This window comes from Brevundimonas sp. FV1ye4L, assembly GCF_058681255.1.
In genome coordinates, this window is record NZ_CM178734.1 from 1,076,769 (window position 1) to 1,133,731 (window position 56,963).

General features: G+C 67.1%; 48 protein-coding genes, 1 tRNA gene and 2 pseudogenes (2 of these 51 cut by a window edge). 25 read left to right on the plus strand and 26 right to left on the minus strand.

Translation table 11 applies throughout. The annotated features are described in order from the left end of the window. Both phnX and ACW17X_RS05115 read right to left on the minus strand, forming a co-directional pair. A protein-coding gene (gene phnX / locus ACW17X_RS05110) for a phosphonoacetaldehyde hydrolase (protein WP_492099960.1) crosses the window boundary here: on the minus strand, nucleotides 1-14 show its start. The gene continues 790 nt to the left of window position 1, outside the view; 14 of the gene's 804 nt are visible here — the first part of the coding sequence; its start codon is at nucleotides 12-14; the stop codon falls past the left edge of the window. After that, on the minus strand, nucleotides 11-1,138 hold the full coding sequence (locus ACW17X_RS05115; protein ID WP_492100434.1) for a TIGR03364 family FAD-dependent oxidoreductase: 1,128 nt from the start codon (nucleotides 1,136-1,138) through the stop codon (nucleotides 11-13). The genes phnX and ACW17X_RS05115 overlap by 4 nt, the downstream gene beginning before the upstream one ends. Nucleotides 1,139-1,218: 80 nt before the next feature. Between ACW17X_RS05115 and ACW17X_RS05120 the strand changes: the two genes are divergently transcribed. Beyond that, a complete protein-coding gene (locus ACW17X_RS05120) occupies nucleotides 1,219-2,505 on the plus strand; it encodes a DUF5690 family protein (RefSeq protein ID WP_492099961.1) in 1,287 nt (428 codons plus the stop codon). Between the two features lie 62 nt (nucleotides 2,506-2,567). Here ACW17X_RS05120 and ACW17X_RS05125 read toward each other — a convergent pair whose 3' ends face one another. The 5 genes and pseudogenes from ACW17X_RS05125 to ACW17X_RS05145 all read right to left on the minus strand — a co-directional run. After that, on the minus strand, nucleotides 2,568-2,924 hold the full coding sequence (locus ACW17X_RS05125) for a helix-turn-helix domain-containing protein (protein ID WP_492086631.1): 357 nt from the start codon (nucleotides 2,922-2,924) through the stop codon (nucleotides 2,568-2,570). A gap of 30 nt (nucleotides 2,925-2,954) precedes the next feature. Continuing rightward, complete coding sequence (locus tag ACW17X_RS05130; RefSeq protein WP_492086630.1) at nucleotides 2,955-3,359, minus strand: hypothetical protein; 405 nt, start codon at nucleotides 3,357-3,359, stop codon at nucleotides 2,955-2,957. Between the two features lie 28 nt (nucleotides 3,360-3,387). Further along, entirely contained in the window at nucleotides 3,388-3,744 is a 357-nt protein-coding gene (locus ACW17X_RS05135) for a hypothetical protein (protein WP_492099962.1), read from the minus strand. 112 nt (nucleotides 3,745-3,856) lie between these two features. Beyond that, entirely contained in the window at nucleotides 3,857-4,126 is a 270-nt protein-coding gene (locus ACW17X_RS05140; protein ID WP_271166521.1) for a hypothetical protein, read from the minus strand. 115 nt (nucleotides 4,127-4,241) lie between these two features. After that, a pseudogene (locus ACW17X_RS05145) lies at nucleotides 4,242-4,412 on the minus strand (response regulator transcription factor); the annotation flags it as partial. 61 nt (nucleotides 4,413-4,473) lie between these two features. Between ACW17X_RS05145 and ACW17X_RS05150 the strand changes: the two are divergent. From ACW17X_RS05150 to ACW17X_RS05180, 7 genes and pseudogenes are all read left to right on the plus strand, one after another. Beyond that, nucleotides 4,474-4,731: a DDE-type integrase/transposase/recombinase gene (locus ACW17X_RS05150; RefSeq protein WP_492099963.1), complete on the plus strand. Its 258-nt coding sequence runs from the start codon at nucleotides 4,474-4,476 to the stop codon at nucleotides 4,729-4,731. Between the two features lie 27 nt (nucleotides 4,732-4,758). After that, a protein-coding gene (locus tag ACW17X_RS05155; RefSeq protein ID WP_492098836.1) for an IS3 family transposase occupies nucleotides 4,759-5,930 on the plus strand; the annotation gives its coding sequence in 2 pieces (ribosomal slippage) (nucleotides 4,759-5,032 and nucleotides 5,032-5,930; 1,173 coding nt in all). 289 nt (nucleotides 5,931-6,219) lie between these two features. After that, entirely contained in the window at nucleotides 6,220-6,711 is a 492-nt protein-coding gene (locus tag ACW17X_RS05160) for an RNA polymerase sigma factor (protein ID WP_492099964.1), read from the plus strand. Further along, nucleotides 6,708-7,652: a FecR family protein gene (locus ACW17X_RS05165; RefSeq protein WP_492099965.1), complete on the plus strand. Its 945-nt coding sequence runs from the start codon at nucleotides 6,708-6,710 to the stop codon at nucleotides 7,650-7,652. The genes ACW17X_RS05160 and ACW17X_RS05165 overlap by 4 nt, the downstream gene beginning before the upstream one ends. A 107-nt stretch (nucleotides 7,653-7,759) precedes the next feature. Next, nucleotides 7,760-10,873, plus strand: coding sequence for a TonB-dependent receptor domain-containing protein (locus tag ACW17X_RS05170; RefSeq protein WP_492099966.1), 3,114 nt, complete (start codon nucleotides 7,760-7,762; stop codon nucleotides 10,871-10,873). A 59-nt stretch (nucleotides 10,874-10,932) separates the two neighbouring features. After that, entirely contained in the window at nucleotides 10,933-12,957 is a 2,025-nt protein-coding gene (locus ACW17X_RS05175; protein ID WP_492099967.1) for a S9 family peptidase, read from the plus strand. Between the two features lie 145 nt (nucleotides 12,958-13,102). Further along, nucleotides 13,103-13,374 (plus strand): annotated as a pseudogene (locus ACW17X_RS05180) (DDE-type integrase/transposase/recombinase); the annotation flags it as partial. Between the two features lie 163 nt (nucleotides 13,375-13,537). Here the strand turns inward: ACW17X_RS05180 and ACW17X_RS05185 are convergent. Then, nucleotides 13,538-13,629, minus strand: a tRNA-Ser gene (locus ACW17X_RS05185). A gap of 122 nt (nucleotides 13,630-13,751) precedes the next feature. On the opposite strand from ACW17X_RS05185, the gene ACW17X_RS05190 reads away from it, so the two are divergent. Genes ACW17X_RS05190 through ACW17X_RS05205 form a run of 4 tightly spaced genes read left to right on the plus strand, consistent with a single transcriptional unit; the run spans nucleotide 13,752 to nucleotide 18,581 of the window. Then, nucleotides 13,752-15,254 (plus strand): exopolysaccharide biosynthesis polyprenyl glycosylphosphotransferase, encoded by a 1,503-nt coding sequence (locus ACW17X_RS05190; RefSeq protein ID WP_492099968.1) that lies wholly within the window; start codon nucleotides 13,752-13,754, stop codon nucleotides 15,252-15,254. An 11-nt stretch (nucleotides 15,255-15,265) separates the two neighbouring features. Next, nucleotides 15,266-16,711 carry an oligosaccharide flippase family protein gene (locus ACW17X_RS05195; protein WP_492100435.1) on the plus strand — a complete coding sequence of 482 codons (1,446 nt, stop codon included), beginning with the start codon at nucleotides 15,266-15,268 and terminating at the stop codon, nucleotides 16,709-16,711. Beyond that, nucleotides 16,708-17,649: a glycosyltransferase gene (locus ACW17X_RS05200; RefSeq protein WP_492099969.1), complete on the plus strand. Its 942-nt coding sequence runs from the start codon at nucleotides 16,708-16,710 to the stop codon at nucleotides 17,647-17,649. The genes ACW17X_RS05195 and ACW17X_RS05200 overlap by 4 nt, the downstream gene beginning before the upstream one ends. Next, nucleotides 17,649-18,581, plus strand: coding sequence for a glycosyltransferase family 2 protein (locus ACW17X_RS05205; protein ID WP_492099970.1), 933 nt, complete (start codon nucleotides 17,649-17,651; stop codon nucleotides 18,579-18,581). Before ACW17X_RS05200 ends, ACW17X_RS05205 begins: the two co-directional genes overlap by 1 nt. Nucleotides 18,582-18,868: 287 nt before the next feature. Here ACW17X_RS05205 and ACW17X_RS05210 read toward each other — a convergent pair whose 3' ends face one another. Then, nucleotides 18,869-19,570: a P-loop NTPase family protein gene (locus ACW17X_RS05210; protein WP_492099971.1), complete on the minus strand. Its 702-nt coding sequence runs from the start codon at nucleotides 19,568-19,570 to the stop codon at nucleotides 18,869-18,871. A 50-nt stretch (nucleotides 19,571-19,620) separates the two neighbouring features. Further along, nucleotides 19,621-21,060 (minus strand): GumC family protein, encoded by a 1,440-nt coding sequence (locus ACW17X_RS05215; RefSeq protein WP_492099972.1) that lies wholly within the window; start codon nucleotides 21,058-21,060, stop codon nucleotides 19,621-19,623. 121 nt (nucleotides 21,061-21,181) lie between these two features. Here ACW17X_RS05215 and ACW17X_RS05220 point away from each other — a divergent pair, with 121 nt between their 5' ends. After that, on the plus strand, nucleotides 21,182-21,943 hold the full coding sequence (locus ACW17X_RS05220) for a polysaccharide biosynthesis/export family protein (protein ID WP_492099973.1): 762 nt from the start codon (nucleotides 21,182-21,184) through the stop codon (nucleotides 21,941-21,943). A gap of 3 nt (nucleotides 21,944-21,946) precedes the next feature. Here ACW17X_RS05220 and ACW17X_RS05225 read toward each other — a convergent pair whose 3' ends face one another. Then, nucleotides 21,947-22,258: a sel1 repeat family protein gene (locus tag ACW17X_RS05225; RefSeq protein WP_492027961.1), complete on the minus strand. Its 312-nt coding sequence runs from the start codon at nucleotides 22,256-22,258 to the stop codon at nucleotides 21,947-21,949. A 172-nt stretch (nucleotides 22,259-22,430) separates the two neighbouring features. Then, a complete protein-coding gene (locus ACW17X_RS05230) occupies nucleotides 22,431-23,156 on the minus strand; it encodes a glutathione S-transferase N-terminal domain-containing protein (protein ID WP_492099975.1) in 726 nt (241 codons plus the stop codon). 175 nt (nucleotides 23,157-23,331) lie between these two features. Between ACW17X_RS05230 and ACW17X_RS05235 the strand changes: the two genes are divergently transcribed. Further along, nucleotides 23,332-23,916: an RcnB family protein gene (locus ACW17X_RS05235; RefSeq protein ID WP_492099976.1), complete on the plus strand. Its 585-nt coding sequence runs from the start codon at nucleotides 23,332-23,334 to the stop codon at nucleotides 23,914-23,916. A 159-nt stretch (nucleotides 23,917-24,075) separates the two neighbouring features. Continuing rightward, nucleotides 24,076-25,074, plus strand: coding sequence for an RcnB family protein (locus tag ACW17X_RS05240; RefSeq protein WP_492099977.1), 999 nt, complete (start codon nucleotides 24,076-24,078; stop codon nucleotides 25,072-25,074). A gap of 69 nt (nucleotides 25,075-25,143) precedes the next feature. Here ACW17X_RS05240 and gatB read toward each other — a convergent pair whose 3' ends face one another. Next, nucleotides 25,144-26,646, minus strand: a complete 1,503-nt coding sequence (gatB, locus tag ACW17X_RS05245; protein ID WP_492099978.1) for an Asp-tRNA(Asn)/Glu-tRNA(Gln) amidotransferase subunit GatB — start codon at nucleotides 26,644-26,646, stop codon at nucleotides 25,144-25,146. 97 nt (nucleotides 26,647-26,743) lie between these two features. Between gatB and ACW17X_RS05250 the strand changes: the two genes are divergently transcribed. Then, entirely contained in the window at nucleotides 26,744-27,076 is a 333-nt protein-coding gene (locus ACW17X_RS05250; RefSeq protein WP_492086591.1) for a hypothetical protein, read from the plus strand. Between the two features lie 75 nt (nucleotides 27,077-27,151). On the opposite strand, the gene ACW17X_RS05255 is transcribed toward ACW17X_RS05250, so the two are convergent. The 4 genes from ACW17X_RS05255 to ACW17X_RS05270 form a co-directional block, all read right to left on the minus strand. Then, complete coding sequence (locus ACW17X_RS05255) at nucleotides 27,152-27,613, minus strand: hypothetical protein (RefSeq protein WP_492086590.1); 462 nt, start codon at nucleotides 27,611-27,613, stop codon at nucleotides 27,152-27,154. Nucleotides 27,614-27,677: 64 nt separating this feature from the next. After that, nucleotides 27,678-29,156, minus strand: a complete 1,479-nt coding sequence (gene gatA, locus ACW17X_RS05260) for an Asp-tRNA(Asn)/Glu-tRNA(Gln) amidotransferase subunit GatA (RefSeq protein WP_492099979.1) — start codon at nucleotides 29,154-29,156, stop codon at nucleotides 27,678-27,680. 2 nt (nucleotides 29,157-29,158) lie between these two features. Continuing rightward, on the minus strand, nucleotides 29,159-29,446 hold the full coding sequence (gene gatC, locus ACW17X_RS05265; RefSeq protein ID WP_492099981.1) for an Asp-tRNA(Asn)/Glu-tRNA(Gln) amidotransferase subunit GatC: 288 nt from the start codon (nucleotides 29,444-29,446) through the stop codon (nucleotides 29,159-29,161). Between the two features lie 380 nt (nucleotides 29,447-29,826). Next, nucleotides 29,827-30,159, minus strand: coding sequence for a hypothetical protein (locus tag ACW17X_RS05270; RefSeq protein WP_492099982.1), 333 nt, complete (start codon nucleotides 30,157-30,159; stop codon nucleotides 29,827-29,829). Nucleotides 30,160-30,439: 280 nt separating this feature from the next. Here ACW17X_RS05270 and ruvX point away from each other — a divergent pair, with 280 nt between their 5' ends. From ruvX to ACW17X_RS05295, 5 genes are all read left to right on the plus strand, one after another. Then, a complete protein-coding gene (ruvX, locus tag ACW17X_RS05275) occupies nucleotides 30,440-30,919 on the plus strand; it encodes a Holliday junction resolvase RuvX (protein WP_409715049.1) in 480 nt (159 codons plus the stop codon). Further along, nucleotides 30,916-31,839, plus strand: coding sequence for an AEC family transporter (locus ACW17X_RS05280; RefSeq protein ID WP_492099983.1), 924 nt, complete (start codon nucleotides 30,916-30,918; stop codon nucleotides 31,837-31,839). Before ruvX ends, ACW17X_RS05280 begins: the two co-directional genes overlap by 4 nt. Before the next feature lie 52 nt (nucleotides 31,840-31,891). Beyond that, nucleotides 31,892-32,872 carry an aspartate carbamoyltransferase catalytic subunit gene (locus ACW17X_RS05285; RefSeq protein WP_492099984.1) on the plus strand — a complete coding sequence of 327 codons (981 nt, stop codon included), beginning with the start codon at nucleotides 31,892-31,894 and terminating at the stop codon, nucleotides 32,870-32,872. Continuing rightward, on the plus strand, nucleotides 32,872-34,143 hold the full coding sequence (gene pyrC, locus ACW17X_RS05290) for a dihydroorotase (protein WP_492099985.1): 1,272 nt from the start codon (nucleotides 32,872-32,874) through the stop codon (nucleotides 34,141-34,143). Before ACW17X_RS05285 ends, pyrC begins: the two co-directional genes overlap by 1 nt. 64 nt (nucleotides 34,144-34,207) lie before the next feature. Beyond that, nucleotides 34,208-35,134, plus strand: coding sequence for a DUF3693 domain-containing protein (locus tag ACW17X_RS05295; protein WP_492099986.1), 927 nt, complete (start codon nucleotides 34,208-34,210; stop codon nucleotides 35,132-35,134). Nucleotides 35,135-35,137: 3 nt separating this feature from the next. Here the strand turns inward: ACW17X_RS05295 and ubiM are convergent, their stop codons facing one another. Both ubiM and ACW17X_RS05305 read right to left on the minus strand, forming a co-directional pair. Then, nucleotides 35,138-36,319 carry a 5-demethoxyubiquinol-8 5-hydroxylase UbiM gene (gene ubiM, locus ACW17X_RS05300; RefSeq protein ID WP_492099987.1) on the minus strand — a complete coding sequence of 394 codons (1,182 nt, stop codon included), beginning with the start codon at nucleotides 36,317-36,319 and terminating at the stop codon, nucleotides 35,138-35,140. A gap of 69 nt (nucleotides 36,320-36,388) precedes the next feature. Next, a complete protein-coding gene (locus tag ACW17X_RS05305; RefSeq protein ID WP_492099988.1) occupies nucleotides 36,389-37,321 on the minus strand; it encodes a glycerophosphodiester phosphodiesterase family protein in 933 nt (310 codons plus the stop codon). 127 nt (nucleotides 37,322-37,448) lie between these two features. Here ACW17X_RS05305 and plsY point away from each other — a divergent pair, with 127 nt between their 5' ends. The 3 genes from plsY to topA all read left to right on the plus strand — a co-directional run bounded on the left by plsY (nucleotide 37,449) and on the right by topA (nucleotide 41,920). Next, complete coding sequence (gene plsY / locus ACW17X_RS05310) at nucleotides 37,449-38,087, plus strand: glycerol-3-phosphate 1-O-acyltransferase PlsY (protein WP_287927255.1); 639 nt, start codon at nucleotides 37,449-37,451, stop codon at nucleotides 38,085-38,087. Then, nucleotides 38,084-39,154 (plus strand): DNA-processing protein DprA, encoded by a 1,071-nt coding sequence (gene dprA / locus ACW17X_RS05315; RefSeq protein ID WP_492099989.1) that lies wholly within the window; start codon nucleotides 38,084-38,086, stop codon nucleotides 39,152-39,154. Before plsY ends, dprA begins: the two co-directional genes overlap by 4 nt. A 138-nt stretch (nucleotides 39,155-39,292) precedes the next feature. After that, the gene (gene topA / locus ACW17X_RS05320; protein ID WP_492099990.1) at nucleotides 39,293-41,920 is read left to right on the plus strand and encodes a type I DNA topoisomerase; all 2,628 of its coding nucleotides are present in this window, start codon (nucleotides 39,293-39,295) and stop codon (nucleotides 41,918-41,920) included. A gap of 148 nt (nucleotides 41,921-42,068) precedes the next feature. Here the strand turns inward: topA and ACW17X_RS05325 are convergent, their stop codons facing one another. The 7 genes from ACW17X_RS05325 to ACW17X_RS05355 all read right to left on the minus strand — a co-directional run bounded on the left by ACW17X_RS05325 (nucleotide 42,069) and on the right by ACW17X_RS05355 (nucleotide 54,136). Further along, nucleotides 42,069-45,278: a discoidin domain-containing protein gene (locus tag ACW17X_RS05325; protein WP_492099991.1), complete on the minus strand. Its 3,210-nt coding sequence runs from the start codon at nucleotides 45,276-45,278 to the stop codon at nucleotides 42,069-42,071. 152 nt (nucleotides 45,279-45,430) lie between these two features. Next, entirely contained in the window at nucleotides 45,431-46,246 is an 816-nt protein-coding gene (locus ACW17X_RS05330) for a carbohydrate ABC transporter permease (RefSeq protein WP_492099992.1), read from the minus strand. Then, complete coding sequence (locus ACW17X_RS05335; protein WP_492099993.1) at nucleotides 46,243-47,175, minus strand: carbohydrate ABC transporter permease; 933 nt, start codon at nucleotides 47,173-47,175, stop codon at nucleotides 46,243-46,245. Before ACW17X_RS05335 ends, ACW17X_RS05330 begins: the two co-directional genes overlap by 4 nt. Next, a complete protein-coding gene (locus ACW17X_RS05340; protein WP_492099994.1) occupies nucleotides 47,172-48,410 on the minus strand; it encodes a sugar ABC transporter substrate-binding protein in 1,239 nt (412 codons plus the stop codon). The genes ACW17X_RS05335 and ACW17X_RS05340 overlap by 4 nt, the downstream gene beginning before the upstream one ends. Nucleotides 48,411-48,436: 26 nt before the next feature. After that, nucleotides 48,437-49,921 (minus strand): glucoamylase family protein, encoded by a 1,485-nt coding sequence (locus ACW17X_RS05345; protein WP_492099995.1) that lies wholly within the window; start codon nucleotides 49,919-49,921, stop codon nucleotides 48,437-48,439. Nucleotides 49,922-49,998: 77 nt separating this feature from the next. Continuing rightward, the gene (locus ACW17X_RS05350; protein ID WP_492099996.1) at nucleotides 49,999-53,022 is read right to left on the minus strand and encodes a TonB-dependent receptor; all 3,024 of its coding nucleotides are present in this window, start codon (nucleotides 53,020-53,022) and stop codon (nucleotides 49,999-50,001) included. Nucleotides 53,023-53,050: 28 nt separating this feature from the next. Further along, nucleotides 53,051-54,136, minus strand: coding sequence for a LacI family DNA-binding transcriptional regulator (locus ACW17X_RS05355; protein WP_492099997.1), 1,086 nt, complete (start codon nucleotides 54,134-54,136; stop codon nucleotides 53,051-53,053). Nucleotides 54,137-54,414: 278 nt separating this feature from the next. Here ACW17X_RS05355 and ACW17X_RS05360 point away from each other — a divergent pair, with 278 nt between their 5' ends. Further along, nucleotides 54,415-56,963 carry the 5' portion of a TSCPD domain-containing protein gene (locus ACW17X_RS05360; RefSeq protein WP_492099998.1) on the plus strand. Its footprint extends 82 nt past the window's final position, so only the first 2,549 of its 2,631 coding nucleotides appear in the window; the start codon lies at nucleotides 54,415-54,417; its stop codon lies beyond the right edge, outside the window.

The following is a 56,963-nucleotide window of genomic DNA, read 5'->3' on the forward strand; positions in this document are numbered from 1 at the left end:
CGAATACGGGTCATGACGGGGAGGTCTCCTCGAAAAGATCGGCGATCGCCTCCTCGGCGAAGGCGAAGGCGGTGGAGGCGCCATTGCCGGCGGTGACCACCGCCAGTCGGACGCGGGGATGGGGCGCGGCGATCAGACTGCCTGTCGCGCCCTTCGCATAGGCGCCGACCCAGCGATCCAGCACCGGCGGCGCGGCCTGTCCGGTCGCGGCGCGCCATTCGTCCAGGATCAGCCGTTCGACCGCCTCGCTGGCGAAGGGATCGGGCGTGTCGGCGTCGTGGTGGCTGTCGCCGACCACCAGGGCGCCGTCGGCGTCCTGCACCGCGATCAGATGCACCCCGTTGGCCAGGGCCTCGCCCTGCTCCGCCTCCAGCCGCGCGCGCAGGGCGGCGGCCTGAGGCAGGTCCGCATAGCCGCCGTAACGCACCAGCCCCAGATCCGACATCACCGGCGCCGGCAAGGCGAACCCCGGCGCGGCCAGCCGCATCATCTGCAACTTGCACCGTTTCAGTCCCGTATCGGCCAGATATTCGGGATACAGGCTGACCAGATCGTCGCCGGGACACACCACCACCGCCTCCGCCTCGACCACGCCCCGCGCGGTGACGATGCGCGGCGGCTCGACCGCATGAACCGCCGTCTGGCGCATGAAGACCACACCGAAGCGCGCGACCAGCCAGTCGGCCAGCTTCGGAATGGCGGTCCGAGAATCCACCCGCCGCTCGTGCGGGCTCCACAACACCCCTACGGTCTGGTCCCCGGCCACCTCGGGCGCCCGCTCGCGCGCCGCTTGCGGCGTCAGCAGCCAGCACCCCTCGCCCATTTCCGTCTCGAGAAAGGCCTCCAGCACCGCCAGGGATTCCGGCCGGCGCACCGACATCCACAGCCCCCGCTGCACCACCGCGATCCCGGCCTCGCCCACCACCTCGTCCCAGACGTCGCGACTGCGCATCGCCCGTTCCCAGATCACACCGCGCGGCTGACCCGTCACGGTGATAAAGCCGAAATTGCGGATCGAGGCCCCGTTCGCCTGGGCGTCGCGGTCAATCACCACGACCGACAAGCCCCGCCGCGCGGCGGCCAAGGCGGCGGCCAGGCCCACGATCCCCGCCCCCACCACAGCCACGTCGTAAACCATCTTCACTGCCCGCCGCTCCGTCATCCAGCCGTCGTACGTCTGGTCTAGACCACGCGCATGCAACAGGGGCAAGACACGTGATGGATCGGCTACGGCTCTGGCTGGCGCGGGCGCATCCCGTCGCCTTCGTCCTGTTCGCGGGCCTGGCGGGCTTCTGCGCCTATTTCTCGATGTACGCCTTCCGCAAACCCTTCACGGCGGCCACCTTCGACGTCGTCGCGGGCTGGGACTTCGCCCTGGACTACAAGGTGGCCCTGGTCATCGCCCAGGTCGCCGGCTACGCCCTGTCCAAGCTGGCGGGGGTCAAGCTGATCGCCGAAATGCGGCCGGAACGGCGCGCGATCGCCATCCTGGTCCTGATCGGCGTCTCCTGGCTGGCCCTGGTGATGTTCGCCGTCATCCCCGCGCCCTGGAACGTCGCCGCCCTGTTCCTGAACGGCCTGCCGCTGGGCCTGATTTGGGGCCTGGTCTTCGGCTTCATGGAGGGCCGTCGCACCAGCGAGGTCCTGGGGGCCATCCTGTGCGCCAGCTTCATCCTGTCGTCCGGGGTGGTGAAGTCAGTGGGCAAGGCCCTGATGGACACCGCCAGCGTCAGCCCCTTCTGGATGCCGGCGGCGACCGGCGTCTTCTTCATGCCCCTGCTGGCGATATCGGTCCTGGCCCTTGCCGCCCTGCCCCCGCCCAGCCCCGCCGACGAGGCCGAACGCGTCGCCCGCCGCCCGATGATGGCCAAGGAACGGTCGGCCTTCCTGGCGGCCCACTGGCCGGCCCTGCTGCTTCTGGTCTCTGCCTATGTCGCCCTGACCGCCTTCCGCGACCTCCGCGACAATTTCGCCGCCGAGATTTGGCGCGCCCTGGGTTACGGCGACGCCGCCGACGTCTTCACCGCCAGCGAAGGCCCCGTGGCCGCCCTGTCCCTGGTGACGATGGGCCTGCTGATTCTGGTCAAGAACAACGGCCGGGCCCTGCTGCTGATCCACGGGGTGATCCTGGCGGGCTTCGCGATCATGGGCCTATCGACCCTGGCCTTCCAGCAGCACCTACTGTCGCCGATCGCCTGGATGATCGCCAGCGGCGCCGGCCTGTACCTGGCCTACACCCCGTTCAACGCCATGCTGTTCGACCGTATGATCGCCTATACGGGCACGGTGGCCACCGCCGGCTTCCTGATCTATGTCGCCGACGCCTCGGGCTATATGGGCAGCGTCGCCCTGCTGCTGGTCCGCAACTTCGCCGCCATCGACCTGCCCTGGCTGCCCTTCTTCATCACCGCCGCCTACGCCACCAGCATCATCGGCATGGTTTTAGTCGCCGTGGCGGCGGCGCTGTTCTTGCGCGGTCGGAGGCGGGGCGTGCAAAGCGCCTAGAGCGTAAGCGACGTCAGGCTTTACACTGCCGCAGAAGAATGCCCCCGCAAACAAGCCGTGCTTCAGCGCACGGTCGCCAAAGCACGCGCCGTCACCAGCAGGGCGGTACGCTGCCGACCGCCCATGCTGTCATACAGGCCGGCCAGTTCGTCCAACACCTCTCCACGTGACGGCTCCCCGGATCCGTCCACCTTCGGATAGAAATCCATCACCGAGCAGCCCAGCGCCGCCGACGCCTTGGCCAGCGTCGAGGCGGCCATACGGTTCACGCCGCGTTCGTACTTCTGCACCTGCTGAAACGTAACCCCCAGGGACTGGGCCAGCTTCGCTTGCGTAAGGCGCTCGCGTTGGCGCAAGGCCCTCAATTGCGTGCCCACGTGGACATCGATCGGGTCGAGGGCATCATGCTGTACGGCCATCAGGCATCTCTCTGTAGTCAGACGATCCCGTTATAGCGTCGGTTGCCTTGGGCGCCAGAGGACACCCCCGAGAAGCGAGGCGATAAGCGCGATATTCCAAACATAATAGGCGGTGACATAGGCCCATTGCTCCAACGCCCTATTGGTCGCGAACACATAGTGCGTCGCCAGCACCAGAAACTGAAACCCGGCCGCAGCCTGAGTCCAGCGCCGACCCGATTGCAACGCCGCATAAAGCAGGAACAGGAAGACCGCCGAATCAGCCGCAATGGCGGCCCACGGGGCGTTTCGATAATCGAACGAGCCGAGCGCAGTCACCGCCCACGCCACACCAAGCACGACCGCAGCCGCCTTTTCCCAACGACCGCCTCGCCAGAAAGCGAGCGCGGCGGTCAGAAGGAAAAGGCACAGGGTGAACAGATAGATCGGCGACATGGACGCACCGTATCAGCATCGCACTGATTCAGGCGGCCTCTTTAACCACCATCAGACGCGTCTCCCGAGGCACTTGAGTCTCTGTCTTCTCCAGTCCCCCCAGCCGCACGCTGCGGAATTTGGTGTGTTCCTTCACCTCGGCCAAGGCGTGGTGCAGTTCGACCATCGCCTCCTGCGCCTCAATCTGGGCCGCCATGGCGCGGGCCAGGGCGTTGAAAGCCGGCTGACCGACCGTGGCGGACAGTCCAGCCTCCTTGCGGCTTCGGGTTAGCGCCTGGGCGAGTTTGCCGAGACGGTTGATCGATTGATCCTGTCCGGCTTCGGCCAGGTGCAGGGCATGGTGGAGGCGTGCAGCGATAGCCGCCGCCTGTTCGGCGCGTTTCATTTGGGGGTCCGTTGGAAAAGAGCGGGAGCCGCCAGTCAGCCGCCGTAGCGCAATCTCTGCAGCAGGAAGGCGAACTGTTCGGCCCCGGCGAGGGCTGTCACGATCCAGACCGCTACGGCTGCGACGCCGAAAACGATGAGGATGCTTCCGAGCCGCCTGTGTCCGAGGTCGAGGGACTGAACTTCGCGTCCAGCATCGCGGACGCGATGTAGAACAGTTCGGTCATCACCCCGCCGGGCGTCAGGAAGTGGGCTTGCTTGCGCGTGCCCTCCACCAAATGCCGGATCATGAGGCGCTTCGTTTCCGTGGTGGCCATCGTCGCTAGGATGGCTTCCATTTCGCGCCAGCTGATGGGCGGGATCGTATCGTCGAGGTGGGTCATGGGGCGTCCTTTCAGCCGCTCCAACTGGACCGATCCCCAACGTCGCCGCCATTGCGATCCCTTCGTATTGGGAATCGTTCGGAGGGGCCTCCGCCGCCGCCAAAACCAAAGCCGCCGCCACGCGGTTCTCGACCGCAAGCTTACGCGCGGCGTTCTCGCAATGCTTGTCAACTGTCCCGGGCTTGATCCCTAGGGTCCGCGCGATCTGCTTGGAATTATGGTGAGCATGGACCAGCCGCAGACACTCCCGCTCTCGCGCCGTCAGCAGTTCCAAAGTCTCGGACATCGCCGCCTCCCCCTCGAGCCCCTATGTCGCCCGTACGGCGCCTAGCGGCAACGGTGTTAACGTGAATTCGCCAGCGGGCAACGGGCGCTCTGGACGCGTTCAAGACGCGTCACGCCGTCTCGGCTCGCTGCTGGGCCGCCTGCCGCGACACCAGCCCGTGAAACCGGAGAGGATCACGACTGACGGCTTGGCTTCGTATGCATCGGCGCTTCGGGAGCTCGGCCTCGCCAGGCTTCATTGGCCAGGCCGCCTCCGAGAGAACAACCGGGTCGAGAACGCGCATCTGATCCTCCCTCGTTTTGGTGGACACCCATGCTAGCTTTTCGGAGCTGGAGAGGAGTGTCTGATGAGTGTTCAACGCCGGAACTTCCCGGATTCTTTCAAGCGCGAGGCGGTTGACCGCGTCGCCAACGGCGGCCTGAGCGTCGGGGCGGTGGCCCGTGAGCTGGGTCTCCACGAGACGGTGCTGCGTCGATGGATGACGCAGTTCGGGGTGCAGGCGACGGGGACGTCGCGGCGCCCCACAACGCAGGCGTCGTCCCCGTCGCCGTCGGACATGGCGGCGGAGTTGGCCCGGTTGCGACGGGAGAACGGTCAGCTTCGGATGGAGCGGGACATTCTAAAAAAAGCCGCGCTCATCTTCGGAGCGGCCTCCCGATGAAGTTCGGGTTCGTCGATGAGCATCGTCAGGTTTGGCCGGTCCGCGTGATGTGTGCGGTCCTGGGGCTTTCGGCCAGCGGTTACTATGCCTGGCGCGGTCGCCCCGAGAGCCCGAGGTCCGTGGCCAATCGCGAGCTGACCGAGGACATCCGGCTGATCCATGCCGAGAGCAGCGGCTGCTACGGCTCGCCACGCATCCACGCCACCTTGCGTCGGCATGGACGTCGGATTGGTCGATCCCGCGTGGAGCGGCTGATGCGCCGTGCCGGCCTGCGAGGGCTGGCCGCCCTGCCGCGTCGCGCCCGGACGACGAACAGCCGCCACGGCTATCCCATCGCGCCCAACAGGCTGGCCCGGAACTTCGAGGCGGCGGCGCCCAACCAGGTCTGGCTCGCCGATCTGACCTATATCCCAACGGGTGAAGGCTGGCTCTACCTCGCCGCCATCCTTGACATGCACACCCGCAAGATCGTGGGCTGGTCCATGCGCCAGACCCTGCACACCGAGATCGCCCTGGACGCCCTCAACATGGCCGTCGAACGTCAGCGCCCCGCGCCCGGCCTGATCCACCATTCCGATCGCGGAATCCAATATGCCGCCGAGGCCTATCGCTCCGCGCTTGCTCGATCCGGCATCACGCCGTCCATGAGCCGCAAGGGGGACTGCTGGGACAATGCGCCCATGGAAAGCTTCTTCCACACCCTCAAAACCGAGCGCGTCCATCACCGCGTCTACGCCACCCGCGACCAGGCGCGGCGAGACCTGTTCGGATACATCGAGGGCTTCTACAATCCCCGTCGCCTGCACTCAGCACTGGGCTATATCAGCCCCGCCGAGGCCGAACGCAGAGCGGCTTAACCCCGTCCACTTTTGCGGGGGAAGATCACATCTGCCGATCCGACGACGAGAGCGGCTTCATCTCTCTCCCAAGTCTGTTTCGCGCCAGGACCGAACACGCGCGTCGCGCCGGGCCTGGAACTGGCCCTGCTGATCGCCGAGGAGATCGAGGAACAGGCGGCCGTCCATTGCGGCACGATGGCTGGGCGGCCCGACCCTGCTCGACGTGACAGTTTTGCGCCACATGTTCCGCTCCGTGATCATGAGCCGTTGACCGACGCACCGAGCCTTGGAAAGATGCCTGCGGGGCATGCTGGGGGCGGCTGAGTTGAAGAACGAAGGCTGGCGCGGACTGGTGCGCCGCATCACACGTATCACCTACGATCCTGTCGGCGCGGAGGATGTCGTGCAATCCGCCATGGTGCGGATGCTGGAGTATCGACGCGACAACGTCCTGGCCAATCCGGAAGCGTTCGTGGCGCGAGCGGCGGTGAACCTCGCGATCGACGAACGCCGTCAGCGCGCTCGTCGCCCGCAGGAAACTCTGGATCTCCTCGAAAGCGCGTTCGTCGACACCTATCCTCTGCAGGACGAGGCTCTGCGCGCGCGCGAGCGTCTGGCGCGTCTCAAACAGGGTTTGACCCGGCTCAGCCCGCGCACCCGAGAAGTGTTTTTGCTTCACCGGCTAGAAGGTCTGAAGTATCGGGAGATCGCCGAGCGTCTGGACATCACGGTCAGCGCGGTCGAGAAGCACGTGGCCAAGGCCACCCTTTTCCTGACAGGATGGACCGAGAAGTGGTGAAGCGTGCGCGCGATCTGGAAGCCGTCCGCCGCGAAGCGGCCGCCTGGCTCGCGCGTCTGCATGTCGAATCGCGCGGGAAGGCTGACGAAGCCGGTTTCCAGGCCTGGCTGGAGCGGTCGGAGGAGCATCGCGCCAACTTCGACGCCCTGACCGCTACGTGGGAATTGACGGGCGCATTGAAGAATGACCCCGAGGTCGCCTTGCTCGCTCGGCGGCGGCCCACGCACCTAGCCCGCCGCGCGATGCTGACCGGCGCCGGTGTTTCAGCCATCGGTCTGGGTTGGCTGGCTCTCACGCCGAAGGTGTACGCCACCGACATCGGCGAGACCCGCACCCTTCATCTGGATGACGGCGCCTCGGTTCTGCTCGACGCCGACAGTCGCCTTTCGGTGCGAGTCGATGCGCGACAACGCCGAGTGAGCCTGAGCAAGGGGCGAGCCTTCTTTCGTGCGGCGGCCGCCCCGGCGCTACCCCTTGTGGTGAACGCCGAGGGACGCGAGATCATCTCCGAAGGCGGCGACGCTTTCGGCGTCTCGGTACTGTCTTCGGCGGTGTCTGTCGTCGCCGTCGAGGGGAAGGTGTTGGTGGAGGACACGAACCAGTCGTTCGGCCGCATCGTCGCCGTCGCCGGCCAAAGAGTGGTGATGGACCGGCAGAAACCCGCACTGCGCGAGATAGTCGACGTCCAGTCGGCCACGGCTTGGCGTTTTGGCCAGGCCGTATTCGACGACCTGCCCCTCCCCCAGGCCTTGGCGGAGATGAACCGCTATAGTCGTCGCCGCATCGTGTTGTCGGATCCATCGCTGGAGACCCTGCGGATCAGCGGCGTCTACAAGGCCGGCGACAACGAGGCCTTCGCCCGGTCGGTCGCGACTCTGCTCGACCTTGAGGTTCGAACCAACGGCGGCGCACTGATGATCGAACCGCGCCGCGGAGCTTGAGCGCCTTCGACGAACCTCAGAAAAAACTTGCTGAGGAAAATTCAACCGCCGTCGTCAAACCTGTTGAGCCTGGGGGTATCGGGCCAAGAGGGGATAAAAATTTCATGATGACAAGAAATAATGGCCGACTGCGCCGGATGTTGGCTGGATCAGCCGCCGTGGGCGTGCTGTTGGCCGCCGGCGCGGCCTGGGGGCAGGCCGTAAGCGTGGACGTGCAGGCCCAGCCGCTGGACAACGCCTTGCGCGAACTCGGTAAGGAGACCGGCGCCAACATTCTGTTTTCGGCCAGAGACGTGGCTGGTCGCCGTGCGTCAGCCGTCGTTGGCCGCTACACGCCGCTTGAAGCGGCGCGCCGGCTCGCCGGTTCCGCGGGCCTTGAGGTGGTTGAGGACGGTTCGGGCGCGCTGATCGTGCGCGCACCGGGCTCAGCGACCCCCGCCACCGTACAACCGGCCTCGTTCGAGTCTGTAGATCAAAGCTCTGCTACTCAGGTTGAAGAAGTGGTGGTGACCGGTTCGCGCTTGCGTCGGACCACCTTCGACAGCCCGTCGCCAGTCGTGGAAGTCGAACGCGACGACCTGCTGGAAAGCGGTTACACCGACCTCGCGGAAGCCCTGACCGACCTGCCCGGCGTCGATATCGGCGTCAACCTGTCGACCAGCCAGTCGGCAGTCCAGGACAACGGCCTTTCGACCGTCAGCCTGCGTTCGCTCGGTCAGAACCGCACCCTGACCTTGATCGACGGGCACCGCACCGTCTCCAACGCCGGCAACATGAACACGGTGAGCCTCAGCTCGATCCCCGAGTTCTTCGTCGATCGCGTCGAGATCAGCACCGGCGGCGCGTCGGCCGTCTATGGTTCGGACGCCGTCTCGGGCGTGGTCAACATCATCACCACCAGCAAGATGGACGGCGTGAAGGCCCGGGTCGTGAAGGGCTTCACGGAAGACGGCGGCGGTGAAAGCACCGAATTCTCGCTGGCCGGAGGCAATCGCTTCCTGAACGATCGACTGTTCGCGATGATCGGCGGGACCTTCGAGAAGCAGGAAGCCCTCTATGCGTCAGACCGCGACTGGGCCACCCAGTCGGTGGTCTACGACCCCGACACCAACACCGTGTCGTCGCCGGATCTGTCGACCTATACGCCCGGCGGCCGTTTCCGCGGCAGCAGCTTCTACTATGACGACGAGGGGCTGCAGAAGAACTTCGTCACAGCGGTCAACGGCTACGAAACCCGCGCGGACGGCACCCTGATCACGCCGGCGGAACGTTTGTCCGCCGCCGTCAAGGTCACCTACGACGTCACTCCGGACATCAAGGTCTGGGGCCAGTTCCAGGCGTCCCGGGTCACGACCGACTCGACGCGTGCGGCCGCCACCCTGAGCAATTCGTCGACCTATGGCGTCAACGACGAATACACGATCGGCAACATCGCCCGCAGCAACCCCTATGTGCCTTCGGAGATCTATTCGTCCTCGACCTCGTCGATCAGCTTCCGTCGCCGGATGACCGAGGTGGGCAACCTGCAGATCTATAACCGCCGCACCACGCTGCGCGGCTGGCTCGGCGCCGAAGGCAAGGTGTTCGGCGACTGGGACTGGGCCCTGACCTACGGCTATGGCGAATACAAGGGCTACCAGGTTCGCGAGAACGCCCTGAACATGGCCAACGTCGACTATGCGTTGGACGCTGAAGTGAACGCCGCCACCGGCGAGATCCAGTGCAAGGACGCTGCGGCACGGGCCGACGGCTGCGTGCCTCTGAACCTGTTCGGCGTAGGCTCGATCAGCGAGGAAGCCGCCAACTACATTCGCGCAAACCTTTGGTACAAGCCGCACAATCGACAGGACACCGTCGAAGGCCACATGACCGGTGAACTGTTCCAACTGCCGGCCGGCCCCGTCGAGACGGCGTTCGGTTTCGAACTGCGCCGCGACAAGACCAGCACCACGACCGACGCATTGACGCAAAGCGGCCTGGCCAGCCTCGCCTATATTCCCGAATACAGCGGGGAGATCGAGGCGAAGGAAGCCTTCGCCGAATTCTCCGCCCCGCTGTTGAAGGACCTGCCCTTCATCTACAAGCTCGAGATCGACGGCGCCCTCCGCGTCGCTCACTACAATCTCGAGAATGTCGGCACGACTCTCAGCTATCGGGCCGGCCTTCAGTGGGCTCCGGTCGAAAGCCTTCGTTTCCGCACGGTCTGGAGCCGCGCCCAGCGCGCACCTGACACCACCGAGCTCTATTCGCCGCCGCGCGACGACTATGACTCAATCACCGACATCTGCAGCGGCGTCACGGCCGGCACGACCGGTACGGTGGCCCAGAACTGCCGGGCCGATCCGGGCATCGCGGCGGCCATTGCGGCGAACGGCGTCTTCACCTCGGAAGTCACCAGCGTCAACGCGCCCAACGGCGGCAATGTCGATCTGAAGGAGGAGACCGCCGACACCCTGACCGTTGGTCTGGTGTTCCAGCCGACCTTCCTGCGCGGCTTCGACCTGAGCGTCGACTACTATGACATCAAGGTGGCCGATGCGATCTCGTCGCTGTCGAACAGCCAGCTGATGGCCGAGTGCTACGGCTCGACCAGCGGCGTCGACAACCGCTTCTGCAATGTCATCACCCGTGACGCCGAGGGCCAGATCACCAAGATCCTGAACCTCGAAGAGAACCTCGACGATCTACGGGCTTCCGGCGTCGATGTGGCGGCGCGGTACCGCTTCGACCTGGACGCCTGGAAGGTGCCGGGCGACTTCACCGTCGGGCTCAACTACAGCCGCCGTCTGAAGCTGGAGAGCCGCTATCAGGGGGTCGACGGCGCCACCTTGGCGGACGACCTCGGCGAGGTCGGCACGTCCGAGCACGAGGCCAAGGGCAGCCTGACCTGGCGCGACCGTCGTTGGAACGTGAAATGGACGACGGCCTACATCGGTGAAGCGGTGGACGACAACGATCTGGCGGCGGCCTTCGCCGAAGCCGGCGTCACTGACCCTCTGTACCTGAACGTCGACGCCTATTGGCGGCATGACCTGGCGGTGAGGTTCTATCCCGACCCCAAGAACAAGGACTTGCGCGTCTTCGGCACGATCAAGAACCTGTTCGACACCCAGGGCCCGTTCCTGCCCAGCGGCACGGAGTCCGGCAACGACTACAACTACAGCGCCGTCTACGGCGTGACCGGTCGGGCCTACACCCTGGGCCTACAGGTCGCTTTCTAACATGGCGCTTCTCGCCGGCGCTCTCGGGCGTCGGCGAGACATCCCTTCCGGAGCCTTCGATGATCCTCTCCCGACTGGCGGCCGTCGCCGTCGGCTGTATGCTCGCATCGGTGTCGGGCCAAGCCTGGTCCACGCCGCGCGCCATGACCGCCGCCGATCTGGTCGGGTTGGAGAAACTGTCTGATCCCAAGGTCTCGCCCGACGGACGCTTCGTTCTCTACGCCGTCGGTCGTGTCGACTGGGCCGCCAACCTCGTGCGGGAGGACATCTGGCGTATCGGTCTCGACGGCTCGGCCCCGCGACGAATGATCGAAGGCCCGGCCTCAGGCGCAACCTGGTCTCCCGACGGGGAAAGCTTCGCCTTCATCGCCAAACGCGACGGCGACAGCGCCCGACAGATCTACCTGTCTCCGATCGACGGCGGCGAACCCAGGCGTCTGGGCAAGCTGCCCACCAGTCCATCGGACCTGCGCTGGTCGCCGGACGGCTCCGCGATCTACTTTCTGGCCAATGCTCCCGACCCCAGGCCGTTGGCCCGGCGCAAGCGCGAAAAGGACGACATGCTGGCCTTCGAGAGCCCGCAGTCGCGCGATCGTTTGTGGCGGATCACGGTCGCGGACGGCCGGGTCGCACCGGTGATCGAAGGCGAGTTCGAGGTCGCGGCCTACGACCTGTCGGCGGACACCGAAACCATCCTCTATCGCCGCGCCGTCTCCGACCTGCGGGATGACAGCCGCCAGGCCGAGTTGTGGGTCAAGACCGGACAAGGCCCAGCCCGACGGCTGACCGACAACGATTTCGAGGAAAACACCCCGCGCCTGTCGCCTGACGGCGGCTCGGCCCTGTTTCTGGCCACAGCCGAGAACGGTCGTTACGGCACGGTCAATTCGAACCTGTTCGTCGTCCCCTTGTCCGGCGGCGCGCCGCGAGAGTTGGCTCACGGCCTGCCCTACGAGATTGAGGACGGGGTATGGTCGGCCGACGGCCGCGAGATCTACATCACCGCCACCACGGGCGTTCGGCGTGAGCTGTTCGCCATCGATGTCGAGAGCGAGGCCGTGCGTCCACTGGCCCGCGGCGATCACGCCGCCGGCGACGTCAGCGTGACGCGCGACGGCAGGACCGTGGTGTATTTCAAGGCTTCGGCCGTCTCGCCGGGCGAGGTGTTCCGGCTCGACCCCGCCGCTCCGACGCCGGTGCAGGTGACCCACCTCAATGACGACATCGCGACCCGTTTCCGCCTGCCGAAACAGGAGGCGATCCAGTGGACCGCGCCCGACGGTCAGGCGCTGGAAGGGCTGGTGACCTATCCGCTCGATTACCAACCGGGTCATCGCTACCCGCTGATCATCCAGAACCACGGAGGTCCGCGCTCGTCGGATGTGTTCAACATCTTCGCCTACGGTCGTTTCAACCCCCTGCTGGCTGCCCGAGGCGCAATGACCCTGACCGTCAACTACCGGGGCGGCACAGGCTATGGCGACGCCTTCCTCCAGGGCATGAACGGCGGCTATTTCCGCTACGCCGACAAGGACGTGCTCTCGGGCGTCGACCATCTGGTCGCGCTAGGCATGGTCGATCCCGATCGCCTGGGTGTGATGGGGTGGAGCGCCGGCGGCCACATGACCAACCGTCTGATCACCGTCACCGACCGCTTCAAGGCCGCGGCTTCGGGCGCGGGCGCGGTGGACTGGGCCTCGATGTACCTGACCTCCGACACCCGTTGGCAGCGCAGCGAGTGGTTCGTGACCCCGCCTTACGGCTCGGATGCACGACGTGATCTGTATACGGACCACTCTCCCCTATCCCAGCTGGACAAGGTCAAAACCCCGACACTGATCCTGGCCGGAGCCGAGGACGAGCGCGTGCCCTGGACACAGTCGGTGATGCTGAACCGGGCGCTGAGGGCGCTGGGCGTGGAGACCGAACTCTATCTGGCGCCACGCGAACCCCACAATTTCCGAGAACTGCGGCACCGCCTGTTCCAGGTGAATGTGCAGATGGACTGGTTCAGCAAGCGCGTGCTGGACCAGGACTACGTCTGGGCCGCTCCCCCGCACGCCGAGAACGAAGAGCAGGACTAGACCGGCGAATGAGCGGCGCTGTCAGGCAAACGCTAACTTGTCTCCACTGAAGGTCGGCGTAAATGGCTGACTGGGGACGATTTTCATGAAGCCGCTATCGTTCAAACGCCGCCGCTTCCCGGCGGAGGTTATCCGCCATGCCATATATGGCGCCGCCCCTCGAAAGCTGAGCCTCACCACGCTTCACCGTCCAGGCCGCCTCCAAAGAACAACAAGGTCGAGAACTCGCACCTTCCAATCCGACGACGAGAGCGCCAGCAACAGGGCTTCAAGTCCCAGGCCTCAGTCCAACGCTTCCTCACAACACACGCCGCGATCTACAAGACCTTCAACGTCCAGCGTCATCTGATCAGCCGCCCTACCCTTCGCCGCTTTCGCGCCGAGGCGGAGGCCGCCTGGGCGGCTGCGTCCGCATAGATCGGAGCGGGTTGGGGCATTTGCGGCTGGCTGCGGTTAATCTGACAGCACCGGAGCGGATTCCAGACGCGCAGAGACACGCTCTGGGCCTAGCCCAAGCGGTAAGGCGACGAGATGTCAGGGACATTCCCCTGCTCCAACGGACTTGCCGTTCAGGACGGGGTGGCGGAGACGGAGGGATTCGAACCCTCGGTACCCCTTACAGGGTACGACGATTTAGCAAACCGTTGCCTTCAGCCACTCGGCCACGTCTCCAGCGAAGGGCTCGATAGCCGAGCATGATGCATCGTGCAATCCGCTTCGAACCAAAGACCTGTTGTTAACGCGACATAGAGGCGGGCTGTGCACTATGCGGCTCTTCCAGACTACGGATCGCCATGCCTTACTGCGCCTCTTCCCTCGCCCCCGCGACCATGATCGACGGGGCGGCGCCCGGCCTCGCCGGACGCGCCGGGCGGGGCCCGTTCCGGCCGGAGGTCTGGCTGAACGCCCGCCAGCGGTCGAGCGTGCGCTTGGCGGTCTATTATTTCCGCGCCGCCGACGTGGCGGTCGCCGCCGGCCTGGCCCTCGCGGCCCTGTGGGCGTTGGGCGATCTGGATCCCCGGACTCTGACCCTGGGCGCCGTCATCCCCCTGGCCGTGGGCGCGGTCGCGGTTCTGGCCGTTCTACGCGGCCTGGGCCTGTATCGATTCGGCCCGAACCCGGCGCCCCTGATCCATCTGGCCTGCGTAGTTCTGGCCGGCGGGCTGGCGACCGGTGCGGCGGCGGGCCTGGGCTTCGCGCTTGGTCAAGGTCTGGGCCCCGTGATTCCCTGGGGCCTGGGGACGACCGTCGTCCTGCTCGCCCTGCACGGCCTGTGGTTGACGCTGGTGGCGCGCTGGCGTCGTCAGGGGGCCCTGTCGCCCAATATCGTCATCGTCGGCGCCACCCGGAACGCCGAGGCCCTGATCGAGCGGGCGCTGGAGCGGCGCGACCTCAATGTGCTGGGCGTGTTCGACGACCGTCTGGCCCGCTCGCCCGATAGCCTGGCCGGGGTGCCCGTGCTCGGGGCCGCCGAGGCCCTGCTGAGCCACCGGATGCTGCCCTATGTCGACCGGATCGTCCTGGCCATCGACGCCGAGGCCGGGCCGCGCGTGCGCGAACTGACGCGCCGGCTCGAGACCCTGCCCAATCCTCTGACTATTCTCGTCGATTCCGAGACCGGGCGGGATGCGGTCCTGACCCGGCTGGCCGCCGCTCCCCTAGCCCAGATCGGCGGCGGAGCCAGCGCCGACGCCCGCGCCTTCGTCAAACGGCTGCAGGACATCGTCATCGGCGCCCTGGCCCTGATCGCCGCCGCCCCGGTCATGGCCTTGATCGCCCTGGCCATCCGCCTGGACAGCCCGGGCCCGATCTTCTTCCGCCAGCGTCGCCACGGCTTCAACCAGGAGGCCATCGTGGTGTGGAAGTTCCGCTCGATGCGCCACGCCGCCGCCGACGCCACCGCCAGCCGCCAGATCACCGCCAATGACGACCGCGTCACCCGCGTCGGCCGCTTCATCCGCGCCACCAGCCTGGACGAGCTGCCCCAGATCTTCAACGTCCTGACCGGCGAGATGTCCCTGGTCGGTCCCCGCCCGCACGCCATCGGCATGAAGACCGGCGAGACCGAGTCCGCGCTTCTGGTCGCCGAATACGCCCATCGCCACCGCATCAAGCCCGGCATGACCGGCTGGGCCGCCATCAAGGGCTCGCGCGGCCCGGTCAACACCGAGGCCGAGGTGCGCCGCCGGGTCGAGCTGGACGTCGACTATATCCAGCGCCAGTCCTTCTGGCTGGATCTGTGGATCATCCTGATCACCGTGCCCGTCCTGCTGGGCGACCGGGCCGCCGTCAGGTGAGCGAGGCCCGCATGTTCTGGCGCGGCGTCTGGGGCTATCTGCCGGCCCAGATCGTCCAAGGCGTGGTCGGTTTCCTGACCATCGTCGTCTTCACCCGCCTGCTCAGCCCCGAGGATTTCGGCCACTACGCCCTGGCCTTCTCCGTCACCAGCCTGGCCCATACGGTCAGCTTCAGCTGGCTGGAGGCCTCCATGGCCCGCTTCTGGGCGGCCGAGCGCACGCCGGGCGGCCTGGCGACCCATTTCGCCAGCCTGTACCGGACGTCATTCGCCGTCATCGCCGTCTTCGTGCCGCTGGCCGCCCTGGTGGTCTGGCTCCTGCCCCTGACCCCGGCCTTCAAGCTGGCGGTCGGCTTTGGTTTAGCCGGGGCGCCGATCCGCAACCTGGCCAAGCTGGCGCAGGAGCGGTATCGCGCGGCCGGCGAAGTGTCCAAGGCCGCCTCGGTGGACATGGGCGTCGCCGTGCTGGGCTTCCTGGTCGGGGCCGGTTTCGCCCTGGCCGGCGCCGGCGCGGCCTCGCCCATGCTGGGGCTGATGATCGCCCCCCTGTTCGCCCTGCCCTTCATCCTGCCGGGCGAGCTGCGCCAGTCGGCCGGCGGAACCGTGGATCGCGCGCGGCTGAAAGCCTACGCCGCCTATGGCTATCCGATCGCGGCGTCCCTGACCCTGGCCCTGGTCCTGGCCTCGACCGACCGTTTCTTGCTGGCGGCCTTCATGGATGCGGCGGCGGTGGGCGCCTATCACGCCAGCTACAGCCTGGCGAACCGCACCCTGGACGTGATGTTCATCTGGTTGGGCGCAGCCGGCGCCCCGGCCATGGTCATGGCGCTGGAGCGCGGCGGGCGCGAGGCCCTGCGCCAGACGGCCCTGGAACAGGGTTCGACCCTGATCCTGATCGGCCTGCCCGCCGCCGTCGGCCTGTCCCTGGTCGCCCGCCCCTTGGCCGAGCTGATGATCGGCCCCGAGCTGCGCGTCGCCGCGGCCCTGGTCACGCCCTGGATCGCCGCCTCGGCCTTCATGTCCGGCCTGATCGCCTATTATTTCGGCTTCGGCTTCACCCTGGGCAAGAAGACCGGCCTGCTGCTGGTCACCATGGCTGTTCCGGCCCTGGCCAACATCCTGCTGAACCTGATCCTGATCCCCCGGCTGGGCGTGCTGGGCGCCGCCGTCGCCACGGCCCTCAGCTTCGCCATAGGCCTGGTCGCCTGTCTGATCATCAGCCGCCGCGCTATCGCCCTGCCCATTCCATGGGAGGCGCTGATCCGGTGCGGCGTCGCCTCGACCGGCATGGCCCTGGTGGTCTGGCGCCTTCCGCCGCTGGGCGGTTTTGTCGAACTGATGCTGGACGCGAGCCTCGGCGGACTGGTCTATGCGACCATGGCGCTGACGCTGAACGCCGCCGGGGTGCGCGACGTGCTGAACCGCCTGATCCAGGCCCGACGAGGGGCGACGGCATGAGCGGCTCCCGCGCCGATATTCACGACAATCCCGGCTGGGCAGCCGCACGGCCCGCCCTGTCGGTCCTGATCCCCTTCCTGCACGACGATCCCGAGCCCCTGCTGCGCCGGCTGGATACCGAAGGCCCCGCCCTGGCCGGCCGGGTCGAGCTGATCCTGCTGGACGACGGCACGGGCGACGCCGCCCTGACCGCCCGGCTGAAGGCCGCGCTGGACGCCCTGGCCCTGCCCGCCCGGCTCGTCACCCTGTCCGCCAATGAAGGCCGGGCGCGGGGTCGCAACCGACTGACCATCGCCGCCCGCGCCGGCTCCTGGCTGTTCCTCGACAGCGACATGAAGCCCGACAGCCCGCGCTTCCTACAGACCTGGGTCGATCTGATCGCGCGCGACGACCCCGCCGTGGCCTTCGGCGGCTTCTCGCTGAAACAGGCGCCGCGCGACCGCCGCTTCGCCGTCCACCGCGCTTTGTCCGGCGCCAGCGAATGCGTCCGCGCCGCCCAGCGCGCCAGGACGCCCGAGAAATACGTCTACACCTCCAACCTGCTGGTCCGGCGCGACGTCTTCGCCGTCGAATCCTTCGACCCCGGCTTCACCGGCTGGGGGTGGGAGGATGTGGAATGGGCCATGCGGGTCGCGCGCCGGTTTCAGGTGGTCCACATCGACAACCCGGCCACTCATATGGGCCTCGACACCGTGCCGGACCTGGCGCGCAAGTTCGACCAGGGCGCCGCCAACTTCGCCCGCGTCGTCGCCCTGCACCCGGCCATCGTCCAGACCTACCCCAGCTACAAGGCCGCCCGCGCCCTGAAACGCCTGCCGTCCCTGCCCCTGATCCGTCGCATGGCCCGGGGCGCCGCCCTGTCGCCCCTGTTGCCGACCCGCACCCGCGCCTTCGCCCTGCGCCTGTACCGCGCGGCCGTCTATGCGGATGCGATCTGATGCAGGACGTCGCCGTCCTCATTCCCACCCTGCGTCGCCCCGCCATGCTGGAGCGGGCCCTGCGCTCGGTCTTCGCCCAGGTCGGGTCGCTGGACCGGATCGCCGCCGTGGTCGTCGCCGACAATGACCCCGACGGTTTGGCCGCCGCCGTGATCGACCGCCTGCGGCCCGAGGCGCCGGTTCCCTTGACCTACGCCCACGCCCCTGTTCCCGGCGTCGCCACGGCCCGCAACATCGGCTTGGCCGCCACCGACGCCCCCCTGATCGCCTTCCTCGACGACGACGAGGCCGCCTCCCCCGGCTGGCTGGCCGCCCTGTTGCAGGCCCAGTCTCAGACCGGCGCCGACGTCCTGTTCGGCCCGATCCGGGGCCGCGTGCCCGACGGGACCGGCTGGACCACCGCCTATCTCGAACGCTTCTTCGGCCGCGACGGCCCTGCCCAGACCGGCCTGACCGACCAGATCCACGGCTGCGGCAACAGTCTGATGGTCCGCGCCACGGCCCTGCCCGGCCCCGCCCCCTTCGACACCGCCATGGACCAGACTGGCGGCGAGGACGACCGCCTGTTCACCGCCCTGCAAGCGCGCGGCGGCCGGTTCGGCTGGGCCGCCGACGCCTGGGTGGACGAGTTCGCGCCCCCCGACCGCGCCACCCTGAACTACGCCCTGCTGCGCGCCTTCGCCTATGGCCAGAGCCCCAGCCAGATGGCCGCCGCCCGCCGCGACTGGCCCGGCGTCGCCCGCTGGATGCTGATCGGCGCCGCCCAGGCCGCCGTCTGGGGCCTCGCCTCCCTCGCCCTGACCCTGCTCCGCCGCCCCGCCCGCGCCGAAACCCTCGACCGCACCGCGCGGGGCCTCGGCAAGTTCTTCTGGACCAGTCGCTTCGAGCCGAAACTCTACGGCGCGGCGATGATGAGGCGGAGCACGACCTGAGCCGGGACTATGGGCCAGCGCGCACAATTCCGAAGACGAACCGCCGTCTTATCAAGCGGTTGAAAATAAAAACGACGGTCAAACCACCACTCTGCGGATCGGAAGTATGATCTGGCGTTGGTCTTTGACATCGCTATCGGATCCGAGCGTGAACGCCACTGAGGTCGGAATCCTTGCACAGTGCCACCGGAGTGCCAATTTTTCTCTTTACATAACAGCTACTTGCTTCAAATGACACGAATTGCACTCATTTTTCTCGAGTGCCATTCACCGACGTCGGCTCTACGTCAGCCCGCCAGCCGGCTGAGGAACTTCGGCGGCTTGTAGGTCGAGCGGTTCATGACCACCCCGGCGATACGGCCGCCGACGGCCTCGATCTCGTCGCGCAGGATCACCGGTCCGCTGGCCGAGGCGCCCCCGGCCGCCACCACCAGCACCGTCATGTCGACGAAGGGCGCCAGGATGATCGCCATGTCGTTGCGGTCCGCCGCCGGGCTGTCGATGACGATGGTGTCGGCGTGCGGCCTCAGGGCGTCCCAGTAGCGGGGCTCCCCCACCGCCTCGACGCGGTGGCCCGAGCGCAGCGACTCCATATGGAACCGGGTCGTCCACAGCCGCCCGCCCAGGCAGGGCCGCGCGGTCAGCAGGCGCGCGGGCGGAACCGGCTTGCCGTCCCGCCCCGTCGGGGCCGGGGTGACGGCGAAGAAGCTGGACCCGTCGGGCGAGGCCTGGGCCGGCTTGCCCAGTTGGCCGAACCGGTCCGGTTCGGCTGCGATGGCGTCCAGTTGCCCCTGCTGGGCCAGGTCGCCGTCCACCAGCCAGACTGGCTTGCGCGCCCGAACGGCGGCCAGCCGCGCAAACTCTCGCGCCACGGTGGAGACCCCTTCGCCCGTCGTGGCGGCGGCGAACTGGATCACGCGGGCGCGATGCGCCGGAGCAGGCCCCAGCGCCGCCCACAGACCGGCCATTTCGGACGTCAGATCGACCATCGAATCGCTATGCGCGCTCCACCAGCCCGCAACCTATCACGGCCACGCTGTCAGTGCGCCTTGGCCGGCGCCACCGCCAGGACCGGCATGTCCAGGGTCCGCCGCACCGAATCCGGCGTCGAGAAGCCCCGCCGCGTAAAGATCCGCAGCAGGCCCAGGCACAGGGCGGTAAAGGCAGCGAACAGGAAGACGGCGGCCAGGGCCGGAACCTTCAGGCTCTTGCCAGTCGCCGGCGGCTGCGCCCGCTCGATCACGGTGACATTGTCGGCGCCGGCGGCGACCAGAGCGTTGTCGGCGCGGCTCTGGCTCTCGCGCTGCTGGAACTCGCGGATGTTGGCGGTCAGCACCTCGCGATTGCCCGCCAGGGTCGCGTTTTCCGACTCCAGCGCCGTCAGTCGGGCCTGCCGCGCCCGAATGTCCGTCAATTGACGATCCAGGGCCGAGAACCGCGCCGCCAGGGCGTCGCGGTCGGCCTGGGTGTTGATCCGGTTGGTCTCCAGCTCGGTCCACACCGGGTTCGGCCCGGTGCGAACCTCCTTGGGCCCGACCGCCGTGCCTGTGCCCACATAGGCCTGCAACTGGGCGATCCGCGCCTCGATGTCCCTCACCGGCTGGGCGTCGGGCTGGTAGCGGGACAGCAGCTGTTCCCGCTCGGTCCGCAGCTGCAGCACCTGGTCCTGAGCCGAGATGTTCAGGTCCTGCTGAAGGGCCACCTCCGCCGGCGTCGCCGCCTGCTGCGCCACCAGGGTGTTCAGCCTCTGGCTGGTCTGGTTCAGCTGGCTCTGGGTCGACATCCGGTCGGTGAAGACCGTCTGGTAGACGGCCGCCAGGGTCGTCTTGGCGGCGGTGAAGTCGCCGATGTCGTTGCTGGTCAGGAACTGCTCATAGGCCTGATCCGCCGCGCTCAGATCGCCTTCGAACGCCAGTCTCTGGGTGGCAATGGCCGGGGTCTTGTCCTGAAACACCGCGCGGCGATAGGCGAGGTATTGCTCGATCACCGTGTTCAGCACCCGCGCCGCCCGTTCGGGATCGTCGGCCTCGTAGCTCAGGCGGATGACCGCGCTGCCGGGCGCCGTGCCGACGCCCAGGCTTCCGCCGACCAGCTTGCGCGCCGCCGCCTCGGCCTGCGCCTTCGATCCCGTCGGCGTCTTGCCCAGGATCGCCGCCGGCCCCAGCGCCTCGACCACCCGCTGGCGCACCTGCCCCGAACTCAGAATGGCCGCCTCCGAACTGGCCACCTCGTCCCCTTGCGGCGCCTGCCCGCGCTCCGCCGTGCCGACACGCGGCTGATAGACATACTCCTGGCCCACGCCCGCAAACACCGCGCCTTGGGCCGTATAGGTCTTCTTCAACGTCAGCACCGCCGCCGCCCCCAGGGCGAAGATGACCAGGAAGACGACGATCATCAGCACCAGCTCGCGGAACAGCAGGCCGACGACATCCAGCACGCCGTAACGCGGTCGGGTCGTGACATAGGCCGTCGAACGCATGGGCGGGCGAATCCAGGAAACTCTTGTTCGGTTTCACCCTTCGCCCACCGGCGTTAACCATCGGTTACCCATAAGGCGCGAGGTTGCAATCAACCTGTTCACGTCGGACCAAACCGATTCCATGACGCCAGATCGCCGACTGTTCCTGCTGGCCCTCGGATCGGCCGCCGCGACCCTGGCCGCTTGCGGCGCGGGCAACGCCGCCCGCATGCCGCGCCCTGGTTCTCGCACCGACAGGGTCCAGACTGCCGGCCGTGACGAATTCCCCACGATCCCGTTCGCCGACTGGACCGACGAGGAACCGGAGTATCTGCTCTATCCCGGCGATGAGATCGAGGTGGCCATGCCCACCGCCGCCGAATTGACCCGCACGCTGAAGGTCGGTCCCGACGGCCGCGTGGCCCTGCCCCTGATCGGCCAGATCATGGCGGCGGACCGCACCCTGCCCGAGTTGGAGCGAGAGGCCTCTTCCGCCTACGCCTCGCAACTGGTGCGTCCGGTCGTGGAAGTGACCTTGAGACAGGCCGGGCCGATCCGTGTCTGGATCGACGGCGAGGTGCGAACCCCCGGCGTCATCGAGATGACCGGCGATCTGGACGCCTATCAGGCTGTCGTACAGGCGGGCGGTTTCCTGCCCTCCGGCAAGCCGGACCGCGTGGCGCTGATCCGGCGCGGCCCCGGCGGCTCGCGCATGATGCGGGTGGTCGATCTGCGCCCGCGTCGCGGCGAGGTCATAGCCCTGCGGCGTGGCGACATCATCTTCGTGCCGCGCACCACCTTGGGCGAACTCGCCGCCTTCTTCACCCAGGTGCGCGCCGCCATGCCCATCGGCTTCAGCTATTCGATCAACGGATCGAACGGCAACGGCTACGCCACCTTCTAGGGATCAGGCGGCCAGCCGAACCACGCCCATGTCGATGTACCGGCGCGCCGCCTTCTGCGCCTCGGCGATCTCTTCGCGTTCCATCTCCAGGCTCATCTCGCGGCGATAGACGCGCGCTTCGATCGAGCCCTTCATGGCGGCGAGGTTGAAAATCATGTGGGCCGACACCCGGTCCATCGGGCAACCGCCCGATCCGGCCGAATACATCATGCCCAGCTTGAACAGGTCGTCGCCCGACATGTCGGTCGTCGGCAGAGGCAGGCCCTCGGTGTCCGAGGCGGCCTGCGGGTCGTGCGCCATTTCTTGCGCGTTCATCACCGTATCTCCTGAACGGACGCCGTTCTGGGCCCGTCTCTGATACCGCATCAAATACCGCCGGCTTGAAGTTAAAGTTAACAGCGAAAGCCATCGCCAAACTTTTCAGTAAAGCAGAAATAAATACTCCTCTAGCGATTCAGAAGTCTGAAATCTGTTGGAAATCTCTTGTTTACGCCTTCGGCGCCCTTTGACCGAACAGAACCGCCCTCGCCGCCTCCGCATCCTTGCCCGATCCGCCCGCATTCCCGCGTCGTTCTTCCAGCAGGGCGCGCCCGATCTTGACCGCCGGCCGCGCCCCGACACGCTCGATCCAGGCCGCCAAGTTCGGGAAGTCAGCCAGCGTCTGCCCTTGCAGCGCGGGCAATACCCAGGGCCAGGCCGCCATGTCGGCGATGGAGTAGTCGCCGGCCAGATACTCACGGTCCCGCAGGCGACGGTCCATGACGCCATACAGGCGATGGGTCTCGTTCGTATAGCGTCGCACGCCGTACGCGATCTGACGCTGGTCGCGGATCATGGCCGGCGCATACTGGCGGAAGTGGTGCGTCTGACCCGCCATCGGACCCAGTCCGCCAACCTGCCAGAACAGCCATTGATCGACCTCGACCCGAGCGCGCACCTCGGTCGGATAGAACTTCCCCGACTTGTTCCCAAGATACTGAAGGATTGCGCCGGACTCGAAGATGGAGATCGGCTCGCCGTCGGGTCCGTCAGGATCGACGATGGCCGGCATACGACCATTGGGACTAATGGCCTGAAAGGCGGGCTCGAACTGCTCGCCGGCGCCGATGTTCACCGGCTTGACCTCATAGGCGAGACCCATTTCCTCGAGCGCGATTGAGACCTTCCACCCGTTCGGCGTGGGCCAATACCAGAGCTGAATCGGTGCGGTCATGCGGCGGCCTCCTCTAGGTGAAGACCGACATTTGGGCCTGTGCGCCCGCTACCGCAACGCAGGTTTCAATCCTGACACGATCGTTCAGGAGGCGTTCAGGCGAGAAACCTGAGCTTGAGCGTCATTAACGGGCCAGTTCGTCGTTTCCGTCGGCGGCCCAGAATGGAGCAAGCAGATGAACCGCCTCACCAAGGCCGCCGTCGTCGCCATCGCCCTGTCCACCACGGCCGTCCCCATGCTGGCCGAGGCGCAGAACCGCGACCGCCGGGAATACCGCCAGGATCGCCGCGACGACCGGCGTGACTATCGCAACGAACGTCGGGACGACCGTCGCGACTGGCGTCAAGGCGACTACAACAATCGCCAGGACTATCGTCAGGACCGCCGTGACGACCGCCGCGACTATCGCGACGAGCGCAGGGATGACCGCCGTGACTATCGTAACGACCGTTGGGACCGGAACAATCGCGACTGGTGGCGCGGACGGTCCGACTTCCGGGGCTACAACGGGCCGCGCTCCGGCTACTGGTACGCCCCCAGCTACGGCTACTACCGGGTCCAACCGCGCTACTCCGGCTATCGCTGGAGAACGGGCGGGTATCTGCCGGCCCAGTACCGCAGCTACTATGTCAGCGACCCCTACTTTTACAATCTGCGGCCGGCGCCGCGCGGCTACCGCTATGTCCATGCGGGCAGCGACATTGTGCTGATCGCGGTCGCCACCGGCTTGATCGCAAGCGTCCTGTCCAACGTCTATTGAGGACGCTGAGTCGTTGAACCGGAAAGCCCCGCGACACCCGCTCGCGGGGCGTTTCACAGGCAAGTTTCTATACGAGACCTTGTTCAGTTCGGGTTCATCGACGCGGCGCGATCATCCTCTTAAGCCGCCGGAGAACCGGCGTGCAGGAACAAAAAGACCATGAAACGCCTCCTGATGGCTTTCACCGCCGTCGCCGCCGTCGCAGGGCCGCTCGCCACCCCAATCCAAGCTCTCGCTCAGGACGATCAGACCCGTCGCGAACAGCGCGACGCCGACCGCCCCCAACGCCCGCAGATCTCACGCGGAGAACGCCCGGCTCCGAACCGGCCGAACGCGTCCAGAACGGAAACCTCACCGCCCGAGCGTCCGCAGAACAGCGCCCCACGACCCGAGCGGCCAAGGACGGAAGACCGCCCCTCACGACCAGATCGCCCGTCCAACGGAGAAGGCAGACCTGATCGTCCCGCCGGCGGCGACCGCCCTTCCCGTCCTGACCGCCCTGAGGGCGGTTGGAACCGACCGGACAGGCCCGGAGACAGCGCTGGGCGTCCGAACAGGCCAGACCGCCCCACCAATGGCGGACGGCCCGATCGCCCGGGCGACAATGTCGGCCGTCCAGACCGACCGGATCGGCCCGGCAATGGCGGCAGGCCCGACAGACCGGGTGGCGACTCAAGCCGCCCGGACCGTCCTGGCAGCGGCTGGAACCGTCCGGATCGGCCGAACGACAACTGGAACCGCCCGGGTCGCCCAGATCGTCCCGGCTCGGGCTGGAACCAGAACCGCGACCGGCATGACGACTTCCGACGCCGCTTCAACAGTGAGCAATGGCGGCGGGACTTCTATCGCAACCACCGCTCCGACTGGTGGCGCAACGACCGGCGCTTCCACGGCTACAGCGGTGTGCGGGTCGGCTTCTATTTCGCGCCGGGCTGGGGCTACTACAGCGTCCCACGCTCCTATTGGGGTCGCTATTGGTCCGTTGGGAACTATCTGCCGGACGTCTTCTGGCGCTACCGACTGGACGACTGGCGCACCTATGGTCTCGGCTATCCGCCCGAAGGCACGCGCTGGGTGCTGGTCGACAATACGATTTATCTGATCGCCGAGTACGACGGCTATATCATCGACGTCATTCGGGACGCCTGGCGCTGGTAGACCCGCAAAGATCGAAGGCCCGGAGAGCGATCTCCGGGCCTTCACACTATCTGCCGAGGGCCTTGGGTTTTACAAACCCAGCTTGGCCTTCAGGATGTCGTTGACGGCGGCCGGATTGGCCTTGCCGCCGGTGGCCTTCATGACCTGACCGACGAACCAGCCCAGGGCCTGAGGCTTCTCGGCGACGGCGGCCGCCTTGTCCGGATTGGCGGCGATGATGTCGTCGATGGCCTTCTCGATGGCGCCGGTGTCGGTCACCTGTTTCAGGCCGTGCTTCTCGACCACCTCGGCCGGAGAACCCTCGCCGTTCCAGACGTGGTCGAAGACCTCCTTGGCGATCTTGGACGAGATGACGTTGGTCTCGATCAGCTCGACAAGCTGGGCCACATGGGCGGCCGGCAGCGGGTTCTCGCTGAAGTCCTTGCCATCGGCGGCCAGACGCGCCGAGACCTCGTTGGTGACCCAGTTGGACACCAGCTTGGCGTCGCGCCCCTTCGCGGCGGCCTCGAAATAATCAGCCTTGGCCTGTTCCGAGATCAGGACGATGGCGTCGTACTGGGACAGGCCGTACTCGCTCATCAGCCGCTTGCGCTTCTCGTCCGGCAGTTCTGGCAGGGACGCCTTGATCTCGGCGATCCAGGCCTCTTCCAGGTCCAGCGGCAGCAGGTCGGGATCGGGGAAATAGCGATAGTCCTGCGCCTCTTCCTTGGACCGCATCGAACGTGTCTCGCCCTTGGTCGGGTCGAACAGGCGCGTCTCCTGAGTGATCGAGCCGCCGTCCTCGAGGATCTCGATCTGGCGGCGCGCCTCGTACTGGATCGCCTGGGAGATGAAGCGGAACGAGTTGACGTTCTTGATCTCGCAGCGCGTTCCCAGGAAGCGGAAATCGCCGCTGGCCTTGAACTTCTCGTAGTTGCCCGCGCGGCAGACCGACACGTTCACGTCGGCGCGCAGATTGCCCTTCTCCATGTCGCCGTCGCAGGTGCCCAGATAGATCAGGATGGTCCGGATCTTCTTGACGTAGGCGACCGCCTCTTCCGGCGTGCGCAGGTCGGGGCGCGAGACGATCTCCATCAGGGCGGTGCCGGCCCGGTTCAGGTCGACGTAGCTCTCGGTCGGCGACAGGTCGTGGATCAGCTTGCCCGCATCCTGTTCCAGGTGCAGGCGCTCAATGCCGACGTTGAAGAAGCTGCCGTCCTCGGCCTCCACCTCGACCACGCCTTCACCGACGATCGGATAATAGAGCTGGCTGATCTGATAGCCGGTCGGCAGGTCGGGATAGAAGTAGTTCTTGCGGTCGAACTGGCTGCGCTTGTTGATCTGCGCGCGCAGGCCCAGGCCGGTCTTCACTGCCTGTTCGACGCAGTGCTTGTTCAGCGTCGGCAGCATGCCGGGGAAGCCGGCGTCCACCAGGGACACCTGTTCGTTCGGCCCCGCGCCGAAGCCGACGGCGGCGCCGGAGAAGAGCTTGGCCTTGGAGGCCACCTGGGCGTGGATCTCCAGCCCCATGACGATTTCCCAATCGCCGGTGCGGCCCTTGATGGTTTTCGAGTTCGGAACAGTGTCGGTCATGGGGTCGTCCTAGCGCCGTCGGCGGCGGCGAGAAAGAGGCTGTCTTGAGGGTGTCGCGAAATCGCGCTCAACATCGGTCGCCTCAATGGAGAATCCCATGTCCAAGACCCTGTTCGCCGCTGCTGCGGCCTCCCTGCTTCTGGTCGGCGCCGCCTCGGCCCAGACCGCCCCGGCTCCGGCGCAAGATCACGCCCATGACGAACATCATGCCCAGCGTCCGACCATCGAAAGCCCGATCGAGGCCCTGGTGAACGATCCGGCGACCAAGGCGGTGCTTGAGAAGCACCTGCCCGGCATGGACAAGCATCCCGCCTATGGCCAGTTCAAAGCGATGACCCTTCGGCAGGTCGCCCCCTACTCCCAGGGAGCCATCACCGACGAGAAGATCGCGGCCATCGACGCCGATCTGAAGGCGCTTCCGGCGGCCTGATGAAATGAAGGGTCGGCGGAAACGCCGGCCCTTCCCTCTCCTTCGAGGAGAGGGAAGGGCCCGATCACCTTAGCGCTAGTCGCGCGCCGCGACTTCCTGAGAAAACGCTTCCCAAAGATCGACGTCAAAATAGGAATCCATACCGCCGAAGGCAGTGGAAACCTTCGGATCGCCCATCAAATCGCCCATGGCGACCTTACCGAAGACTTCGAAACTGCTCTTCAGCGCCGTCTCACCTTCATACTTCAAGGCATTCGAGGATTGCTCACGGCAATCTGTGAGAATGAGGCGCTGAACAATTTTTGCCGCTTCTTCGGTCATGGAGGCGCGTTGTTCAGGCGTGACCGTTGAAAGGGGCGCAACCTCGTCATGCGCTGACATCGCTCCAAACATCCACCGGATGAAGCTGATACGATCAGACGCGCTTGTCGAGCTGACTACGCAGCGCGTCAGATCGTCCGCATAGACGCCTGCCGAGGCCGAGCCCCCTTGGGCTGTAAGGGCAAGAACCCCCGCGATAACTGCAAGCTTCTTCATGGCTCGATCCCCCAAAAATTAAACCAGCTAGCCCCTCTGACCTCAATCCTGGATTGTCGTCAACTCACCACCACTGCCCAGGCTTGGCCGTGAAGCCCGCGGCGCGTTCCAGCGCCGCGCCGACTTGGAAGACCGTCGCTTCGTCCAGGGCCTTGCCGATGACCTGGAGGCCCAGCGGGAGGCCGCCGGAATCGACGCCGGCGGGGACCGAGATGCCCGGCAGGCCGGCCAGGTTGGTCGTGACCGTGAAGACGTCGTTCAGATACATGGTCAGGGGGTCGATCTGCTTGTCGCCGATGGCGAAGGCGGCCGACGGGGTCGAGGGGGTCAGGATGGCGTCGACCTGGCCCCAGACATTGTCGAAGTCCTCGGCGATGCGGCGACGAACCTTCAGGGCGCGGACGTAATAGGCGTCGTAGAAACCGGCCGACAGCACATAGGCGCCGATGGTCAGACGACGCTGAACCTCCTTGCCGAAGCCCTCGGCGCGCGAGGTGGCGTAGAGGTCGTCCAGCGAGCTGAACTGATCCGCCCGGTGCCCGAACCGCATGCCGTCGTAACGGGCCAGGTTCGACGAGGCCTCGGCCGGGGCGACGATATAATAGGTCGGCAGGGCATACTTCGTGTGCGGCAGGCTGATCTCGACGATCTCACAGCCCGCGTCCTTCAGCCAGGCCACGCCCTGGTCCCACAGGGCCTGGATCTCGGCGGGCATGCCGTCCACGACATATTCGCGCGGCACGCCGATGCGCAGCCCCTTGACCGACTTGCCGACCGAAGCGGTCCAGTCGGGGGTCGGGACGTCAAGGCTGGTCGAATCCTTGGCGTCGAACGAGCACATGGATTGCAGCAGCAGGGCCGCGTCCTCGACCGTCTTGGTGATCGGTCCCGCCTGGTCCAGCGAAGACGCGAAGGCCACCATGCCGAAGCGGCTGGCGCGGCCGTAGGTGGGTTTGATCCCGACCGTGCCGGTGAAGGCGGCGGGCTGGCGGATCGAGCCGCCGGTGTCGGACGCGGTCGCGGCCAGGCACAGGTCGGCGGCGACGGCCGAGGCCGAACCGCCCGAGGATCCGCCCGGCGTCAGATCGGCGTTGGAGCCGGTCGATTTCCACGGGTTCTTGACCGGACCGAAGGCCGAGGTCTCGTTGGACGAGCCCATGGCGAATTCGTCCATGTTCAGCTTGCCCAGCATGACCGCCCCGTCGCGCCACAGATTGGCGGTGACGGTCGATTCATACGGCGGCACGAAGCCGCGCAGCATGTTGGAGCCGGCCGTGGTCTGGACCCCCTCGGTGCAGAACAGGTCCTTGATGCCCAGCGGCGCGCCTTCCAGCACCCCGGCTTCGCCCGAGGCGATGCGGGCGTCGGACGCGCGGGCCATGCCCATGGCCTTGTCCGCGGTCACCTCGACATAGGCGTTCAGGGTCGGATTGGCGGCCTCAATCTTGGTCAGGAAGGCCTGGGTGATTTCGGCCGAGGAAAAGTCCTTGGCCTTAAGGCCGTCGACGGCGCCCTTCAGGGTCAGTTTGGTCAGGTCGCTCATGACTATTCGACCACCTTGGGCACGACGAAGAAGCCGTCGGCGGACTTCGGGGCGTTGGACAGGACGGCGTCGATCTTGCCGCCGTCAGTGACCACGTCGTCGCGCAGGCGCAGGGGCTGGGCGACGTTCGAGGTCATGGGCTCGACGCCGTCGACATCGACCTCGTTCAGCTGTTCGATCCACTGCAGGATGCCGTTCAGCTCCTGGGCCAGCGGCTCCAGCCGATCCTCGGGGGTCTTGATGCGGGCGAGATGCGCGACCTTGCGCACCGTCGCAGCGTCGATGGCCATGCGGCCCTCCAATGCACGTCGATAAAGGGGTCTAGGGGGCGGGATTAGCGGCACAGGCGCGGATTCACAAGAACGCGGCGGTGTTCGCCTTCAACCCCGGTGGCACAGAGCCCTTGGCGCAAAAACAGGGTGACAAAGCGCCAAACGCGCCAAACCTGCCAAATCCACCTCATGGTCGCCTCCCGCGTTTACGACCCGGCACTATAATCCGGCCTGGGAGACCGATGGATTAGGGACGCGAAATCAGCCTCAAACCCTTGCGCAAACGCAGTGTCGTGCGGGCGACAAATTAATTTCGTCGGCTGAGCGCCGCGCTGTTCAGTGCACGATCGCGACGTCCGACCGGATTCCCCAGGATCATAACAAGACCTAAGCCTGCCTTACGGGCTGCCTGAGGAGCAGTCAGGCAGCGGCTCTGCACGCGGCGCGCGCCAAACGATGGGGTTAGATCGCCCCGTGACCCCGGCAGACAGGAGATGCGGGTGCTGCTCCGGCCAAGTCAGATTGTACTGCATCAGCACGACTTCCTGGCCGCCGCTCGGGCCGGGGATGACCACATCGAGGTCGAGCGTAACGGACATGATACGCTCTTCATCGCCAAGCTGCCTCCCTATTATACAGCCAACCGGCATGTGGCTGCCGCTCCAGTTCGCCACGCGTTCAAGCCGGAACAGCCGCTCGTTATCGCGACCGGGGACGCCGATGTAGAGCATCCCAGCCCGTCCGTTCCTGCGTTGGGACTTGCCGTACAGGCGAACGCCGGGTGAGCCGAGAAGGAGGCCCGCGCTTCTCTCTTGCGCTGTCAGCACTCCGGCATCAACGAGCCTCAACTTCACTGAAGTAGCGGGAGGAAAAGCCGATACAGGGCCCGCTACAGTCGCCACGACGACAAGCGCAACCATCCGTGAAGTCGCACGCATCACGCCCTCCCCGGCCGATATTTCTCGCACCATCGCCTTTGACTTCGCCCCGCGCCAGTCCTAACCGCAGGCCGTGCCCGTTCTTGACCTCCTCGACCTGCCCGCCGCCTGCCCGCCCGACACGCCGTGGATGGGACTGGATCTGGGCGAGAAGACCATTGGGGTGGCGGTGTCGGACGCCACGCGCCTGATCGCCTCACCGCTGGAGCTGATCCGCAAGTCCAAGTTCACGCTGGAAGCCGAGCAGCTGTTCAAGCTGATGGCGCATCGCAAGGTGTCGGCCCTGGTGATCGGCCTGCCCGCCAATATGGACGGAACCGAGGGGCCGCGCGCCCAGTCGTGCCGCGCCTTCGCCCGCAATCTGGAGCGGCTGCGACCCATCAACGTCGCCTTCTGGGACGAGCGGCTGTCCACCAGCGCGGTCGAGCGGTTCCTGATCGAGGACCTGGACCTGAACCGCAAGCGCCGGGCGCAGGTCGTGGACCGCACCGCCGCCGCCTGGATTCTGCAAGGGGCGCTGGATCGGGTGCGGGATCAGGCGACCTGGGTTTGACGGGGCTGATCGCCGGCGTCCTGCCGGTCTTTCTGATGATCGCCCTGGGCTATGGGCTGCGAAAATCCGGCTTCCTGCCCGATGAGGCGTGGCGGCCGATCGAGAAGCTGTCGATCAACATCTTCTACCCGAGCTTCCTGATCCCGGCGATCTGGCACGCCGATCTGGCCGGCGGCGGTGCGACGGTGGCGGGGGCTGCGGCGGTGGGGGCGACCCTGATCGTGGCGGCGGCGACATTCGCTGCGAAGCCGCTGATCCCGCTGGACGGGCCGGCCTATACCAGCGTGTTTCAGGGCGTGATCCGCTGGAACAGTTTCGTCTTCGTGCCGGTGATCCAGTCGGTCTATGGCTCGGAGGGGACGGCCATGGCGGCGGTCGCCATCGCCTTCATCATTCCGGTGACCAATATCGCCTGCGTCGCGGTGCTGGCCAAATGGGGTTCGTTGAAACGCGAGCCCTCGGCCCTGGGCCTGGCCAAGTCGATGCTCGCCAATCCGATCCTGCTGGCCTGTCTGATCGGGTTGGCGCTGAACCTGTTGCGCGTGCCGTTGATCCCCGGCCTGTCGGACGCACTGGACCTGCTGGGCGCGGCCGCCCTGCCGCTGGGGCTGATCGTCGCCGGGGCTGGGCTTTCGTTCGCCGAGGTCAAGCGAAGCCGCACCACCATCGCCGCCGTGACCCTGGTCAAGCTGGGGGTCATGCCGCCCCTGATGTGGTTCATCGCCTGGGCGTTGGGCGGCGACAACCTGGCCCAGGGGATCGCCCTGATCTGCGGAGCCGCGCCGGGTTCTGCCGCCTCCTATATCCTGGCGCGCCAGATGGGCGGGGATGCGCCCCTGATCGCGGGGGTGATCGCCCTGACCACAGTGGGCAGCGCCGTGGTCATTCCGATCCTTCTGATGCTGTTCCACTTCACCTGACGGGCGCCCGACACTGGCGTTTGCGCCGACTCCCGCCTATAGGCGCGTCTCGATGACCCAGCCCCACGACGTCGCCGACCAGACCATTCGCGAACGGCTGGTTCCGTTCCCCAAGGCCCATTTTCTGGCCGCCTCGGACTTGAACCCCTTCGTCACGCCGCAGTTGCTGGATCTCGGCGACGCCTTCGTCGACTTCAATCGCCAGTCGTCCAAGGCCCTGGATCTGCTGCACGGGCGCACGGTGGTAAACCTGTTCTTCGAGAACTCGACCCGCACCAGCTCCTCGTTCGAGATCGCCGCCAAGCGGCTGGGCGCCGATGTGGTGACCATGCCGGTGGCCTCTTCGTCGGTGAAGAAGGGCGAGACCCTGATCGATACGGCGGTGACGCTGAATGCGATGAAGCCGGACATTCTGGTCATCCGCCACTCGGCCTCGGGCGCGGCGGAGCTGCTGAGCCAGAAGGTCGGCTGCGCCGTCGTCAACGCCGGGGACGGCCGGCACGAACACCCGACCCAGGCCCTGCTGGACCTGCTGTCGATGCGGCGAGCCTTCGGCGATGTGACCAGCCTGACGGTCGCCATCTGCGGCGACATTACCCACAGCCGGGTGGCGCGGTCGAACGTGGCGATGTTGCAGATGATGGGGGCGCGGGTGCGTCTGGTCGGGCCGCCGACCCTGGTGCCCGGCGACGCCGACCGCTGGGGCTGCGAGGTGTTTCACGACATGCGCGAGGGGTTGGCGGGCTGCGACGTGGTGATGATGCTGCGGCTTCAGCTGGAGCGGATGGCCGGCGCCCTGGTGCCTTCGACCCGCGAATATTTCCGCTTCTGGGGCCTGGACCGCGAGAAGCTGGCCTGGGCCAAGCCGGGCGCCCGGGTCATGCACCCAGGCCCCATGAACCGGGGCGTCGAGATCGATTCCGACGTGGCCGACGACCTGGACGTCTCCCTGATCCAGGATCAGGTCGAGATGGGCGTCGCCGCCCGCATGGCCGTGCTGGCCTCCCTGTCGGCCCGTTGGGGGGACAAGTGATGACCACCGTCGCCATCCTCAACGCCCGCCTGCTAGATCCAGCCACCGACTATGACGGCCCCGGCGGCGTGCTGATCGAGAACGGCCGCATCGTGCGGGTCGTTCACGGCGTATCGCCCATCGACGCCGATCAGGTGATCGACGCCGACGGCCTGTGCCTCGCGCCCGGCCTGATCGACATCCGGGTCAAGACCGGCGAACCGGGCGCCGAGCCCAAGGAGACGCTGAAGTCCGCCAGCCTGGCCGCCGCGGCCGGGGGCGTGACCACCATCGTGGTCCAGCCCGACACCGACCCCGCCGTCGACGACCCGGCGATGATCGACTTCATCCAGCGGCGCGGCGCGGCCCTGAACCTGGTCAATGTCCGGGCGGCCGGCGCCGCGACCAAGGCCCTGGACGGCCAGCGGATGGCCGAGATCGGCCTGATGGACGAGGCCGGCGCCCTGTATTTCACCGACGGCGACAAGGTGATCGTCAACAGCCGCACCCTGCAAAGGGTGATGAGCTACGCCGCCGCCTTCAACGCCCTGATCGCCTGCCGTCCGTCCGATCCGTGGCTGACGGAAGGCGCCGTCGCCGCCTCGGGCGAACTGGCCACGCGGCTGGGTCTGTCCGGCAGTCCGGCCATCGCTGAGCGGATCGGGCTGGAACGCGACCTGGCCCTGGTCGAACAGACGGGCGCCCGGTTCCTGGTCGACCAGATCTCGACCGAAGGCGCGCTGGAGACCCTGGCGCGGGCCCGAGCCAAGGGGTTGGAGGTCGCGGTCAGCGTCTCGATCAACCACCTGTGCTTCAACGAGGTGGACATCGGCGACTATCGCACCTTCTACCGGCTGGACCCGCCGCTGCGCTCCGAGGCCGATCGTCAGGCCCTGATCGAGGCGGTGCGCGAAGGCCTGATCGACGTCATCACCTCGGCCCACGCCCCGGCCCCCGCCGAGGACAAGCGCCGTCCCTTCGCCGAGGCCGCGCCGGGCGCCGTAGGTCTGGAGACCCTGCTGCCCGCCGCCCTGACCCTGCACCACGAGGACGGTCTGGACCTGCTGGACGTGCTGAGGCCCCTGACCCAGGGACCAGCCGCCCTGCTGGGCCTCGACGCCGGGGTGCTGGCCGAGGGCGCGCCCGCCGACCTGGTCCTGTTCGATCCCGGCGCGCCGGTGATCGTCGATGCGGACAAGCTGCGGTCCAAGTCGAAGAACTCGCCGTTCGACGGGCGACGGCTGCAGGGCAAGGTGATCGGGACCTGGGTGGCGGGGCGGAAGGTTCACTGACTCCGACGGCTTTCCGCCACATTCAGCCCTAGGCTCGACGAAAGTGAAGCTTGGGGAATCGCACATGACGATCTGGAAACGCACCGCCGGTCTGGGGCTGGTCTTGTTGGCCGGCGCCGTCATGGGGTGTTCGGAACGAGCCGACGCGCAGTCATCGCCCGCGCCTGATGCGCCGACCGAAGGCGCCCCCTATGTGCTAAAGGGCACACAGGTCTGGACCGTGCCGGATCCCGTCTCGGGCCGAGACTACGAGGTCTTCGTCAGTCTGCCCGCCAGCTATGAGACCAGTCCACAGCGCCGCTATCCGGTTCTCTACGTCACCGACGCCGACTACGCCTTCCCCATCATCCGTCAGATCGCGCGCCGAATGAACCTGGACGGGCCGGTGATCGAGGAGTTCATCCTGGTGGGCCTGTCCTATTCACGCGGCGACAGCGGCACGGTGAGCCGAAACCGCGACTATACCCCCACCCCGAACGGCCCACGACGCGCCAGTTCCATGATCCACGGTCAAGGGCCAGCCTATCAGACCTATCTGAAAACCGAGGTCCTGCCCTTCATCGAAAGTCGGTTCCGCGCCGATCCCGCCCGCCGCATCCTGCTGGGTCACTCCTATGGCGGTCTGCTCGGCGCCCAGATCCTGTTCACCGATCCGGCCCTGTTCTCCGGCTACGCCTTAGGCAGCCCGTCCTTCTGGTTCGACAACCACCGCATTATGAAGATAGAGGCGGAATACGCCCGGTCTCACCGCGACCTGCCGGCCGACGTCTTCATGTATATCGGCGGCTGGGAAGTGCCTGGGTCGGATCGCCGCAACACCAGCGAAAACGACATGGTCGCCGACGTGCGGACCATGGAGCGTACCCTGAAGTCCCATGCCTATCCGAACCTGACGGTTCGGTCGATGGTGCTGGAAGACGAGGACCATCTGAGCGTCGCGCCGGTCGGCTTCACCCGCGCCCTGGAAGCCCTGCTGTCCGCGAAACAGTAGGACTCACGCCGTCAGCATCCGCTTCACCACCCGTTTGAACGGCGCCGTCGCCTGGCCGGCGCGCAGGGCGGCGCCGCGCGCGAGACGGGCCGGGGGCGTTTCCTGGGTGAACAGGCGGACCAGGGCGTTGGTGCCCTGGTACAGGGGCCAGCTGGCAAGGCGGTGGTCGCGTTCATAACGGGCCAGCAGGCGTTCCGAGCCGATGTCCCCGCCGCGCGCCGACTTCACCTGCTTGGCCAAGGTATCCTGTCCGCGCAGACCCAGGTTGAAGCCGTGGGCGGTGACCGGATGCATGCCCACGGCGGCGTCGCCGATCAGGGCGAAACCCTCGCCCGCGAACCGGCGGCTCCAGGTGGTGGCCAGGGGATAGGCGCAGCGTTCGCTGACCAATTCCAGCCCGGTCAGCCGGCCCTTCAGCCGCCGCTCCATCTCGACCGCAAAGGCCTCGGGCGACAGGCGCATCAGGTCGGCGATGGCGGGAGCGGCCAGGGTCAGGACGACGGAGGAGACCCGCTCATCAACGTCCGCGACGGGCAGCAGGGCGACGGTCTGACGGTGGTCGAACCATTCGGTGGCGACATGGCCGTGCGCCTGATCGTGACGCATCCGGCAGACCATCATCGAGCGACCCAGCCGGTTCATCTCGACCCCGACGCCCAGTTGGTCGCGCACGCCGGAGAAGCGGGAATCCGCCGCCACGATCAGCCTGGCCCGGAGCGTCGCGCCGTCGTCCAGCACGACCCGGCCGCGCGGGGCGGCGCCCTGGACAGTACAGCTCGACACCCGCCGTCCGGCCATCAGGGTCACGCCCGGCTGGCCTTCCACGACTTCGAACAGGGCGCGGCGGATCAGGTGGTTGGGGATCAGGACGCCCAGCCGGTCGGCGCCGCCGGCGTCGAAGGTCAGGGCGAAGGGCGAGCCGCCGTCCAGCACCCGCGCCTCGCGCAGGTCCGATATGTCCGCGGCCGGGATCCGGTCCCAGGCGTCGAGGGACTTCAACAGGCGGATCGAGTTGTGGGTCAGGGCGATCTCGCGGCCGTCGAAGGCGGGATCGCGCAAGGCCGCCTCGTCCTGCGCCTCGATCAGGGCGATCGTCAGCCCCGCCCCGGCCAGGGACCGGGTGAAGGCCAGGCCTGCCGGTCCGGCCCCGACCACGGCCACGTCGAACATCAGATCATCGCGCATGCTGAACTCCTGATCCTACTCCTGCCCTAGCCGGTTCGTCCGCTCCTTGATCGAGCGCAAATCGTCGCGTTAGCGCGGGCGGCGGCAGGTTGCGGCCTTGGCCACCTCGGCGCCCAGCACCGACTGGACCGCCAGAGGCGTGTCGGTGGCGATCACGGTGACGCCCTGGCGGAACAGGTCGCGATATTCGGAGACGTCGCCGTCGGCGGCATAGCGGTCGTCGCGGCGGCGCCCCTCCGCCCCCAGGGTGCCGAACTGGACCTCGACGCCTGCCTGACGCAGGGCCGACCACAGGGCGGGCCTTTCCTCGCGCGTGCCGGTCCAGGCCAGGATCTGGGCCGGGTTCAGACCCTCCAGCTCCTCCACGCCATCCAGACCGGCCGAGATCATCATCTCCGGCGCCAGGGCCGCCACGGCGCGGGCGTCGGCGTCATTATAGGTGATCAGTATGACCCGGTTCTGCGCGCCCGAGCGGCGCACCTGATCGATCACGGCGCGGGCCAGATCGACCGTGGTGGCGCCGTCCGCCGGCTTCAGGTCCAGACTGGCGATGGCGCCGACGCGCCCGACGGCGTCCAGCGCCTCGGCCAGGGTCGGGGGCGCGGCGTCGGTCAGGGCGCCGTTCGAGGCCTTAAGCCGGGCGGCCTTGACCTGGGCCAGGGTCAGGTCGGCGACGCGGCCCTGGCCGGTCGTGGTCCGGTCCATGGTATCGTCGTGCATCAGGACCAGATGGCCGTCCTTGGTCAGGACGGCGTCCAGTTCGAGGATGGCGCCCGGAATGGCGAGGCCCGTGGCCAGGATGGCGGCGATGGAATTCTCGGGCTGGTCCATGGCCGAGACCGCCCGGTGCGCCGAAATGGCCACGCCGCCGTCGCGGACGCAGTCGAAATAGGCGGCCAAGGCCGGTCCGGCTGTGGGCGCCGGGCGCGACAGGCCCGCGCCGACGCAGGCCGAGGTGGACAGCAGCAAAATCAGGGCGGCGGCGGTGGGGATTCGGGTCATCAGACTCTCCGGCAGGGCGGGCGGACCTGACCCCGCGTCAATCATCGGGTCAAGAGGTCGGATCGCCCTTGCTCCGCAACGCTTGCCGACGCATTTTGCCACAGCATTCCGTGGGGAGAGAATCAACGTGCAGGATCTAGTGGGCCCCGCAATCGGGACCTTGGCGCTGGTCGCGCTGGGCGGCTATCTGCTCGGCTCGATTCCGTTCGGCGTGGTGATCACCCGCGCCGCCGGCGCCGGCGACGTGCGCAACATCGGGTCCGGCAATATCGGCGCGACCAATGTGCTGCGCACCGGGCGCAAGGATCTGGCCTTGGCCACCCTGCTGCTGGACGCCGGCAAGGGCGCCGTCGCCCTGCTGATCGCGCGCGCCCTGTTCGACAGCGAGGTCGCGGGCGCCATCGCCGGCGGCGCGGCCTTCCTGGGCCACCTGTTTCCCGTCTGGCTGAAGTTCAAGGGCGGCAAGGGCGTGGCCACCTTTTATGGTCTGCTGCTGGCCGCCGCCTGGCCACTGGGCCTGATGGCCGGAGCGGTCTGGCTGATCAGCGCCTTCGTCTTCCGCTATTCGTCGCTGGCGGCCCTGATCTCGTCGGCGACCGCGCCCCTGCTGGCCCTGCTGCCGCTCGCCGCCGTCGGCCTGCCGGTGGCGATGCCGATCCTGTGCCTGACCGTCTTCGCCGCCGTGCTGATCTGGGTCCGCCACCACGAGAACATCGCCCGGCTGCTGAAGGGCGAGGAACCGCGTATCGGGGCCAAGAAGGCGTGAGCCTGTCGGCGGACGAGCGGTTCGCCCGGCTGCGGCTCGCCCGCACCGACCGCATCGGTCCCGTCGCCTTTTCCCAGCTGCTGACCCGCTACGGCACCGCCGTTAGCGTGCTGGAGGTCCTGCCCGATCTGGTCCGCAAGTCCGGCGCGGCCTCCATTCCGCCGCCCATAGCGCGAATCGAACGCGAATTGGCCGACGGCGAGCGGATCGGCGCCCGGCTGCTGGTGCTGGGCGACGCCGACTATCCCGAGATGCTGGCCGCGCTGGATCCGCCGCCGCCGATTCTGTGGACCCGGGGTCGGGTCGAACTGCTGAACGCGCCCTGTGTCGCCATCGTCGGCGCCCGGATCGCCTCGGCCGGCGGCCAGCGGATCGCGCGCGGCCTGGCGCTGCAACTGGGTCAGGCCGGCCATGTCGTCGTCTCGGGCATGGCGCGCGGCATCGACGCCGCCGCCCACGAAGGCGCTCTGGCGACCGGGACTGTCGCTGTGCTGGGCGGCGGTGTGGACGACGTCTATCCGCCCGAGCACGCCGACCTCTACGCCCGGCTGATCGATCAGGGCTGCGTCGTGTCCGAAAGCCCCATCGGCGCCCGCGCCCAGGCGCGCGACTTCCCCCGCCGCAACCGCATCATCTCCGGCCTGTCCCGCGGCGTCGTGGTGGTGGAGGCCGAGATCAAGTCCGGCTCGCTGATCACCGCCCGGCTGGCGGCGGAACAGGGGCGCGACGTCTTCGCCGTGCCGGGCTCGCCGCTGGACCCGCGCGCCAAGGGCCCCAACGAACTGCTGCGCCAGGGGGCCATCCTGTGCGAGGGGATCGAGGATATCGAGCGCGCCTTCAACACCTTACGCACCCTGCGCGCGCCGCCGTCGGATCCCATGAACTATGACGAGGTGGACGACGCCTTCCTGGACCGGGTCGCCGCCCTGCTGTCCCCCACCCCGACGCCGCGCGACGAGATCGCCCGCGCCCTGAACGCCCCCATGGGCCAGGTCGCCGCCGCCCTGCTGGAGTTGAGCCTGGCGGGCCGCGCCGAGCTGCTGCCCGGCGGCCTGGCGTCCATATAGTGAAGTCTCTTCCGGATTCGTCTTCGATCCGTGATAGTCACCCGATATTCCGCAAGTTTACGGGCGTCCGGCGGCCGGTGCATTGACACATGGCTCCGCTCCAACCACGTTCGCGCCCCTTCCCGAGACCGAACACGCATGAACCTCGTTATCGTCGAGAGCCCCGCAAAGGCCAAGACCATCAATAAATACCTCGGCTCCGGCTATGAGGTTCTGGCGTCCTACGGCCACGTCCGCGACCTGCCGTCGAAGGACGGCTCGGTCCTGCCCGACGACGACTTCTCCATGCACTGGGAGGCCGACGCCAAGGGCGCCAAGCGGCTGTCCGAAATCGCCGAGGCCGCCAAGCGCGCCGACCGCGTCATCCTCGCGACCGACCCCGACCGCGAAGGGGAAGCCATCAGCTGGCACGTGCTCGAAGTGCTGAACAAGAAGAAGGCGCTGAAGGACACGCACGTCGAGCGCGTCACCTTCAACGCCATCACCAAATCCGCCGTGCTGGACGCCATGGCCGCACCGCGCCAGATCGACATGGAGCTGGTGAATGCCTATCTGGCCCGCCGCGCCCTGGACTATCTGGTCGGTTTCACCCTGTCGCCGGTCCTGTGGCGCAAGCTGCCGGGCGCGCGCTCGGCCGGGCGGGTCCAATCCGTCGCCCTGCGCATCGTCGTCGATCGCGAGATGGAGATCGAGAAGTTCAAGGCGCAGGAATACTGGTCCATCGAGGCCGACCTGAACGCCGACAGCCCGCCCTTCACCGCCCGTCTGGTCAAGCACGCCGGCAAGCGAGTGCAGCGTCTGGACATCAAGGACGAGGCGACCGCCGCCGCTGCGCGTGCGGCCATCGACGCCGGCGACTTCACCATCCACTCGGTCGAGAAGAAGCCCGTCCGCCGCAATCCGGCCCCGCCCTTCACCACCTCGACCCTGCAACAGGAAGCGTCGCGCAAGCTGGGCTTCAGCGCCCAGCGCACCATGCAGGCGGCGCAGAAACTGTATGAGGGCGTCGACGAGACCGGCGGTCTGATCACCTATATGCGGACCGACGGCGTCCAGACCACGCCCGAGGGCATCGCCCAGGCGCGGGAGGTTATCACCAAGGAATTCGGCCCGGCCTTCGTTCCGCAGGAACCGCGCTATTACAAGACCAAGGCCAAGAATGCTCAGGAAGCGCACGAAGCGATCCGGCCGACGAACATCGCCCGTCATCCGGACAGTCTGCGCCTCGAATCCGATCTTCAGCGTCTGTACGAGCTGATCTGGAAGCGGATGGTCGCCTCGCAGATGGAGGCGGCGCGCATGGACCGCACCACGGTGGAGATCGAAACCTCGGACGGCCTGACCGGCCTGCGCGCCACCGGCCAGGTGGTGACCTTCGACGGCTTCCTGGCCGTCTATGAAGAAGGCCGCGACGAGAAACAGAAGGGCGCGGAAGAGGACGAGGGCGACGACACCAGCCGCCTGCCCGCGCTGAAGGAAGGCGCCAAGGCCAAGGTCGACGCCATCCGCACCGATCAGCATTTCACCGAACCGCCTCCGCGCTATTCGGAAGCCACCCTGGTGAAGAAGCTGGAAGAGCTGGGCATCGGCCGGCCGTCGACCTACGCCTCGACCCTGTCGACCCTGCGCGACCGCGAATATGTGCGGGTGGACAAGAACCGCTTCTATCCCGAGGACAAGGGACGGCTGGTCACGGCCTTCCTGGAGCAATTCTTCCGGAAATGGGTCGAATACGACTTCACCGCCGCCCTGGAGACGCGTCTGGACGAGGTGTCCGCCGGTCAGCTGGACTGGAAGGTGCTGCTGCGTGAGTTCTGGTCGGACTTCCACGCCGCGACCCAGGCCGCCGGCGAACTGCGCACCACGGCCATTCTGGACGCGCTGAACGAGTCGCTGGGGGCTCATATCTTCCCGGCCAAGGAAGACGGGTCCGACCCGCGCGAATGCCCGCTGTGCCACCAGGGCCAGCTCAGCCTGAAGACCAGCCGGTTCGGCGCCTTCATCGGCTGCGAACGGTACCCGGACTGCAAATACACCCGCCCCGTCGCCAGCCCGTCGGCTGAGGACGGATCGGCCGAAAGCGGCGATCGCGAACTGGGCATGGATCCCGAGACCGGCCAGCCGGTGCAGCTGAAGATCGGCCGTTTCGGCCCCTATGTCGAAATCACGCCGCCCGAGGGTGACAAGCCCAAACGCTCGTCCCTGCCCAAGGGTTGGTCGCCCGCCTCGCTGACGCTGGACCAGGCCCTGCGCCTGCTGGCGCTGCCGCGTGAAGTCGGGGTCCACCCCGAGGACGGCAAGATGATCACGGCCGGCCTGGGTCGTTACGGACCCTTCGTTCTGCACGCCGGCACCTATGCGAACGTGTCGGACATCGACGAGGTGTTCGAGGTTGGCCTGAACCGCGCCGTCGCCCTGCTGGCCGAGAAGCGCGCCGGAAGGCCCGGACGCGGCGCCGCCACCGCCCCGCTGAAGGACCTGGGCGCCCACCCGGAGACGGGCGAGCCGATCCACGTCATGGCCGGCCGCTTCGGTCCCTACGTCAAATCGGGCAAGATCAACGCCACCCTGCCCAAGGGCACGGCGCCCGAAGACCTGACCCTGGAAGACGCCCTGCCCCTGCTCGCCGCCAAGGCCGGCGCCGCGCCGAAGAAGAAGGCCCCGGCGAAGAAGGCGGCTGCGCCGAAGAAGGCGGCTGCTGCTGCGAAGAAGCCGGCCGCCAAGAAGGCGCCGGCGAAGAAAACCAAGGCCAAGACGGAAGACTGACGTCCTTCTCCCCTTGCGGGAGAAGTTGGCCGAGCGAAGCGAGGTCGGATGAGGGGTAGGTCAGTGCATGACCGGCCCTTTTTCGTTGGAGATGGACCAACCCCTCATCCGGCCCTGCGGGCCACCTTCTCCCGCAAGGGGAGAAGGATCAGTTGAGGGTGATCCGCCGCGCGCCCACGGGGATCGCCAGTTCGTCGCCGGTCCACTGCGCGGCGCGGCCGTCGATGCGCACCCGCTCCGGCCGCCCCTCCCCGGCCGGCCATTGCAGCACAAACCCGCCCGGCGGGGTCGCGCCTTGGCCAAGGGTCAGCACATAGGCCGCCCCCTGTTTGCGATAGGCGTAGGTCAGCGCCCCATAGGCCGTGCGCAGGTCCTTCACCCCCACGCCCTCCTTCGTATCCAGCCAGGCCTCCGGCACGCCCGCCGCCAGCACCAGGGCGTGATCGCGGTCCCGTTCGTAGGCGAACAAGTCCAGGGCCGAGCGGATATAGTCGGAGCTGATCCAGGCGTGGGGCATGTCGCCGATGAAGCGGGGCTCGCGCTTGTCGCGTCCCACCACCTCGGCCCAGCCGTTCCAGGCCTCGGGCCGGCGGTCGGCCATCAGGAAGTCCAGCACCGCCAGGGCGCGGTCCTTCTGGCCCAGCCGCACATAGGCGCCGACCAGCCGCCATTCGTAGGGGGTGTAGTCCTTCCACGCGGTGCGATTGGTCAGGCGGTTCTGGAAGTTTTCCCAATAGAGATCGAAGGTTCGCGCCATCAGTTCGGGCGGAAGATTATCCTGCTCGCCCGACGGCGACAGGGCGATCGTGGTCGAGGTGGCGTCGAAATCGCCGCGGTCGGCGGCGCCCGCGATCCAGTCGATGTCGTGATGTTCGGCCGTCGCGACGATGGAGGCGCGGATGTCGGCGGCGAACTGATCACGCGCGGCGGCGTAGCGGGCGGCGGCCTCGGCGTCGCCCAGGGTCTGCGCGATGAAGACCGCGTCCCTGTAGCCCAGCAGGCCCCAGAAATCGTCCCAGTAGGAATAGGCCGCCTTGTCCGAATAGCCCTCGTGGCTGATCGTCGGCGGCAGCAGGCCGTAAAGGTGGCGCTGGTCGGGAGTCTGGAAGGCGGTGGTGCGGGTCGAGGCGCGCAGATCGTCCATATAGGCGATCGCCTTCTGAACCTGGGGCCAGACCTGGCGCAGCAGGGCCTCGTCGCCGGTGTAGCGATAGGTCTCGGCGGCCAGGAAGACGAACTCGCCGTGGCTGTCGTTCTCGGGCACCGGGTCGGCGCCCCGCGCATCGACGCAGCAAGGGACCTTGCCGTTGTCGAACACATAGGGGGCGTACCAGCGCAGATAGTCAGCCGAATGCTCGGCCATGCCCAGCCGGTTCAGCCCCTCGGCCATCATGGCCCCGTCGCGGATCCAGGAACGGTTGTAGCTGCGGGTGCCGGGTTGCAGGATCGGCCCCTGACGCGACATCAGCATATGGGCCAGGGACGACTTCAACGCGTCCTCGATCCGCTGGGCGGCGGGCGGCAGGGTCAGGTCCACCCGGTCCAGCTTCTCGCGCCACTCCGCCGCCAGCGCCTGCTCGGCCTGATCCAGCGCGGCGACGCCCTGCCCGGCCTGCGGCTGCGGCGTCTCGCCCGCCAGCGGCGAGAGGAAGCCGAAGGTGCGTGTCTCGCCGGGCTGGAGCGTCGCCTCATACAACAGGGCCCCGGCCGGCAGGTCCGTGGCGTCGGAGACGGCGACCGGCTCGCCGGCGGGCCGTCGCACCGTCGGTAAAATCAATGATTGAGGATCGGCCCCTGCGTCGAAGCTCGAAGCCCCCACAGCGTCCGGCGCGGTCAGGGGCTGGACCCGGACGTCGTCGTTCAGCGTGAGGCTCGCGCCGTCCCAGGCGATCCGCTCGACCGGCGCCACCCCGCCCGGAATGGCCAGGAACTGCACCGGCCCGTTGACCTGGAACGGCCGCGCCGTCAGGGCCAGGGTCAGGGTGCGGGGCCGGTTGGAGGTGTTGGTCAGGTCATAGCGGCCCCACAGACGCGCCCGGTCCGGCGCGCCGTCGGCGAAGCTGGTGATCTTCAGCGTCCAATCGTCGGCGGTCCAGGTCACGGACGGTATGGGCAGGTCGTCGTCCCTCAGCCCCTGTTCGATATTGACGTCGGCCCAGGTGATCAGCCGCCCGTTGTCGACGACGAAGGGTTCGATGCTGGGGCCGGCGCGGCGCAGTTCGATGGCGCCGTCCTCGCCGATTAGGCCGCTCTCGCCGCCGCCGTCGACCCCGACCAGGGTCCAGTAGGGCTGTTCCCCGAAAAAGCCGCGTGGATAGAGGCCGCGTCGGTTCTCCTTGGCCACCGCCTCCACGAAGGCCGTGGCGTCCTCGCCGAAGGCCAGGGATTCGACCTCGACCTCGTTCAACGCATAGGTCGTCGCCTGCCCCGCGCCCAGCCGCTGGCCGGCGCCGGACGATCCGACGACGTCGGGCGCCGGAACGGGTCGCAACGGCTCAAGCCGCAGCCAGCGCGCCGTCGCCTCAGGCGTGCGCAGCCAGTCGACGCCGCCGTTCCCGCCCTGAACTGTCGCCAGGTCCCGCCAGTCGCGCCCGTCGGTCGAGGCCGAAATCCGATAGTCCGACGCCGCCCCCCGCTCGCCCCAGCGCAGGGTCAAGCCGCCGAACTCGCGCTCATAGCCCAGGTCCAGGGTCAGGGCCGACGGTTCGCCCACCGGCGGGGTCCAGGCGGTCTTCGGGTCCAGATCGACGGCGTTGGCGGCGGTCGTCTGTGGCCGGCCGTCGGCGGCGACCGGCTGGGGCGGAACCAAGAGATCGACCGGCAGGGCGCGCAGGCTCAGTTGGTCAATCTCGACCGCCCCCTTGCCGCCTTCCGCCGCCACCACGACGAACTCGACGCGTTCAGCGCGTCGCAGCACGGTCTCCGGGCTGGGCCCCCAGGCCTTGGACACCTGGCGGCGCTTGATCACGAACTTCGTCCAGCCGTCGGGGAAGTCGTAGCGGGCCGTCTGTTTCCACCAGACGTTCTCGGCTGAGGCGTCGGTCAGCTTGACCTCGAAAGTGTTGACCGGCCCGGCGCCGCGCACCCAGAAGCTGATCTCGTAATTGTCGGGCAGGTCGAACGGCAGGGGCCGGCTGAGCACCGCATAGCCGGCCTTGCCGTCGAAGTCGTAGTCGAGCCGGACGGCCCGACCGTCATGCCCCGCCACGGCGGAGACGGCGGCATGGACGTCGGTCGAGGCGCTGGCCTGCCACCGCGACGCGTCGTCCATGCTGTCGAGGACGCGCGCGTCCTGGGCGACGGCGGGGGCGGCCATCAGGGCGGCGCTGAGCGCGAGGGCGGAGGTCAGGATACGCATTCGGATTACTCCAATTTCCTCTGTTGCCGTCATCCTCGGGCTTGTCCCGAGGATCCATACGCCCGGTGTCGAAGGCGTGCGTCCCGTCCTCGACGGAGTCTATGGATCCTAGGCACAAGGCCCAGGATGACGGCAGTAGAGGGCTACACGGATCACCCCTTCACGCTGCCCGCGAGCATGCCGCGGATGTAGTAGCGTTGCAGGGCGAGAAAGAGGATCAGGACGGGCGCGACCGTGACGACGGCGCCCGCCATCATCAGTTCGACATCCTGCACATGTTCGCGCGACAGGGCCGCCAGGGCGACCGGCAGGGTGTAGTTCGACTGGTCCGTCAGGATGATCAGCGGCCAGAGGAAGTCGTTCCAGCTGCCCAGGAAGACGAACAGGCCCAGGGTGACGATGATCGGCTGCAGCGTCGGCAGGACGATTCGGCGGAAGATCTGCCCCTCGCTCGCGCCGTCGATCCGGGCGGCCTCCAGCATCTCGTCGGGAATGCTCAGCGCATACTGGCGCACCAGGAACAGGCCGAAGATCGAGGCCAGCCAGGGCACCAGCGCCCCGGCATAGGTGTTCACCAGCCCCATCCCCTTCAGCATCAGGAACAGCGGCAGGGTGCCGATCTGGGCCGGCACCACCAGGGCGGCGACCAGGAACTGGAACAGCCGCTCACGCCCGGTGAACTTCAGCTTGGCGAAGGCGTAGCCGGCCGGGACGGTGAAGCTGAGCGCCAGGATGGTGGCCAGGGTCGCCAGGGCGAAACTATTCCACAGATAGCGGCCCATGCCCTGGTTCAGAAACAGGTCCTGATAATGCTCCAGCGTCCAGCGCGACGGGACCAGCGGCGGTGGGAAGGTCGCCGCCTCGCCGGTCGGCATGAAGCTGACCGACGCCATCCAGACCAGCGGGAACAGGACGACGAGGGCGATCAGGGCGACGGCGAGGTTGAGGAAGATGGCGCGGAGTTTCACTGATACGCCCCCACCCGCTTGGCCACGGCCAGCTGCACCAGGGTGATGGCCAGGATGCACAGGAACAGGACGAAGGCGACCGCGCTGGCGGAGCCCAGGTTCCACCATTTGAAGCCTTCCTCGTACATGAAGTAGAGCACCGTCACCGTGCTCTGGGCCGGGCCGCCCTGGGTCATCACATAGGGTTCGGCGAACAGCTGGAAGAAGCTGGCGACCGATATGATCGAGACCAGCAACATGGTCGGCGCGATGGCCGGCAGGGTGACATGGCGGAACTGTTTCCACGGCCCGGCGCCGTCTATGCGGGCGGCCTCATACAGGTCGTCCGGCACGGTCTGAAGCACGGCCAGGAAGATCAGCATATTGTAGCCGAAGATCTTCCAGACCACGAACATCAGGATGGCGGGGATGGAGGTCGAGGGCTGGCCCAGCCAGTCGACGGCCGGCAGGCCGATGCTCTCCAGCCCCCAGTTGATGACGCCGTAGCGGGTGTGCAGCAGATAGCGCCACACCACGGCGGTGGCGACCAGGGTGGTGACATAGGGGGCGAAGAACATGACCCGCCAGATCGGCCGCCACTTCACCACCCGCGCGTTCAGAATCACCGCCGCCGCCAGAGAGGCCGCAATGGACAGGGGCACGCCCAGGACCGCGAAGGTCAGGGTGTTCTTCATCGCCCCCCAGAACAGCGGATTGGTCATCAGCCGCTCATAGTTCTGCAAGCCGACGAAGCGCAGATTGTCGAGATCCGCCAGGGCGTAGATGTCGAAGTCGGTCAGGCTGAGCAGCAGGGCCGCGATCACGGGAAGGGCGAAGAACAGGCCGATGGCGATCATCGCCGGGGCGACGAAGGCCCAGGCCGCGCGCTCTCTGGCCCCGCGTCCACGCGACGGCTTCGGTCGGGCCAATGTCGGATCGACGACGGTCATACGGCCCTGCCCTGTTCCATCATCCAGCGGCGCTTCTCCAGCAACCGGTCGGCCCGGCGATCGATCTCGGCGGCCGCAGTCTCGGGGGTATATTCGCCGCGCACCATCCGTTCGGCGACGATCTGCATCTCAGTCACGATCCGTTCCCATTCCGGAACCTTGGGCACGGCCTTGGCCCGCTCCAGTTGGCCGCGGAAGGGCGCCAGCATCGGGTCGCGCTCGACCTGGGCGATGTCCCAAGCGCTTTTCCGCGCCGGCAGGTCGCCGACGATGGTGTTGAACCGGGCCTGCACCGCCGGCTCGGACAGATAGCGGACCAGGGCCCAGGCGGCGTCCTGATGCGGCGACGACTTGAACACCGCCAGGCTGGATCCACCCGGCGCCGAGGCGCCCAGACCGTTCGGCCCCGGCACGCCCGCCGTGGCCCAGCTGGATTGAAACGACGCCGGCAAGCGGCTGCGGAAATCGCCCACGCTCCACGGGCCGGAGAAGTAGAAGCTGAAATAGCCGCGCGCGAACTCGGTCCAGACGTTGGAGATCTGCGCCGCCGATGCCAGGGGCGCCAGGCCCTCGGCGAACAGGCTGCGATAGAAGGCCAGGGCCGAGATGAAGCCGGGGTTGGAGAAGTTGCCGCGCGTATTCCTGTCCCGCAGCAAGGGCTCCTCGGTCTGAAGGCCGAAGGTCAGAAGCTGCTCGAACTCGTTCAACGGCAGCAGGATGGCGTAGTTGTCGCCGCCCGCCACACGCTTGATCCCGCGCATGGCCCGCTTCCACTCGGCCCAGTCCCGGGGCGGGGCGCCGAAGCCGGCGCGGGCCAGAAGGTCGGTGCGATAAAACAGAAGCCGCGTATCGACGTACCAGGGCGTGGTCATGGCCCGGCCGGCTACCTCGTTGGTCTCCAGCACCGCCTCGAACTGATCGGTCAGCAGGTCGGCCGCCGCGGGCGGGGTCGGCGACAGGGCGCCGATGGCGGTCAGCTCCGACACCCAGGTGTTGCCGATCTGGCTGACGTCCGGCAGCGAGGCGCCGGCATAGGCGGTCAACAGCTTCTCGTGGGCCGCGGTCCACGGCAGAGGCTGGACCTCGACCCGGACGCCGGGATTGCGCCGCTCGAACTCGGGCATCAGCTGGCCCACCGTCCCGCCCTCATTGCCCATGGCCCAGAAGCGCAGGATGGTCTCGCCGTCACGGCGCGGCGTACAGGCCGCAGCCGCGCCGCCCGCCAGCAGCGCCAAAGCCCCGCGCCTGTGCGGGCCAAGCGTCATGCGGTCAACCAGCCCCCGGTGAAGCCGGCCCTGTCCAGGCCCCGGCGAATGTTAGGCTCGCCGCGCATAAAACGCCATATGAAGTCCGACCGGTGGTTCTCGGTCATGCAGACGATAGGCCCCTGGTCGATGCCGAGATAGTCGTCGGCGACCCAGCCGATCCCGTCAACGATCTTGCCATGCTGCAGCGGCCCGTCGCGCTGGGTCAGGGTCGGGTTGAAGCTGTCGAAGAAGCCCCACTCGGTATAGATCCCTGCGCCGAACCGGCTCTTCATCGCCTTGATGCAGGGTATGACGATCTCGGGCGCGAAGGCGATGGAGCTGGCCGCCGCCGTCGGGGCGATGGTGCCGTCGTCGCGCTCGCCGGGGCCGCGCGCCGAATAGCTGAAGAACTCGCGCTCGACGCCGTTGATGGTCTGTTTGAAGTCGCCGGGCCCGTCGCAGGCCGTCAGGCCCCAGGTCTCGGACGAATAGCCGGCCCATTGGCCCGGATTGTCGTGGGCATATTTCTGCTGGGCGTAGACGGCGCGGCGGCTGTTTTCGAAATAGTCCAGATACTCGCCCATCTGGGCCGACTGGCCTCGCATCCAGGCGTCCTGGATGCCGCGGAAGTCGACGTACATATGGCTGTACTGGTGGCCGAAGATCGGCGCGAAATTCAGGTGCCAACTGCCCCAGCGGTCGGTCCAGCTCTCGTCATAGCTGGCGGCCCATTCGTGCCAGACATTGACCGAGACCGGATGGGTCGGGCTGCCGATGGCTAGGAGCAGCACCAGCATCCCCTCGTTATAGACGTGCCAGTCCGAGGGGATGAAGCCGCTCTCGGGATGCCAGCCCATGGTGATCCGGTTGTCGCGCACGACGGCCCAGTCCCATTCGATCCGCTCGTACAGGGCCTGGACCCGGCTGCGGATCTCGACCTCGTCCGGGTGATCGCCGTCGAAATAGCGGGCGGCGAACAGCATGCCGGCCATCAGCAGGGCGGTATCGACGGTCGATAGCTCGTTGGTCCGGTAGCGATGACCGGTCTCCATATCGAGGAAATGATAGAAGAAGCCCTTGTGCCCCGCCGTGCCGGTCGGCTCCGGTCCCTGGGGCAGGCTGTGGAAATAGCGGACGGTGATCAGGGTGCGTTCGCGCGCCTCGTCCCGGCTCATCCAGCGGCGCTCTACGCCGATAGGCCAGCAGGTCAGGGCGAATCCGACTGCGGCGATGGAGCAGAAGGACTTGCTGGGCCAGCGATCCGGCGTCAGGCCGGTAGCCCGATCCGTGACCTTTTCGAACCAGCGGAAGGTGCGTTCCTGAAGCTCGCTGATCTCGCGGTCCAGCCGCAGGGGCCGCCGCTGCGTGCCGTTGACCGCGCCGCTTCCCTGCTGAGCCGCCTGCGCCTGTTGCGCCGCCGCCTGCCCCGCGACAGCGCCGCCGACCGCCAGGGCGGCGGCTCCAGCCGTGGTTCGCATCAGGAAGTTTCGGCGGTTCATGGGCACGCTCACTGGGTCTGTATCAAGAAGAAGGCCGCCTCCCGCGCAAGCGGAAGGCGGCCCAGGCTCAGGGGGAGTTAGAAGGCGTAGCGCAGACCGACCTGGAAGCTGCGGGTCGGGAGGAACTGAGCGGTAGGCTGACCGAAGGTTGGATTCAGCGGCGCCTCGCCTGTGTTTGATGTCCGGTAGGTCTGGTTGAAGCCGGAATAGTTCTTGAAGTTGAACACATTAATCGCGTCAGCCGTGAACTCGACTTCCTGCCCACCGAAAATCTCGAAAGACTTCGCGAGCCGCAGATCGACCTGACGATAGGCCCATTCCCACGCGGGAATGATGAAGGCGTGTTTCTCGGGATAGGCCGAGAACCAGTCCGGCTTGGCGCCATTCCCGACGTTGTTCCGAGTGTAAGGCAGCCCCGACCCCAGGGTGATGATCGACGACAGCTGGAAGTCCAGCGGAAGGGCGACGGTACCGGACATTACCAGACGGTGGCGTTCGACCCCCGGCGTCGTGAACGTCGGAGAATAGCTGGTCCAGGGATAGTCGAAGTCGAAGTTGCCCAACCCCTGATCGCGGCTGCCGTTCTGAGTGGCGTCCATAAAGGTGTAGGCGATATTGGCTCCCCAACCGCTTGCCGTGTTGAAGGGTTTGTCCGCCGTGAAATAGATCGCGTGCATCTCCCGCTCGCGGTCATGGTTCGAGACGAAAACACCGGCGTTGTAAGGGAAGGCCACGCCGGTGACCGGATCGATGAGGTTCGCCGGCTGGGCTGCAGCGGGCACGCTGTTGGTCGCCGGATCCAGGTTCGCGCGGTACCAGGCGAACTCGTTCTTGGTCTTGGCGTAAGAGAATGTCAGCGCCGTCTGCCAGTCGCCGATCTTCTGGCGAACACCCAGGTTGAACTGATCAGTCACCGGCGGCGGCGCGTCATTCTTGATCAGGAAGACTTCGCCGCGACCGACCGTCCCTCCGAGCAGTGAATCGAGGCCCTCCGCCGTGGCGTAGCTCGGATTCCAGGCGACCGTGTCCGTGCGACCGCCATAGGCGCCGCCGGACGGGGAGAAATAGATGGTCCGCGACAGCTGGTAGGGCTTGAACCGCTCGTCAAAGGCAAAGTTGAAGCCGATCCGGTCGTAGTAGCGGCCCGCGCCCCCGAACAGAACCGTACGCTCGTCGCCGAAGAAGTCGTAAGAGAAGCCGAAGCGCGGCTGATAGGCGTCCTTGAACGCGGGACGATCTCCGTCAGAGATATAGTCGTCGATATTGATATAGGATGGGTAGTCGAAGCCAGGCGCATTGCCGATGGCGGTCAACATGCGACGAATATCGTCAGGCGTACGCCAGTCGTTGTTTACAGCATTGTCCTCGTAGTCCCAACGTAGGCCCAGGTTCACTTCGAGCTTGTCGGTGATCTGCCAGTCATCCTGGATATAAAGGCCCAGGACGTTGTTATCCACAGACGTCGCATCGACCGGCAGGTTCAGACTCACCACGGTGGGTATGGCATTCGACCCAACCACTTCGGGCCTAGCGTCGACGTCGTAAGTAAACTGGGGGTTCCGGTTGAACTGTTTGAAAACGCTCAACGTCTGGATCGAGTATTTCACACCCATCTTAACGGTGTGAAGCCCGAACGCCTCGATGTCGTTGAACGTCAAATCATTTTTGAACGTCAGGCTTTCCTGCGTCAGATCCTGATTGTTCGTACCGCCGCCCGCATTGAATATTCCATCGCTCTGATCATATCGGAACTGGAATCCCGGTGTTGTGGCGCTCGCATCGCGGTAAGAAACATACCGCTGTCCCGAGAGATCAAAATTCACCGCACGGGGATTATACTGCGACTTCAGATAATCTACGGATGCCTCGTTCAGGAAGCCATTTCCCTGGAACTGGTGTCGCAGTTGAAGGGACTGGGTCTCGCCATTGATGGCGTTCGCACGCGAGAAGGCGTCGGGCCCATTTCCGAAGTTCCGGATATCTTCTTCTTTGCGATACGTACCGCTCAGGTCCAGCCGCTGCTGATCATTGATCGCCCAGGACAGCTTACCAAAGACCAGATCTTGCTCGAACGGTCCTTCAAAAGTTCCGAGCTGATCCTCAAATAGCGGCGTATATTCGGTGCGGCGTAGGAACACTGAACTCCCGCGCGTCTCTTCTTTCCGCTCGTAGGAAAGGAAGTAGTGCAGCGTATCTTCAATAATCGGCCCTCCGACAGAACCGCCGTATTGCAGACGATCGAGCTGCGGCCTTTCTTCGCCACGCGCCTTGGAGAAGACGTTCTGGGCGATCCAGCTGGAGTCCTGATAGGTGACGAACATATCGCCGCTCAGGTCATTGGTGCCCGAACGCGTGACCGAGGTGATGATGGCGGACGACGCCTGCTCGTACTCGGCTTTGAAGTTCTGGGTCAGCACCCTAAACTCCTGCACAGCGGCTTGGGGGAAGGGATTCCCACGGCTGTCGTCCTGACCGGCGATGCCGCCGTCGTTGATCAACGACTTTTGGTTCTGGCCGTCGATAAAGACGTTAATGGCGCTGGAAGGCTGCCCGCCTGCGGTAATGGTGCGCTCCGTGTCGCCTTCCGTCACGCGGACGCCAGGCGCCAAGGCCGCAAAGTTCAGGAAGTTGCGGTTGATCTGGGGCAGATTATTGATCTGTTGCTGGCTGACGCTTGTCCCCACTTCCGACGTACGGACGTTAAAGGTGCGACGACCGACAACGACGATTTCGCCGACGTTCGTGGCGGCATCCCCAGTCGAGGTCAGGTCAAGGTCTAGGGTGCCGACTTGGCCGAGTGCGAGCGTCACCGTGTCTTCAGTCGTCCGACCGTCGCTCGTGGTGACCTGGATGCGGAAGGTGCCGGGCCGAAGCCCAGGAATGACGTATTGGCCATTTTCGCCGATGCGGCCGCGGGTGACATAGCCGGTCGCCACCTCGGTGGCGGTGACGGTGCCGGTTCCGGCGGTTTGGCCGTCAGAGACCGTGCCCCGGAGGGTTGATGTGGCGCTCTGCGCCGACGCCGCGCCGGCGAAACCTACAGCAATGGCGAAGGCGGATACAGCGGCCAGGGCCGCGCTACGCGTATTGAACTTGATCATCCTTGAGTCCCCTCCTGATGGGCCCGATTCACGACGGCGACGCCGCTGTACGATCGGGGTTTGACCCGGCGGTTGCGGCCGCCGCGGTGGATTGACGCACGACCAGAGCCGGTCGAACGATTTCACAAGCGGTGTCCGGATCGGCGTTCGCGCCGGCCTGGACCAGGCCGATGAGGCGTTCGACGCCCCGGCGACCCATTTCCGCAATATTCACTCTCAGCGTGGTCAGCGTCGGCCGAACCAGGGCCGCCAGCGGCACGTCGTCGAACCCGATCACGGCCACGTCCTCGGGGCAGCGCACACCCGCCTCCTGGAAGGCCAGCATGGCGCCCAGGGCCATCATGTCATTGGCCGCGAACACCGCATCGGGCCGGTCATCCAGCGCCATCAGCCGCGTGGCCGCGCGATGCCCGGCCGCCTGGGTGAAGTCGCCCTCGACAATGATCGGTTCCTGCCCGTCCAGTGCGCTGGCGTAGCCCTCGGCCCGGATGTCGGCTTCCAGGTTGCCGGCGGCGCCCCGGATGTGGGCGATGCGGCGACGGCCGGTCGAGATCAGATGCTGGACCGCCGCCACGGCGCCGCCGTGGTTGTCCACCGCGATAGAAGGCCGACCGCCCTCATCCAGGCCGCCGTTCATCACCAGAACCGGGGTCCGGCCCGCTACGTCGGCGGCCAGATTGGCGGCCCGCAGATGGGGCGACAGCACGATCATGCCGTCCACCCGACCCCGCATCGAGCGCAGCGCCGCCATCGTCTCTTCGGTGTCGCCGTGGGAGCTGGACACGATCAGGTGCTTGCCGTGCGCCCGCGCGGCCAGATCCATGCCGCGTATCAGTTCGGAGAAGAACTCGCCGTACAGGTCCGGCAGGATGACGCCGATTGTGTCCGTCCGACTGGTGGACAGGCTGCGCGCGCCGACATGGGGGACGTAGCGGAGATGTTCGACCGCATCGAGCACCCGACGGCGGGTGGTCTCGGTGATGGCGTCGGAGCCGTTCAGCACCCGCGACACCGAGGCCACGGACACCTGCGCCCGTTCCGCCACATCACGGATGGTCGCGGCCTTGGCGGCCGGCGCATGTCCGTTCAGGCCTGACGGGGCGGAGATTTCCACGTGTTCCTCTCTGAGCGTCATCGTTCCAGCCGTCTTATCGAAGGTCTGTCGATAGATAATGTAATCGGTTACATGACACAGGTGCAATGCGGGCCGCAATCGGCATTGTGTGAATTATTTCGGATTGAGGCGGGATTGCGCGCTCACGTCGCACCCCCGGTTGAGCAGACAGGCTTGGCGGGAGGGCGCCGATTCAGCGGTTGATAACTACTACATCTAGTGGCGCGCCTGCCCAGAACACCGTAATCTAGTCGGAAGCATTCGCGGAGACGCTGTCCATGCGCATTCAATCCGGCTTCGTCGAACAGGCCCGACGCGTCTCTATGGAGACCCGCGCGGTAGAGCGCGCCGATGCGGTCCACGAGGTTCTGGCGCCGGCCGCTTGGTCCGACGCGCGGATCGAGGCCTGGCTGGACTGGGCTGAATCCCTCAGCCCTTCGCTGCTGCCGACCGGCGGCTGGCTGAACGGCGGAATCGACGCCTGGGCGGAACGCCTGGCAGGCCGTGGTCTGGCCGAGGGCGTCTTTGCGGATCGCGCCGAGGCCTATGTCTTCGCCGCAGAACTGGCGGCGACAATCCAGCTGGGTCTGGTCTCGCCGGCGGCGTACACGGCTGCGGCCGAGATCGTCGACTTAGCCGACCCTGCCGCGCCCAAGCGCCTGGCCGAACACCGCGCCGACCGGATGACGGCGCGGCTGGCGCTCCAGTCGGCAGAGGCCCTGGCCGACGCCCTGTGCGCCGTCGCCGACGCCGTGGACCGCTGCGAAGGGCGTGAAGGCGACTGCGCCGATCCGTCGCGCAACCCGGCCTTGGGTCGGGCGGCCGCCACCGCGCGACGTCGCGGCGCGACCGACGCGGACATCCTGCGCGCCATCGACGGCGAAAGGCCCGCCCTGGCCTTGCGCCCCTTCCACGAAACCGCCCCCCTGATCGCCCTGGCCGACCGCACCCGGACCGCCGCCGGCGCGCCCGAGATCCTGATGGCGGCCGAAGCGGCGCTGGACGGCGGCCTGATCCTGACCTTCGATCCGCGCGAGGCCGACGTCCTGGCCGAGGGCGGCGTCAGCCGCGCCATGCTTGACCTGTCCGCCGTCGCCGCTCTCGACGGCGGGTCCTTCGACCGCCTGCCCGATCTGGTCCGTCTGTGGACCATAGCCCTGGATCTCCAGTCCGAAAACGCCTCCATCGTCCTGGGTCTCGAAGGTCTTTCGGCTGCGCTCGCGCCGACCGGCGGGGATCTGTCCATCCGGGCCGAGGCGGTCGCCGGTCTGACGGCCGCCATCGCCGGCCAGATGTCCGCCGAACTGGCGCAACTGCGCGGCGCCTGCGCCGAGTGGGACGGGCTCAAGAGCCAGGCGGCCGATGCAGACAGGCTGCGCCGCACGCGCCTGAAGGCCAACCCGGACCCGTTGGCCGCCGTCGCGTCCAGGACCATGGCCAAGCCCGGAACGCCGCGCCGTCACGCGGCCATCGGCCTGTTCGTCGATGATCCTGAGGCCCGGCTGCGTCTGGGCCTTGGCGCCCCGTCCGTCGTCGATGTGTTCCAGACGGCGGACGGCTTGATCGGCCGCCGTCTGGCGCCCGGGCTTGCGGCCGCTCTGGCTCACGCGGGCGGCGACGTCCAGGCCGCCGAGCGCCGGCTGTTCGGCCGTCGCACCCTGCTCGAAGCGCCCGGGGTCGATCACGCCGCCCTGCGCGGCTTCGGCTTCACCGACATCGAACTGGCCTCCGTCGAACAGGCCCTGGCCCATGCCGACAGCTTCGATGCGGTGTTCGCCGCCCCGGTGCTGGACCCGGGCTTCATCCGCGACGTCCTGGGCCTGGAAGACGGCGACGGCCCGCTGCTCAACCTGCTGGGCGTGCCGGAAGAGGCCGAGGCGGAGGCCGCGCGCTGGGTCTTCGGCCACGGCGACCTGAGCGACTGGGCCGAGGCGCCGCCCGCCGTCGCCACGCTCCTGACCGACCCCGCCGGCGCCGAGGCGGCGCTGCGTCAAGTGCTGGAGCCATTCAGCGACGTCCCCTACGCCGCCGTCGAAATCCTGGACTGGCGCGCCACCGCCGCCCAGGCCGCGCGCCGGCTCAGCCTGGCCGCCGGCGACGGACGCCGCGCCGTTCGCCTGCGCCGCGCCTCACCTCCGGCCGGTCCCTTGCTGACCCTGCCCAAGGCGGAGGCGACGCCGCGCTTCGACACCCCCCGCCCCGCGCCTGTCCCGCCGCCGGAACGGGTTGTCGAACGAGTCGTCGAACGGGCCCGCGCCCGCCGCAAACTGCCGGACCGCCGCAAGGGCTATATCCAGAAGGCGGCCGTTGGCGGGCACAAGGTCTATATCCACACCGGCGAATATGACGACGGCGAACTGGGCGAGATCTTCATCGACATGCACAAGGAAGGCGCCGCCTTCCGCAGCCTGATGAACAACTTCGCCATCGCCATCTCCATCGGCCTGCAATACGGCGTGCCGCTGGAGGAGTTCGTGGACGCCTTTGTCTTCACCCGCTTCGAGCCCGCCGGACGGGTCACCGGCAATGACTCCATCCGCTCGGCCACCTCGATCCTGGACTATATCTTCCGCGAGCTGGGCGTCTCCTATCTTGACCGCCACGAGCTGGCCAACGCCGGCCCCGACGAGCTGAACGCCGACGGCCTGGGCCACGGCAAGGCGGAAGGCGGAGAGGCTGTTCCCGCCGCGCGGTTCATCTCCAAGGGTTTCGCCCGCGGCTCGGCGCCGGACAATCTGGTGGTCCTGCCCTTCGGCAAGAAGGCCGAGCCTGAGCCGAAGATCGCCGCCAATACGGAGGCCGTCGCCTGCCCGTCGTGCGGCGACTT

Bases quoted from the DNA above. Each gene is read 5' to 3' on its own strand.
- ACW17X_RS05200 (WP_492099969.1), top strand. From the start codon at position 16,708: ATGAGCGGCTCCCGCGCCGATATTCACGACAATCCCGGCTGGGCAGCC.
- gatC (WP_492099981.1), bottom strand. From the start codon at position 29,446: ATGGCCATCGACGCTGCGACGGTGCGCAAGGTCGCGCATCTCGCCCGC.
- ACW17X_RS05115 (WP_492100434.1), bottom strand. From the start codon at position 1,138: ATGGTTTACGACGTGGCTGTGGTGGGGGCGGGGATCGTGGGCCTGGCC.
- topA (WP_492099990.1), top strand. From the start codon at position 39,293: ATGAACCTCGTTATCGTCGAGAGCCCCGCAAAGGCCAAGACCATCAAT.
- ACW17X_RS05255 (WP_492086590.1), bottom strand. From the start codon at position 27,613: ATGAAGAAGCTTGCAGTTATCGCGGGGGTTCTTGCCCTTACAGCCCAA.
- ACW17X_RS05240 (WP_492099977.1), top strand. From the start codon at position 24,076: ATGAAACGCCTCCTGATGGCTTTCACCGCCGTCGCCGCCGTCGCAGGG.
- ubiM (WP_492099987.1), bottom strand. From the start codon at position 36,319: ATGCGCGATGATCTGATGTTCGACGTGGCCGTGGTCGGGGCCGGACCG.
- ACW17X_RS05325 (WP_492099991.1), bottom strand. From the start codon at position 45,278: ATGCGTATCCTGACCTCCGCCCTCGCGCTCAGCGCCGCCCTGATGGCC.
- ACW17X_RS05225 (WP_492027961.1), bottom strand. From the start codon at position 22,258: ATGAACGCGCAAGAAATGGCGCACGACCCGCAGGCCGCCTCGGACACC.
- pyrC (WP_492099985.1), top strand. From the start codon at position 32,872: ATGACCACCGTCGCCATCCTCAACGCCCGCCTGCTAGATCCAGCCACC.
- gatB (WP_492099978.1), bottom strand. From the start codon at position 26,646: ATGACCGACACTGTTCCGAACTCGAAAACCATCAAGGGCCGCACCGGC.
- ACW17X_RS05140 (WP_271166521.1), bottom strand. From the start codon at position 4,126: ATGACCCACCTCGACGATACGATCCCGCCCATCAGCTGGCGCGAAATG.
- ACW17X_RS05270 (WP_492099982.1), bottom strand. From the start codon at position 30,159: ATGCTCTACATCGGCGTCCCCGGTCGCGATAACGAGCGGCTGTTCCGG.
- ACW17X_RS05120 (WP_492099961.1), top strand. From the start codon at position 1,219: ATGGATCGGCTACGGCTCTGGCTGGCGCGGGCGCATCCCGTCGCCTTC.
- ACW17X_RS05305 (WP_492099988.1), bottom strand. From the start codon at position 37,321: ATGACCCGAATCCCCACCGCCGCCGCCCTGATTTTGCTGCTGTCCACC.
- ACW17X_RS05205 (WP_492099970.1), top strand. From the start codon at position 17,649: ATGCAGGACGTCGCCGTCCTCATTCCCACCCTGCGTCGCCCCGCCATG.
- ACW17X_RS05195 (WP_492100435.1), top strand. From the start codon at position 15,266: ATGTTCTGGCGCGGCGTCTGGGGCTATCTGCCGGCCCAGATCGTCCAA.
- ACW17X_RS05295 (WP_492099986.1), top strand. From the start codon at position 34,208: ATGACGATCTGGAAACGCACCGCCGGTCTGGGGCTGGTCTTGTTGGCC.
- ACW17X_RS05235 (WP_492099976.1), top strand. From the start codon at position 23,332: ATGAACCGCCTCACCAAGGCCGCCGTCGTCGCCATCGCCCTGTCCACC.
- gatA (WP_492099979.1), bottom strand. From the start codon at position 29,156: ATGAGCGACCTGACCAAACTGACCCTGAAGGGCGCCGTCGACGGCCTT.
- ACW17X_RS05350 (WP_492099996.1), bottom strand. From the start codon at position 53,022: ATGATCAAGTTCAATACGCGTAGCGCGGCCCTGGCCGCTGTATCCGCC.
- ACW17X_RS05215 (WP_492099972.1), bottom strand. From the start codon at position 21,060: ATGCGTTCGACGGCCTATGTCACGACCCGACCGCGTTACGGCGTGCTG.
- ACW17X_RS05335 (WP_492099993.1), bottom strand. From the start codon at position 47,175: ATGACCGTCGTCGATCCGACATTGGCCCGACCGAAGCCGTCGCGTGGA.
- ACW17X_RS05220 (WP_492099973.1), top strand. From the start codon at position 21,182: ATGACGCCAGATCGCCGACTGTTCCTGCTGGCCCTCGGATCGGCCGCC.
- ACW17X_RS05285 (WP_492099984.1), top strand. From the start codon at position 31,892: ATGACCCAGCCCCACGACGTCGCCGACCAGACCATTCGCGAACGGCTG.
- ACW17X_RS05210 (WP_492099971.1), bottom strand. From the start codon at position 19,570: ATGGTCGATCTGACGTCCGAAATGGCCGGTCTGTGGGCGGCGCTGGGG.
- ACW17X_RS05190 (WP_492099968.1), top strand. From the start codon at position 13,752: ATGCCTTACTGCGCCTCTTCCCTCGCCCCCGCGACCATGATCGACGGG.
- ACW17X_RS05175 (WP_492099967.1), top strand. From the start codon at position 10,933: ATGATCCTCTCCCGACTGGCGGCCGTCGCCGTCGGCTGTATGCTCGCA.
- ACW17X_RS05230 (WP_492099975.1), bottom strand. From the start codon at position 23,156: ATGACCGCACCGATTCAGCTCTGGTATTGGCCCACGCCGAACGGGTGG.
- ACW17X_RS05250 (WP_492086591.1), top strand. From the start codon at position 26,744: ATGTCCAAGACCCTGTTCGCCGCTGCTGCGGCCTCCCTGCTTCTGGTC.
- ACW17X_RS05160 (WP_492099964.1), top strand. From the start codon at position 6,220: ATGCTGGGGGCGGCTGAGTTGAAGAACGAAGGCTGGCGCGGACTGGTG.
- ACW17X_RS05125 (WP_492086631.1), bottom strand. From the start codon at position 2,924: ATGGCCGTACAGCATGATGCCCTCGACCCGATCGATGTCCACGTGGGC.
- ACW17X_RS05130 (WP_492086630.1), bottom strand. From the start codon at position 3,359: ATGTCGCCGATCTATCTGTTCACCCTGTGCCTTTTCCTTCTGACCGCC.
- ACW17X_RS05170 (WP_492099966.1), top strand. From the start codon at position 7,760: ATGACAAGAAATAATGGCCGACTGCGCCGGATGTTGGCTGGATCAGCC.
- ACW17X_RS05135 (WP_492099962.1), bottom strand. From the start codon at position 3,744: ATGAAACGCGCCGAACAGGCGGCGGCTATCGCTGCACGCCTCCACCAT.
- ACW17X_RS05345 (WP_492099995.1), bottom strand. From the start codon at position 49,921: ATGAACCGCCGAAACTTCCTGATGCGAACCACGGCTGGAGCCGCCGCC.